At 44.2% G+C, this 57,671-nt stretch carries 59 protein-coding genes, 1 other RNA gene and 1 other annotated feature (2 of these 61 only partly in view); of the genes, 49 read left to right on the forward strand and 11 right to left on the reverse strand.

The features are described 5' to 3' along the window. From LP667_RS02440 to accA, 13 genes are all read left to right on the forward strand, one after another. On the forward strand, positions 1–136 hold the 3' portion of the coding sequence (locus tag LP667_RS02440) for a C39 family peptidase (RefSeq protein ID WP_033609412.1). It extends 716 nt beyond the left edge of the window; 136 of the gene's 852 nt are visible here — the last part of the coding sequence; its start codon lies beyond the left edge, outside the window; the stop codon is at positions 134–136. A gap of 289 nt (positions 137–425) precedes the next feature. Next, the gene (locus LP667_RS02445) at positions 426–1,400 is read left to right on the forward strand and encodes a mannose/fructose/sorbose PTS transporter subunit IIA (RefSeq protein ID WP_021731276.1); all 975 of its coding nucleotides are present in this window, start codon (positions 426–428) and stop codon (positions 1,398–1,400) included. Between the two features lie 37 nt (positions 1,401–1,437). Next, on the forward strand, positions 1,438–2,244 hold the full coding sequence (locus tag LP667_RS02450; RefSeq protein WP_021731275.1) for a PTS mannose/fructose/sorbose transporter subunit IIC: 807 nt from the start codon (positions 1,438–1,440) through the stop codon (positions 2,242–2,244). Between the two features lie 17 nt (positions 2,245–2,261). Further along, entirely contained in the window at positions 2,262–3,179 is a 918-nt protein-coding gene (locus tag LP667_RS02455; RefSeq protein WP_021731274.1) for a PTS system mannose/fructose/sorbose family transporter subunit IID, read from the forward strand. 222 nt (positions 3,180–3,401) lie between these two features. Beyond that, positions 3,402–3,785 carry a DUF956 family protein gene (locus LP667_RS02460; RefSeq protein ID WP_021731273.1) on the forward strand — a complete coding sequence of 128 codons (384 nt, stop codon included), beginning with the start codon at positions 3,402–3,404 and terminating at the stop codon, positions 3,783–3,785. 131 nt (positions 3,786–3,916) lie between these two features. After that, the gene (locus LP667_RS02465; protein ID WP_021731272.1) at positions 3,917–6,769 is read left to right on the forward strand and encodes a sigma-54-dependent transcriptional regulator; all 2,853 of its coding nucleotides are present in this window, start codon (positions 3,917–3,919) and stop codon (positions 6,767–6,769) included. 70 nt (positions 6,770–6,839) lie between these two features. Further along, the gene (locus LP667_RS02470; RefSeq protein ID WP_021731271.1) at positions 6,840–7,259 is read left to right on the forward strand and encodes a PTS sugar transporter subunit IIA; all 420 of its coding nucleotides are present in this window, start codon (positions 6,840–6,842) and stop codon (positions 7,257–7,259) included. Then, complete coding sequence (locus tag LP667_RS02475) at positions 7,256–7,774, forward strand: PTS sugar transporter subunit IIB (protein ID WP_021731270.1); 519 nt, start codon at positions 7,256–7,258, stop codon at positions 7,772–7,774. Before LP667_RS02470 ends, LP667_RS02475 begins: the two co-directional genes overlap by 4 nt. A gap of 161 nt (positions 7,775–7,935) precedes the next feature. Next, on the forward strand, positions 7,936–8,907 hold the full coding sequence (locus tag LP667_RS02480; protein WP_021731269.1) for a ketoacyl-ACP synthase III: 972 nt from the start codon (positions 7,936–7,938) through the stop codon (positions 8,905–8,907). Positions 8,908–8,917: 10 nt separating this feature from the next. Next, positions 8,918–9,307: an acetyl-CoA carboxylase biotin carboxyl carrier protein gene (locus LP667_RS02485; protein ID WP_021731268.1), complete on the forward strand. Its 390-nt coding sequence runs from the start codon at positions 8,918–8,920 to the stop codon at positions 9,305–9,307. 2 nt (positions 9,308–9,309) lie between these two features. After that, positions 9,310–10,632: an acetyl-CoA carboxylase biotin carboxylase subunit gene (locus LP667_RS02490; protein WP_021731267.1), complete on the forward strand. Its 1,323-nt coding sequence runs from the start codon at positions 9,310–9,312 to the stop codon at positions 10,630–10,632. Next, positions 10,629–11,432, forward strand: coding sequence for an acetyl-CoA carboxylase carboxyltransferase subunit beta (locus tag LP667_RS02495; protein ID WP_021731266.1), 804 nt, complete (start codon positions 10,629–10,631; stop codon positions 11,430–11,432). The genes LP667_RS02490 and LP667_RS02495 overlap by 4 nt, the downstream gene beginning before the upstream one ends. Then, positions 11,425–12,198, forward strand: a complete 774-nt coding sequence (accA, locus tag LP667_RS02500; RefSeq protein WP_021731265.1) for a carboxyltransferase subunit alpha — start codon at positions 11,425–11,427, stop codon at positions 12,196–12,198. Before LP667_RS02495 ends, accA begins: the two co-directional genes overlap by 8 nt. A gap of 67 nt (positions 12,199–12,265) precedes the next feature. Here the strand turns inward: accA and LP667_RS02505 are convergent, their stop codons facing one another. Beyond that, positions 12,266–13,474 (reverse strand): LCP family glycopolymer transferase, encoded by a 1,209-nt coding sequence (locus LP667_RS02505; RefSeq protein ID WP_021731264.1) that lies wholly within the window; start codon positions 13,472–13,474, stop codon positions 12,266–12,268. Positions 13,475–13,780: 306 nt separating this feature from the next. On the opposite strand from LP667_RS02505, the gene LP667_RS02510 reads away from it, so the two are divergent. The 4 genes from LP667_RS02510 to LP667_RS02525 all read left to right on the forward strand — a co-directional run bounded on the left by LP667_RS02510 (position 13,781) and on the right by LP667_RS02525 (position 18,375). Continuing rightward, positions 13,781–14,743 carry an AEC family transporter gene (locus LP667_RS02510; protein WP_021731263.1) on the forward strand — a complete coding sequence of 321 codons (963 nt, stop codon included), beginning with the start codon at positions 13,781–13,783 and terminating at the stop codon, positions 14,741–14,743. 678 nt (positions 14,744–15,421) lie between these two features. Beyond that, positions 15,422–16,444, forward strand: a complete 1,023-nt coding sequence (locus tag LP667_RS02515) for a DMT family transporter (RefSeq protein WP_021731262.1) — start codon at positions 15,422–15,424, stop codon at positions 16,442–16,444. Between the two features lie 140 nt (positions 16,445–16,584). Beyond that, positions 16,585–17,262: a 2,3-bisphosphoglycerate-dependent phosphoglycerate mutase gene (locus LP667_RS02520; RefSeq protein ID WP_021731261.1), complete on the forward strand. Its 678-nt coding sequence runs from the start codon at positions 16,585–16,587 to the stop codon at positions 17,260–17,262. A gap of 420 nt (positions 17,263–17,682) precedes the next feature. Further along, complete coding sequence (locus LP667_RS02525; protein ID WP_033609421.1) at positions 17,683–18,375, forward strand: matrixin family metalloprotease; 693 nt, start codon at positions 17,683–17,685, stop codon at positions 18,373–18,375. 245 nt (positions 18,376–18,620) lie between these two features. Here the strand turns inward: LP667_RS02525 and LP667_RS02530 are convergent, their stop codons facing one another. The 3 genes from LP667_RS02530 to LP667_RS02540 form a co-directional block, all read right to left on the reverse strand. Beyond that, on the reverse strand, positions 18,621–19,952 hold the full coding sequence (locus LP667_RS02530; protein WP_021731259.1) for a C1 family peptidase: 1,332 nt from the start codon (positions 19,950–19,952) through the stop codon (positions 18,621–18,623). A 75-nt stretch (positions 19,953–20,027) separates the two neighbouring features. Beyond that, positions 20,028–20,711, reverse strand: a complete 684-nt coding sequence (gene rpiA, locus LP667_RS02535) for a ribose-5-phosphate isomerase RpiA (RefSeq protein ID WP_021731258.1) — start codon at positions 20,709–20,711, stop codon at positions 20,028–20,030. Between the two features lie 8 nt (positions 20,712–20,719). Then, positions 20,720–21,016: a GNAT family N-acetyltransferase gene (locus tag LP667_RS02540; RefSeq protein WP_056988357.1), complete on the reverse strand. Its 297-nt coding sequence runs from the start codon at positions 21,014–21,016 to the stop codon at positions 20,720–20,722. A 138-nt stretch (positions 21,017–21,154) separates the two neighbouring features. Here LP667_RS02540 and LP667_RS02545 point away from each other — a divergent pair, with 138 nt between their 5' ends. From LP667_RS02545 to rplL, 17 genes are all read left to right on the forward strand, one after another. Next, positions 21,155–21,691, forward strand: coding sequence for a dCTP deaminase/dUTPase family protein (locus tag LP667_RS02545; RefSeq protein WP_021731256.1), 537 nt, complete (start codon positions 21,155–21,157; stop codon positions 21,689–21,691). A 517-nt stretch (positions 21,692–22,208) separates the two neighbouring features. After that, the gene (gene radA, locus LP667_RS02550) at positions 22,209–23,588 is read left to right on the forward strand and encodes a DNA repair protein RadA (RefSeq protein ID WP_021731255.1); all 1,380 of its coding nucleotides are present in this window, start codon (positions 22,209–22,211) and stop codon (positions 23,586–23,588) included. 15 nt (positions 23,589–23,603) lie between these two features. Next, positions 23,604–24,767 carry a PIN/TRAM domain-containing protein gene (locus LP667_RS02555; protein WP_021731254.1) on the forward strand — a complete coding sequence of 388 codons (1,164 nt, stop codon included), beginning with the start codon at positions 23,604–23,606 and terminating at the stop codon, positions 24,765–24,767. Between the two features lie 1,216 nt (positions 24,768–25,983). After that, positions 25,984–27,474, forward strand: a complete 1,491-nt coding sequence (gene gltX, locus LP667_RS02570; protein ID WP_021731252.1) for a glutamate--tRNA ligase — start codon at positions 25,984–25,986, stop codon at positions 27,472–27,474. 286 nt (positions 27,475–27,760) lie between these two features. Further along, a complete protein-coding gene (gene cysS / locus LP667_RS02575; RefSeq protein ID WP_021731251.1) occupies positions 27,761–29,173 on the forward strand; it encodes a cysteine--tRNA ligase in 1,413 nt (470 codons plus the stop codon). A gap of 1 nt (position 29,174) precedes the next feature. Further along, positions 29,175–29,585 (forward strand): Mini-ribonuclease 3, encoded by a 411-nt coding sequence (locus tag LP667_RS02580; RefSeq protein ID WP_021731250.1) that lies wholly within the window; start codon positions 29,175–29,177, stop codon positions 29,583–29,585. After that, positions 29,575–30,342 (forward strand): 23S rRNA (guanosine(2251)-2'-O)-methyltransferase RlmB, encoded by a 768-nt coding sequence (gene rlmB / locus LP667_RS02585; protein ID WP_003643931.1) that lies wholly within the window; start codon positions 29,575–29,577, stop codon positions 30,340–30,342. The genes LP667_RS02580 and rlmB overlap by 11 nt, the downstream gene beginning before the upstream one ends. Before the next feature lies 1 nt (position 30,343). Then, positions 30,344–30,889 carry a YacP-like NYN domain-containing protein gene (locus LP667_RS02590; RefSeq protein WP_021731249.1) on the forward strand — a complete coding sequence of 182 codons (546 nt, stop codon included), beginning with the start codon at positions 30,344–30,346 and terminating at the stop codon, positions 30,887–30,889. Positions 30,890–31,201: 312 nt separating this feature from the next. Continuing rightward, on the forward strand, positions 31,202–31,765 hold the full coding sequence (locus tag LP667_RS02595; protein ID WP_021731248.1) for a sigma-70 family RNA polymerase sigma factor: 564 nt from the start codon (positions 31,202–31,204) through the stop codon (positions 31,763–31,765). 61 nt (positions 31,766–31,826) lie between these two features. Next, a complete protein-coding gene (gene rpmG / locus LP667_RS02600) occupies positions 31,827–31,976 on the forward strand; it encodes a 50S ribosomal protein L33 (RefSeq protein ID WP_003637768.1) in 150 nt (49 codons plus the stop codon). An 11-nt stretch (positions 31,977–31,987) separates the two neighbouring features. Next, the gene (gene secE, locus LP667_RS02605; protein ID WP_003640939.1) at positions 31,988–32,173 is read left to right on the forward strand and encodes a preprotein translocase subunit SecE; all 186 of its coding nucleotides are present in this window, start codon (positions 31,988–31,990) and stop codon (positions 32,171–32,173) included. Between the two features lie 104 nt (positions 32,174–32,277). After that, positions 32,278–32,826 carry a transcription termination/antitermination protein NusG gene (gene nusG, locus LP667_RS02610; RefSeq protein ID WP_021731247.1) on the forward strand — a complete coding sequence of 183 codons (549 nt, stop codon included), beginning with the start codon at positions 32,278–32,280 and terminating at the stop codon, positions 32,824–32,826. A gap of 32 nt (positions 32,827–32,858) precedes the next feature. Beyond that, the gene (locus LP667_RS02615; protein ID WP_021731246.1) at positions 32,859–33,746 is read left to right on the forward strand and encodes an alpha/beta hydrolase; all 888 of its coding nucleotides are present in this window, start codon (positions 32,859–32,861) and stop codon (positions 33,744–33,746) included. A 101-nt stretch (positions 33,747–33,847) separates the two neighbouring features. Next, complete coding sequence (gene rplK / locus LP667_RS02620) at positions 33,848–34,273, forward strand: 50S ribosomal protein L11 (protein ID WP_003640942.1); 426 nt, start codon at positions 33,848–33,850, stop codon at positions 34,271–34,273. 100 nt (positions 34,274–34,373) lie between these two features. Next, positions 34,374–35,063, forward strand: coding sequence for a 50S ribosomal protein L1 (rplA, locus tag LP667_RS02625; RefSeq protein WP_021731245.1), 690 nt, complete (start codon positions 34,374–34,376; stop codon positions 35,061–35,063). A 55-nt stretch (positions 35,064–35,118) separates the two neighbouring features. Then, positions 35,119–35,232: a sequence feature (ribosomal protein L10 leader region), on the forward strand. Between the two features lie 29 nt (positions 35,233–35,261). Next, on the forward strand, positions 35,262–35,765 hold the full coding sequence (gene rplJ, locus LP667_RS02630; RefSeq protein ID WP_021731244.1) for a 50S ribosomal protein L10: 504 nt from the start codon (positions 35,262–35,264) through the stop codon (positions 35,763–35,765). 61 nt (positions 35,766–35,826) lie between these two features. Beyond that, positions 35,827–36,195, forward strand: a complete 369-nt coding sequence (rplL, locus tag LP667_RS02635; protein ID WP_003637775.1) for a 50S ribosomal protein L7/L12 — start codon at positions 35,827–35,829, stop codon at positions 36,193–36,195. A 391-nt stretch (positions 36,196–36,586) separates the two neighbouring features. On the opposite strand, the gene LP667_RS02640 is transcribed toward rplL, so the two are convergent. Both LP667_RS02640 and LP667_RS02645 read right to left on the reverse strand, forming a co-directional pair. After that, positions 36,587–37,564: a DNA/RNA non-specific endonuclease gene (locus LP667_RS02640; RefSeq protein WP_021731243.1), complete on the reverse strand. Its 978-nt coding sequence runs from the start codon at positions 37,562–37,564 to the stop codon at positions 36,587–36,589. A 12-nt stretch (positions 37,565–37,576) separates the two neighbouring features. Next, positions 37,577–38,212 (reverse strand): sunset domain-containing protein, encoded by a 636-nt coding sequence (locus tag LP667_RS02645; RefSeq protein WP_021731242.1) that lies wholly within the window; start codon positions 38,210–38,212, stop codon positions 37,577–37,579. A gap of 305 nt (positions 38,213–38,517) precedes the next feature. On the opposite strand from LP667_RS02645, the gene mprF reads away from it, so the two are divergent. Beyond that, complete coding sequence (mprF, locus tag LP667_RS02650) at positions 38,518–41,121, forward strand: bifunctional lysylphosphatidylglycerol flippase/synthetase MprF (RefSeq protein ID WP_021731241.1); 2,604 nt, start codon at positions 38,518–38,520, stop codon at positions 41,119–41,121. A 912-nt stretch (positions 41,122–42,033) separates the two neighbouring features. Here mprF and LP667_RS02660 read toward each other — a convergent pair. From LP667_RS02660 to LP667_RS02675, 4 genes are all read right to left on the reverse strand, one after another. Next, entirely contained in the window at positions 42,034–42,609 is a 576-nt protein-coding gene (locus LP667_RS02660; protein ID WP_003640949.1) for an LOG family protein, read from the reverse strand. Positions 42,610–42,690: 81 nt separating this feature from the next. Continuing rightward, positions 42,691–43,701 carry a class 1b ribonucleoside-diphosphate reductase subunit beta gene (gene nrdF, locus LP667_RS02665; protein WP_021731240.1) on the reverse strand — a complete coding sequence of 337 codons (1,011 nt, stop codon included), beginning with the start codon at positions 43,699–43,701 and terminating at the stop codon, positions 42,691–42,693. A gap of 27 nt (positions 43,702–43,728) precedes the next feature. Further along, complete coding sequence (nrdE, locus tag LP667_RS02670) at positions 43,729–45,894, reverse strand: class 1b ribonucleoside-diphosphate reductase subunit alpha (RefSeq protein WP_021731239.1); 2,166 nt, start codon at positions 45,892–45,894, stop codon at positions 43,729–43,731. Between the two features lie 138 nt (positions 45,895–46,032). After that, entirely contained in the window at positions 46,033–46,263 is a 231-nt protein-coding gene (locus LP667_RS02675) for a redoxin NrdH (RefSeq protein WP_003640952.1), read from the reverse strand. Between the two features lie 222 nt (positions 46,264–46,485). Here LP667_RS02675 and LP667_RS02680 point away from each other — a divergent pair, with 222 nt between their 5' ends. The 14 genes from LP667_RS02680 (at position 46,486) to galE (ending at position 56,831) form a co-directional block, all read left to right on the forward strand. After that, on the forward strand, positions 46,486–47,094 hold the full coding sequence (locus LP667_RS02680; protein WP_021731238.1) for a class I SAM-dependent methyltransferase: 609 nt from the start codon (positions 46,486–46,488) through the stop codon (positions 47,092–47,094). A 2-nt stretch (positions 47,095–47,096) separates the two neighbouring features. Next, positions 47,097–47,603, forward strand: coding sequence for a tRNA adenosine(34) deaminase TadA (gene tadA / locus LP667_RS02685; RefSeq protein WP_021731237.1), 507 nt, complete (start codon positions 47,097–47,099; stop codon positions 47,601–47,603). Between the two features lie 53 nt (positions 47,604–47,656). Further along, positions 47,657–47,743, forward strand: an RNA gene (gene ffs, locus LP667_RS02690) — signal recognition particle sRNA small type. 377 nt (positions 47,744–48,120) lie between these two features. Continuing rightward, complete coding sequence (dnaX, locus tag LP667_RS02695) at positions 48,121–49,818, forward strand: DNA polymerase III subunit gamma/tau (RefSeq protein ID WP_021731236.1); 1,698 nt, start codon at positions 48,121–48,123, stop codon at positions 49,816–49,818. Positions 49,819–49,839: 21 nt separating this feature from the next. Further along, the gene (locus LP667_RS02700) at positions 49,840–50,148 is read left to right on the forward strand and encodes a YbaB/EbfC family nucleoid-associated protein (protein WP_003640956.1); all 309 of its coding nucleotides are present in this window, start codon (positions 49,840–49,842) and stop codon (positions 50,146–50,148) included. A gap of 15 nt (positions 50,149–50,163) precedes the next feature. Further along, complete coding sequence (recR, locus tag LP667_RS02705; protein ID WP_021731235.1) at positions 50,164–50,763, forward strand: recombination mediator RecR; 600 nt, start codon at positions 50,164–50,166, stop codon at positions 50,761–50,763. A gap of 14 nt (positions 50,764–50,777) precedes the next feature. Continuing rightward, positions 50,778–51,029, forward strand: a complete 252-nt coding sequence (locus tag LP667_RS02710; RefSeq protein ID WP_021731234.1) for a YaaL family protein — start codon at positions 50,778–50,780, stop codon at positions 51,027–51,029. Between the two features lie 488 nt (positions 51,030–51,517). Then, entirely contained in the window at positions 51,518–52,183 is a 666-nt protein-coding gene (gene tmk, locus LP667_RS02715) for a dTMP kinase (RefSeq protein WP_021731232.1), read from the forward strand. Continuing rightward, positions 52,180–52,509, forward strand: a complete 330-nt coding sequence (locus tag LP667_RS02720; RefSeq protein ID WP_003640965.1) for a cyclic-di-AMP receptor — start codon at positions 52,180–52,182, stop codon at positions 52,507–52,509. The genes tmk and LP667_RS02720 overlap by 4 nt, the downstream gene beginning before the upstream one ends. Before the next feature lie 16 nt (positions 52,510–52,525). After that, positions 52,526–53,545 carry a DNA polymerase III subunit delta' gene (holB, locus tag LP667_RS02725; RefSeq protein ID WP_021731231.1) on the forward strand — a complete coding sequence of 340 codons (1,020 nt, stop codon included), beginning with the start codon at positions 52,526–52,528 and terminating at the stop codon, positions 53,543–53,545. A 24-nt stretch (positions 53,546–53,569) separates the two neighbouring features. Continuing rightward, positions 53,570–53,917 (forward strand): DNA replication initiation control protein YabA, encoded by a 348-nt coding sequence (locus LP667_RS02730; protein WP_021731230.1) that lies wholly within the window; start codon positions 53,570–53,572, stop codon positions 53,915–53,917. A 99-nt stretch (positions 53,918–54,016) separates the two neighbouring features. Continuing rightward, on the forward strand, positions 54,017–54,913 hold the full coding sequence (gene rsmI / locus LP667_RS02735; protein WP_021731229.1) for a 16S rRNA (cytidine(1402)-2'-O)-methyltransferase: 897 nt from the start codon (positions 54,017–54,019) through the stop codon (positions 54,911–54,913). A 3-nt stretch (positions 54,914–54,916) separates the two neighbouring features. Next, positions 54,917–55,702, forward strand: coding sequence for an acyl-[acyl-carrier-protein] thioesterase (locus tag LP667_RS02740; protein WP_021731228.1), 786 nt, complete (start codon positions 54,917–54,919; stop codon positions 55,700–55,702). Between the two features lie 133 nt (positions 55,703–55,835). Beyond that, positions 55,836–56,831: a UDP-glucose 4-epimerase GalE gene (gene galE / locus LP667_RS02745; RefSeq protein WP_021731227.1), complete on the forward strand. Its 996-nt coding sequence runs from the start codon at positions 55,836–55,838 to the stop codon at positions 56,829–56,831. Positions 56,832–56,965: 134 nt separating this feature from the next. On the opposite strand, the gene phnW is transcribed toward galE, so the two are convergent. Beyond that, on the reverse strand, positions 56,966–57,671 hold the 3' portion of the coding sequence (phnW, locus tag LP667_RS16945) for a 2-aminoethylphosphonate--pyruvate transaminase (RefSeq protein WP_021731226.1). 395 nt of this gene lie beyond the right edge of the window; only the last 706 of its 1,101 coding nucleotides appear in the window; its start codon lies off the right edge, out of view — the gene reads right to left on this strand; its stop codon occupies positions 56,966–56,968.

The following is a 57,671-nucleotide window of genomic DNA, read 5'->3' on the forward strand; positions in this document are numbered from 1 at the left end:
TACGGTGACGCTTACCGGGTATACAGCAACGACTGTTAGCTACAATGATCCCTGGCATGGTCAACACAGTCGAATGGATAATCAAGCGTTTGAAGCAATGTGGCAATTGAATGGCCGGCGGGCACTAAGTTATTAAGAATTTAATACCATAGTTAACATTAGTTACTGTTTCATAATTTTGTTTTAAAAATACGCTATTTGACACACAAAACAATTATTTTAATACTGTATTACTTTAGTGTATCAATCTTAGGCCTGAAATAAGGGCTTTCATCGTTAGTGTATTTTGGCACGGAATTTGCATGTATATTAGTGAGTGCGAAAAAGATTGCGCTTACAGTATCAAAAACATAAATAGTTACAGGCAATTTAGATATTATTTATTCGTTTTATATGACTGTAACGAAAAAATAGGAGGTACAAAGATGGTAAGCATTATCATTGCTAGTCACGGCGAATTCGCTAAAGGCATCTATCAATCTGGATCAATGATTTTCGGCGAACAAGAAAACGTTCAAGCCGTTACGTTGATGCCTAGCGAAGGCCCTGACGACATCAAGGCTAAGTTGGAAAAAGCCATTGCTTCATTCGACGATCAAGAGCAAGTCTTATTCTTAGTCGACCTTTGGGGCGGGACACCATTCAATCAAGTTAACGGCTTGTTTGAAGCACACAAGGACAAATGGGCAATCGTTGCCGGTTTGAACTTGCCAATGTTAATTGAAGCGTATGCTTCACGGCTTTCAATGGATTCGGCACACGAAATTGCCACTCATATCATTGAAACTGCTAAGGATGGCGTGAAGGTTCGTCCTGAAGCATTAGCACCTAAGGAAGAAAAGGTTGCTGCCGCTGCCACGACTAACAATAACGCTGGTCGTCCAGGGACGTTGGAATATGGTTTAGCGCGGATCGACTCACGACTCTTGCATGGGCAAGTTGCCACTGCTTGGAGTAAGACGGTTAACCCAACCCGGATCATCGTTGTTTCCGATAGTGTTGCTAAGGATGATTTACGTTCGAACATGATTAAGCAAGCTGCACCAGCAGGTGTACATGCGCATGTTATTCCAATTGATCAAATGATTAAGATTGCTAAAGATGACAAGCACTTTGGCGGTCAAAAGGCCCTTGTCTTATTTGAAACCCCACAAGATGCATTACGTGCAATTGAAGGTGGCGTGCCAATCAAGACTTTGAACATTGGTTCAATGGCGCACTCAGTTGGTAAAGTTCAACCAAACAAAGTTTTAGCTTTTGATCAAGATGATATTGATACTTACAAGAAGTTGGAACAAGACGGCGTCGAATTTGATGTTCGGAAAGTTCCTTCAGATAGTAAGGATAATATGGATAATATCCTGAAAAAAGCTCAAAACATGTTGAATGAACAAAAGTAGTATAGATAACTATCAGAAGAAAATGGAGGATTAAATCATGAATTTGAATGCAATTCAAATGATTTTAGTCGTACTCGTAGCATTTTTAGCTGGTATGGAAGGTATTTTGGATGAATTCCATTTCCATCAACCAGTTGTTGCATGTGCGCTGATCGGATTAGTTACTGGTCAATTAGTACCATGTATTATTTTAGGTGGTAGCCTACAAATGATCGCGTTAGGTTGGTCAAACGTTGGTGCCGCCGTTGCTCCTGATGCCGCTTTAGCTGCCATTGCATCCGCAATTATCTTAGTTTTAGGTGGCCAAGGTCGTGCCGGGGTTTCTTCAGCCATTGCAATTGCCGTTCCTTTGGCCGTTGCTGGGTTACTTTTAACCATTCTTGCACGTACGATTGCAACTATTATTGTTCATATCATGGACCGTGCTGCCGAAGAAGGTAGTTTCGGTAAACTTGAATTCTGGCACATTGTTGCCATTTGTATGCAAGGGTTGCGGATTGCCATTCCAGCTGCTTTGATCTTAGCCGTTGGTGCTGGCCCTGTTAAGACGATGTTGAATGCTATGCCTGCATGGTTAACTGATGGTTTATCAATCGGTGGTGGTATGGTTGTTGCCGTTGGTTACGCAATGGTTATCAACATGATGGCTTCCCGCGAAATGTGGCCATTCTTCGCTTTAGGTTTCGTGTTAGCTGCTGTTAGTGAAATTACACTTATCGGACTTGGTGCAATTGGTGTTGCCATGGCTCTTATTTACTTGAACCTTTCTAAGATGGGCGGTTCTGGTAATGGCGGTGGTTCTAACACTGGTGATCCTGTCGGCGATATTATCGATAAATACTAACGAAGGAGGGCAAGAAAATGGCTGATAATAAAGTACAAATTACTAAAAGTGATCGTATTAAGGTTTGGATGCGTTCTAACTTCCTTCAAGGTTCATGGAACTACGAACGTATGCAAAATGGTGGCTGGGCATTTACTTTAATCCCAGTCCTTAAAAAGTTATACACAACTAAAGAAGACCGTGCTGCTGCATTGAAGCGTCACTTGGAATTCTTTAACACTCATCCATACGTTGCATCACCAATCATTGGTGTTACGATGGCCTTGGAAGAAGAACGTGCCAATGGGGCCCCAATTGATGATGTTACGATTCAAGGGGTTAAAGTTGGTATGATGGGGCCTTTGGCTGGTGTTGGTGATCCAGTGTTCTGGTTCACGTTGAAGCCAATTATTGGTGCCTTAGCCGCTTCCCTTGCTTTGGGTGGTAGCATCATGGGTCCAATCCTATACTTCGTTGTTTGGAACGTAATTCGTTTAGGATTTATGTGGTATACACAAGAATTCGGTTACAAAGCCGGTTCTAAGATTACTGAAGACTTATCTGGTGGTATCTTACAAGACATCACTAAGGGTGCTTCGATTTTAGGTATGTTCATCTTGCCTGCTTTGATCGAACGGTGGGTTGTTGTTGACTTTAGCCCGGTTAAGGTTTCAACGATCAAACAAAGTGCCGGTGCTTATATTGATTGGGACAAGTTACCAAAGGGTGCCGCTGGTATCAAGGAAGCCTTGACCCAACAAGCTGCTGGTCGTTCACTCGACAAGTACAAAGTTACGACTTTACAAGATAACTTAAATCAATTAATTCCTGGTTTAGCTGCCTTGTTAATCACCTTCTTGTCAATGTGGTTATTAAAGAAGAAAGTTTCACCAATCATCATCATCTTCGGCCTCTTCGCCTTTGGTGTTATCATGCATGTTCTTGGTGTAATGTAAACTGCAATTAATAATTATTGAAGTCTTCAATCTGAACTTTGATGTTTTTAGCGAAGCTCATTGATAAATTTAGATGGACTCTTCGGAGTTCATCTATTTTTATACTTAGATTTCTAAAAGTGGTTTACTGATTGTAAGGCAATCAATTCTAATTTTGCTTAATATGAAAAGACACTTTATAATTGAGGCTAGACTAACCGGAATAGAAATGGAGTAATTCGAATGGTTCAATCGCTAAACACAAAAGTTGATTTGGTAATCAAAGGTAATTCACACTTGGGATTGACTGATTATGGTCAAATTATGGTTGGAGATAAAGGATTTGAATTTTACGACGATCGTAATGTCCGTAATTATATTCAGATTCCCTGGGCAGAAGTAGATACAGTTGTGGTATCAGTAATGTTCAAAGGGCGTTGGATTCCGCGTTACGCGTTGAAGACTAAGAAAAATGGCATGTATGCTTTCTCATCTAAGGATCCTAAGCGAGTGTTACGTGCAATTAGAAAATATGTGAAACCGGATAAGATTGTTCGTTCATTAACATTTTTCCAAGTATTAAAACGAGCATTTAAAGGAAAAAATCAGGATAATTATTTAAAATGAGATCAAAAGGGCTACCAATTTGGTAGCTTTTTTGTTTACATAGCGGGAAAATACGTAGTGTATCAATACACTATGTGGTAGTATTAAGAATAATTAGGATTATGACGCATAACAGAACGGGAGTGGCGAAGTTGACCAGAAAATCTAAGATTTGTGAATACGTCCGTCAACATAGTGATCGACACGGGCTGACGACAGAAATGGTAGCGACCGCTTTAATGATAGCGCGTTCAAATGTTAGCAAGGAACTAAATGCGCTGGTTCGGGAAGGCCAATTACACAAACTGATGGGACGGCCTGTCCACTATGTACCAGCCGATGATATTACATCGACACCGGTGACCAGCACTAGTGACATAGCGAATGCAACGTTGCCAAAGCGAATGACGACTATGGCTGCGACGACAACGGCGCCTAAACCGGCTGCTAATGATATTTTTGCAAACATGATTGGTTCGCATGAAAGCCTTGCTAATCAGGTAGAACAGGCAAAAGCAGCTATCCTTTATCCACCACGGGGGCTGAATACGCTGATCATCGGGCCAACTGGTTCTGGCAAAACTTACTTTGCAAACGCCATGTATCGTTTCGCTGAGACGCAACAAGTGTTGACGGATCCGCAAGGCCTGATCACTTTTAACTGTGCGGACTATGCGCATAACCCAGAATTGCTGATGTCGCATTTATTTGGTTACGTTAAAGGTTCCTTTACTGGTGCCAATGAAGACAAGGACGGTTTAATTCAAGAAGCTGACGGCGGCATGTTGTTCTTAGATGAAGTGCATCGCTTACCACCTGAAGGCCAAGAAATGATTTTTTACTTCATGGATCATGGGACATACTCGCGGCTAGGAGAGACGGCCAAGAGTCACCATGCTAATGTTCGACTCGTCTGTGCCACGACGGAAGATCCAGAAAGTACGTTATTGCAGACGTTCGTTCGGCGGATTCCGATTACGATTCAGTTACCGGCATTTAATCATCGCTCAGCTAAAGAACGTCTGGAATTATTGAAGGCGTTACTGTCACTAGAAGCTAACCGGATTAATAAACAGATTCGGTTAACCGAGGACGTGGTTCAGGCTTTGCTTGGTTCAGTCACATTTGGGAACGTTGGCCAATTAAAATCAAATATTCAGCTGGTATGTGCTCAAGGTTTTGTCAATAGTATTGAAAATGATAGTGAAATTACGATTACGATGGATGATTTACCACAAAACATTCGTAGTGGGCTCATGACGGTTGCTTCCAATCGCCATGAGTTAGGCGCAATTTCTGAGTTGTTGGATCCAGTACTTATTGTGAAGCCGAATGATGGACCAACACCACTTCGTAATAAGAATGATAATTATGAATTACCATATAATTTATATGAGATCATCGGTGATAAAGCTTCGCTGTTACGACGAGAAGGCCTTGATAAAGAACACATTAATCGGTTTATTACGACCGATATTAACTTACATTTAAAATCATTTTACAAACAAAATCAGTTAGCGGTTTCGCCAGAAAACAAGTTGGCCGAAATCGTTGATCAGGACGTCATCGATTTTACCAAAACGGCCCAGATGACGATTCAAGATATGCTGGGATATAATTTCAAAGATAATTTTATTTATGCCGTGAGTTTACACGTCAGTTCCTTTATCAAGCGGATTCAGGCAGGCAAACCCATGCGACAGATGAGTTCAGATATGTTAGCCATGGTGCGTGAATATCCAGCTGAAATCAAAGCAGCTGAAACGCTCAAACAAGGATTGGAAGAGCGCTATCACTTGCCGATTCCCAAGTCTGAAGTGTATTACCTAGCAATTTTATTGATTTCGCTAAAGTCGATGCAACTTAATGGTAAAGTTGGCGTGCTTGTGGCGGCACATGGAATGAGCACAGCCTCTTCAATGGCGCAGGTCGTGGGTCAATTATTGGACGATTATGATATTCAGGCTTTTGATATGCCACTTGATATGGATCCCAGTGTTGCCTATGATCATGTGAAACAACGGGTTGAAAAGCTTGATTCTGGCAAAGGAATTTTATTATTAGTTGATATGGGATCGTTGACGACCTTTGGTGACCGTATCCAACAAGAGACTGGCATTGCAACGCGGACGATTGATATGGTGACGACTCCAGTCGTTTTAGAAGCAGTTCGTAAAGCAAGTCTGGTAGATAGTGATTTAGATTCAATGTATCAGGAACTCGTTGGTTTTAAGGGTTATTCCCGGATCTCACGTAATCTACCAACGGATAATCAGCGCGCAACGGTTAAGCCCGCGCTGGCTACAGATAAGACCACCCAGCGAGCCATTATTGCGATTTGCGCGACCGGTGTTGGGACGGCGGAACGTATTAAGACTATTCTGGATAGTTTATTAGCACAAAACTTTATTGAGGGCATCACAGTCTTTCCAATCTCGGTAGTCGAAATGAAGACACGGTTGCAGCAGATCAGCCAAAGTTATCAGATTATTGCAGCAACTGGAATTACGAAACCTGACTTAGATGTGCCATTTATCTCGTTAGAAGAATTACTTCAAGGTGGCGGCGAAAAGTTCATTGATCAATTAGCTACGGGGATCGACTCACCCCAGACTATGGCAGAAGAGAGTCAGCAACTGACCCCAGAACTTTGCGAACGTTATCTAGGTGATTACTTTACGTTCCTAAATCCGAAGAAGTTGACGGGGGTTTTGTGGCAATATAGTGAAGTGATCGCGACACATTTAGATGGTGCAATGACGAACGCCTTTCGCATTGATTTGATTATGCACTTAGCGGGCGCGTTAGAGCGAACTGCCATTAAAGATGAGATTTCAGCACCGGCCGAAGAGATGCCTGATATTATGGCATCCAAGTGGTACCCAGTTGTCCAACAAGCAAATCAGCAGTTGACAAATCAACTACAGTTAACCTTCTCAGATGCCGAAAACTATTATATTGTGCAGTTGTTGGAAACCCATCAAGCTAAGGTTATGGTGCATTGATACACTAACTTGGCATGCTTCTTGCATGTATTTTATTGGGTGCGTTTAATAGACTGAGGAGGGAAAGTAGATGTTAGCATTTGTCGTTGTCAGTCATGGGAGTTTTGCGCAAGGTGTCGTAGATTCATCCTATATGATTTTTGGCAAACAAGATAAGGTTCAGACTGTCACATTCCAGTTAGACGAAGAACCGAATGATTTAACGAATAAGCTGGCAGCCGCGGTTGCTCATTTTGATGCGGATGACCAAGTTTTGTTTTTAGTTGACCTGTGGGGCGGTTCACCGTTTAATGCAGCTAGTCGCATCGTTGCCGAGCATACGGATCGCATGGGACTGATTACAGGATTGAACTTGCCAATGTTGATTGAGGCTTATACTGTTCGTGACAAGCCGATTGATGAAGTTATTGCTCATCTTGAAGAGACCGGTAAGATTGGAATCAAACATCTAACGTTATTGCAAGATGATGGAGAAGATGACCCGCTATGACGATGGAGATTCGATTAGCCCGCATCGATAGCCGGTTACTTCACGGACAAGTTGCAACGGTATGGACGAAGAGTGTTAGCCCTAACCGCATTCTGGTCGTCTCAGATGAAGTTGCACAGGATGCGCTTCGTAAAATCTTGATTGTTCAAGCAGCGCCACCGGGTGTCAGAGCTAACGTCATCACAGTTGATAAAATGATTGAAATTTATCAGGACCCGTTATTTGATGGCGTTAAACCGCTAATCTTAACGGATACACCGCAGAATATGGCCCGTTTAGTTGCTGGTGGGCTTGATTTTAGTCAAACGGGTGTTGATATCGGCAGTTTAGCCTTTTCAACGGGAATGGTCATGGTCACAAATGCCATTGCAATCGGCCAAGATGAAGCGCGAGCACTGTACGCGTTACAAGCGGCGGGACTAAAAGTATTTGCTCAGAAAGTTCCCACTGATAAGCAAGTCGATGTGATGCCATTGTTGGCTAAGAATGGTTTTATGGCACCAGATAAGCATTAACAGAGTTACTAGGAGCAGTGGTGTTAGTTGCAGGCACCACTGTTCTTTCGGTATGGCTAGGTTTCTAAGGATTTACCAAAAATCCGACTGGAAACTTTGACCAGCATGCTTTTATTGATAGAATTAAACTAATTGAAACGGAAAGTAGCGGGGGTCTAAAAATGCCAACTTATACAAAATTAACCGCCATGGGACAATACGTTCCGGCACGAATTGTCGATAATGATGAATTAGCGGCCATTATGGATACTAGCGATGACTGGATTCAAGCACATACCGGGATTAAGACACGGCATTATGCGATGAATGATGAAAATACATCCGATTTGGCAACGCAGGTCGCGCAACAGCTACTACAAAAAAGTGGCTTAGACACGCGTACCATTGATTTGATTTTGGTGACAACGATTACGCCCGACGCGTTGACGCCCGCCACGGCTTGTTTAGTGCAAGCGAATATTGGTGCCGATAATGCATTTGCATTCGATCTTAGTGCGGCCTGTGCGGGCTTTACGTTTGGATTGGCAACGGCTGACAAGTTTATTCGCAGCGGTCAATATCAAAATGTGATGGTAATCAGTGCGGAAGTTAATTCTAAAATGATGGATTTTCAAGACCGAACAGCAGCTGTTTTCTTTGGTGATGGTGCTGGTGGGGCGCTATTACAGGCCACGACCGATCCGGATGAAAATAGTATTATTGCTGAAAAGTTGCAGTCGCAAGGCAATGCGACGGTCATCCACTCTGGACGGGTTCGGCCGATTACTGAAGTGGCCGCAACGAACTATCCGCAAACGGACGCATTTTATCAAGCTGGTCGCGATGTTTTTCAGTTTGCCACGACGGTCGTTCCAGAGCAAATGCGCGGTATCATTAAGAACGCACAGTTGGCGCCGACTGATTTACAATATGTGATCTGTCATCAAGCTAATTTGCGAATTATCGAAAAAATTGCGGCTAACTTAACATTACCAATGACGAAGTTTCCCCATAATGTTGATTACTATGGTAATACCTCTTCGGCTGGGGTAGCGATGGCGTTGGCCAGTGTCTTTGAATCGTTAACGGGACCAGTGTTGTTAACGGCGTTCGGTGGTGGACTGGCGTACGGTTCAGTCGTGATCAAGAAGTAGGGGTGTGAAGATGGAATTAAAAGATTTGGATCGATTAGTTGAGAAATACGCGCGGCAAGGATATCAGCACATTCGCGTTAAAGCGGGCGATTTAGAGATTGAAGTTACTAAACCCACGCCTAGTTCAGCTACTCCTACAGCACCTGCTAGCGTTGCTGAACCAGTGGCGGATGAGGTCGTTACCCTGCCTAGTCCGATGGTCGGGGTGGTTCACTTAGCGCCAGATTTAAAGGTCGGCCAAGCACTGACTGCTGGCCAAGAACTTGGTCAGATTGAGAGTATGAAGTTGTTCAATCCGTTGGTCAGCCCGGCTGATGGGACGTTAACGGCCGTACTAGTTGCCGATAACGCCACTGTTGAGTACGAGCAACCGTTATTTACAATGCGAAAGGATCGGTAGCTATGTTTCGCAAGCTGTTAATCGCGAATCGCGGCGAAATCGCCGTACGGATTATTAAGGCCTGTCAACAATTGGATATTCGAACTGTTGCCGTTTGTTCGACGGCTGACCGGCACGCGGGTTACACGCAATTGGCGGACGAAGTGGTTTGTATTGGACCAGCTGCTGCTAGTGGATCGTATTTGAATGCCGAAGCAATTCTCATGGCTGCAATTAATACGCACGCCGATGCGATTCATCCGGGGTATGGCTTCTTAGCTGAAAATGCTGATTTTGCTGCCATGTGTGCGGAGTGTGGTATCACATGGATTGGCCCGCAAACTGAGCAAATCAAGTTGATGGGCGATAAAGCACGTGCCAAGGTCTTTGCGCGTCAACAAGACGTTCCGGTCTTGGCAGGCCAGTCGTTGCAAGGATTAGCATGGCCTGAAATCAAACGGGCGGCTGCTAAGATTGGTTTCCCGCTGGTCTTAAAAGCAAGTTATGGTGGTGGCGGTAAAGGGATTCGAGTGCTTACCAATGTCCATGACCTCCATCAGCAGTTGCGGGCAGCGCGCCAGGAAGCCGCGGCATCCTTCTTAAATGATGACATGTACTTAGAACAGTTCTTGACGACTGCGCGCCACATTGAGGTCCAAGTACTTGGGACGGGTCGCAAATTGTTTATTCTTGGTGATCGGGACTGTAGCTTACAATTGCACAAACAAAAGGTGCTTGAAGAAAGTCCGGCTAGTATTTTGACCGTGACACAGCGTCGGACCTTGTATGATTTGTCACGGCAATTATTGGCGGGCACGCAGTATCAGAGCTTAGGTACGATCGAATACTTATTTGCGGATGGACAATTCTATTTCATGGAAATGAATACTCGTTTGCAAGTCGAACATGGGGTTACTGAATTAACAACTGGTATTGATATTGTGGCTGAACAAATCAAGCAGGCGGCTGGCGTCACGATTGATTTTCCAGAACATGTAGGCTTGAAGCCGAAATGTACAGCAATTGAAGCTCGCTTAACGGCGAGTTTACCAGTGAAGCGAACCATCATTGAGACGTTGAATTGGCCGACTAATGTCCGTATTGATACGGATTATCATCAAGGGGACCGCTTAGTCACCATGTATGATGGCCTGATTGCGAAATTAATGGTCACAGGAACTGACCGGCAACAAGCGGTACGTCACTTACAACGTGCGCTGAATCAAGTGACGTTGACCGGACCGACCACCAACTTGAACTTTCTGCGGCAAACGGTGGCTCGGCCGGCCTATGTTGATGACCGCTATACGATTCACAGCTTAGCGAGTTGGGAGGCATCCGAATGAGTCATTATCCAAATTCAGGTACTTGGCGTGCCTGTCCTCAATGCGGCCGGCACGTTCATCAGCGTCAATGGGGCACTTATCAGCAATGTCCTTATTGTCATTACTGGCAACGATTGACCGTCACCCAGCGACTGCAACAGCTCGTTGATACGGCGACGTTTCAGTCTTTTGAAACGACTGAACGACCGGTTAATCAGTTAGGGTTCCCTGGTTACACGGAAAAAATTCAGCGAGTCCAACGGCAGACGGGGTTAAGCGAAGCCGTCGTCTGTGGAACGGCGACAATTGTGCAACAACCGTGTGTCTTAGCAGTGATGGATAGTCATTTTATGATGGGAACTTTAAATACGGTGGTGACCCGTCGCTTACTGCATGCTAGTGAGCAAGCGCGGGTCCGGCATTTGCCGTTGGTGATTGTCACGGCTTCGGGAGGCGCTCGCATGCAGGAGGGGGTATACGCCTTAGTTGGTATGAACTTGTTCTTAGCTGAGCTGGCTCGGTTAGCCACTGCGCAGTTACCGTTAATTACGGTGCTAACTGATCCAACGATGGGCGGTGTTTCGGCCAGTTTTGCATTTCGAGGGGACCTAATCGTTGCTGAAGCGGGTGCTAAGATTGGTTTTGCGGGTGCCCGGGTGATTCAGCAGACGTTACCCGTCAAGTTGCCGGCAGATTTTCAAACGGCTGAACAATTGTTGGCAAACGGTATGGTAGATGCGGTCATTGAACGGCCACAATTGCGCGCCTATTTAGGTCGGGCGCTATCGAATTATGGAATTGGGGGCCAAGTACATGGATAAACGGTTACAGCGATTACGGGCGGCTGATCGGCTTAGCGCGCCGACCGTTATTCAGGCGCTATTGCCAACTATGACTCAGCAGCGTGGCGATCGATTGTTGGGGCAAGATTTAGCCTTGACGGCGGGCTTTGGTCGAACCGCTACCGGTCATCAATTGGCCGTTTTAGGTGTTGATCGGGGTATCGATATTGCGAGTCGCCGACAAAAAAACGGTGGTGCGTTGACGGTTCCAGGTTATCGGACCGCATTGCGAGTAGTGGCCCATGCGGCTAAGTTTGGCTGGCCGGTCGTCAGTTTGATTAATATGCCAGGGGCCGATGCTAGTCCTCAATCGGAACGCTACGGTCAAAGTCAGGCAATTGCTGATTTAATTGCGGCGATGGGCCAGCTCCCCGTACCGAACATAGTTGTCTTTCTCGGTGAAGGGCATAGTGGTGGTGCGCTGGCGTTCGCTAATGCTAATCGCATCATTATGTTAGATGATGCGCTCTTCAATGTTGCCTCACCAGAAGCGGTCACAGCTATTTTACACGGCCAACAAACAATTAGTGAGGCAATTGACCTATTGCCAATGACGGCTACGGCTTTGTATGAGCGGGGACTAGTTGATCAAGTGATTGATCATCAGGATCAGCGACTAGTTGCAACCATCAACCAGATGATTGAGACGCAATTAGCTACATTGGCATCATCGCCAGCATCAGTGTTGATTGGACAACGGGAAGCAAAGTTTCAGCACTTTTTACAGTCCTGGCCACTTAATTAGGTTAACCATATTAAAAAGGCCGCTTCAGAATCGTTAAAATTCTGAAGCGGCCTTTCTAATATGGTTTTTAATACTGATTAGTTGTGGTTTGATCTTGTGTTGTTGTATCTTGAGTAGTGCTGGTTCCATAAGTGGTTGTGTCCTGAGACGTACTAGTATCATAGGTCGTTGTGTCACTAGTTGTCGAGGTGCTCGATGAGCTTGAACTTGAGCTCGAATTACTAGTAGTGACAGATGCTGTCTCAGCAAAGAGCGACTCAGTTATATTACTGTTGGAGAGCCCCAATGCCTTACGAATCCGTTTTGAATTCTTGTAACGTTCCGACGACGAGGCCACTTGGTAAGATAAACCATCGATTGTCGCGTCAGTTCCTTGAACAGTGTATGATTTCGCATGGTGTGACGCATTCTTGTACTTCGTATCGAGTGCGACCATATCGTTCCATGTTAGGTCGGTCCGCATATTCTTAGCGAGTTTTTTCGTTATCTTTTCTATATTGGCAATTGAACCAAGTGAGTTAGATTGACTAACCATCGCCATGATGACTTGACGCTGACGTTTTTGACGGCCGTAGTCACCTTGTGGATCGTCGTAACGCATCCGCGAGTAGTCTAGCGCTGCCGCACCGTTAAGCTTGATCTTAACGCCCTTCTTAACGTTGGCATTACCATATTTGAAGGTCAGTTTCGGTGTGACGGTCACGCCACCCATTGCATTAATAATTTGCTTTAGTCCGCCCATATTCAGTAGAACGTAAAAATCGATAGGGACGTCGAGCAACTTTTCGACTGACTTAACGGCACCACTAGCGCCACCAATGGTATAGGCAGCATTGATTTTCTGTGATTGGCCATCAATCAAGACTTGCGTATCGCGAGGAATACTAGTTAGCGTCATGCTTTCCTTTTTAGGGTTAATCGTCGCAACGATCATGGTATCAGTTCGTGCCGAGAAATCTTTACCACGACCAAGGGCACCAGTATCAGTCCCCAGTAATAGAATCGAGAACGGTTTCCCTTTCTTAATGACGGCGTCAACATTACGGAGTTTGGCGGAACCAGTTGATTGGTAAGTCGTATTCATGGTGTCCTTAGCGGCATTCCAGGTCTTGTAACCCCACCAGCCACCACTGATGATCAGTAGGGCAACGACGATTAGTAAAGTAATTAACCAAGGACGTTTTTTGTGTGGTTTCAAATGTGGATTACGCTGTTGTTGTTCACGGTAGCGGCGTTGGCGTGGTCCCATTTCATTATCATTGTTATTTTCTGACATATTCGTTCCTCATCACTTTAAATTTTTCCCTCAATAGCCATTTTATGACGTTTGGCAAATCATTAGTTCTTAAAACTGGTAATTTAAAAAGATTTTAATAAACAAAAATACCACATCTGCGATTACACAATTATAGAACACTATAATTAATATTGTGACCGGCGTCAAACGTTTTCAACTACAAAATACGCTACAAGCCATCTCTAAACAGTGGTATACTTGAATAATTCTCATTGAATTATTATTTTACATAGATTGATTGTAACATTCAATGATGAGTAATTATTTGAGAGAGGAAGACTGAGCGTGCAAATTTTAGAGACATTCGTGCAGAGTATTCAAGGTGTCATGACGATTATCGTGATGATTGCGGTCGGGTACTTATTAGCACGCTGGGGTTGGTTTAATGAAGGTGCGACTAAGTTGATCGCCCGCTTAGTCACTCAAATTGCGTTGCCAGCATACATGATTGCGACGATTACGAAGCAGTTTACGGCACATAAATTATTATCAACGTTGCCGGGACTCCGGTTTCCGGTTCTGAATATGGCGATCTTGTTTGGAATCTCATTCGGTGTGATGCGGGCCTTAAATATTAAAAAAAGTCATCGGGGACTTTTTGCATCGATGTTTTTAAACTCCAATACGGTTTTTATCGGCTTACCCGTCAATCAAGCGTTATTCGGCAACAGTGCCTTACCGTATGTTCTGGTCTATTACATGGCGAATACGACTATTTTTTGGACACTAGGTGTTTATTTGATCCAACGAGATGGTACTGGGACCGCCAAGTTTGATTTGAAGCAGACGCTAACTAAAATATTTTCACCACCGTTACTGGGCTTTATGATTGGTGTCTTATTAGTGCTAGGTAATATCCACGTTCCTAACTTTTTAATGGATGATTTCTCGTACATCGGTGGATTAACCATTCCACTTTCAATGATTTTTATTGGAATTTCGATGGCTAATGCGGGGTTAAGCAGTATGCGTTTTGACCGTGATAGTTTAGGAATCTTACTGGGGCGGTTTATTCTAGCCCCCGTGCTGATGACGCTTATGCTTATTCCAATGTCGATCCCATTAGAAATGAAACAAGTTTTTATCCTACAGTCAGCGATGCCAGTTATGACTAATGCACCGGTCGTCTCTAAGCTATATGGTGCGGATGCCGATTATGCGGCGGTTATGGTGACTGAGACCACTTTGTTGAGCCTGATTGTCATTCCGATTTTGATGGTGATTGTGCAATCCAACTTTATTCGTTGATTAACATGATGATGTTTGAAGAAGAAAGTAGCTAGATGTTCACCATTGGCGGTGATTATCCAGCCGCTTTTTTGTTAGTTGTCATTAGTGGATCGCGACTATTAACAGGGTTAGTCCCCTTTAATTAATATGTATCGTCATTGAAACGTGCCAGTTGTCGCGGTCGGCAGCCAGCTATGGTCCCTTTAAAAAATGCAATTTAGCGTAGGTTTGTTCGATTGATGCATACGTTGTTCTCCTGATGTTACGGTTGATTTTTTTTAAGCGTGTTCAGGTCAGACTGGAAATTACGCTAAGATAACAATTGGAAATTTGTCTAACGCCCTAGCTAGGCTCATCTTTAGATCTAAGCTACTTGAATTGCACATATTTGCGTGCTCAGTATCGGCAGAAACGGCTTTCGATCGGAACGGTATTCGAATCAATGTTGTCCGTTGGTTGAGGACGGCTTGAATTGAAGCGTGGTCATGTGCGGCTGAATAGTTGCAAGTGGGTGAAAATTATTTTCAAAGTTGACTGAAGGCTGGTCAAAATGACAACTAAATCTGTTATAAAAGGCGGTTTGTTGGGATTGCTAACAGAGTAGTTAACAAAGCGAGTTTGAAAAACATGTGAAAATGGTGCTATACTGGAAAACGTTGCGTATTAAATTTTGATTAAGAAGGAAGCGAACGTTTCGTGAAGAAAGCATATCTTTACATTGCAATTTCGACCCTAATGTTTAGTTCGATGGAAATTGCGCTAAAGATGGCCGGCAGTGCCTTTAATCCAATTCAATTGAATCTCATTCGGTTTTTTATTGGGGCAATCGTGTTACTGCCATTTGCATTGCGAGCGTTAAAGCAAACTGGGCGAAAGTTAGTTAGTGCTGACTGGCGACTATTTGCGTTAACCGGGCTAGTGTGTGTCATTGTCAGTATGTCGCTTTACCAACTGGCGATTACGGTCGATCAAGCCTCGACTGTAGCTGTGTTGTTTAGTTGTAATCCGGTATTTGCACTATTATTCTCCTATTTAATTCTGCGAGAACGGTTGGGCCGGGCTAACTTGATTTCCGTTGTTATTTCTGTGATTGGATTACTGATTATTGTTAACCCAGCTCATTTAACGAACGGTCTGGGGTTGCTACTCGCCATTGGCTCAGCTGTGACATTTGGATTATACAGCATCATCTCTCGTTATGGATCCGTAAAACGTGGCTTGAATGGGCTGACGATGACTTGCTTTACTTTTTTCGCTGGTGCGTTTGAACTTTTAATTTTGGCTTGGATTACTAAGATTCCGGCTGTAGCTCAAGGATTGACGACAATTGGATTGCATCAATTTGCTGCAATTCCCATTTTGGTTAACGTTAATCTTAATTATTTTTGGTTGCTATTTTTCATTGGCGTTTGTGTCACTGGTGGGGGCTTTGCGTTTTATTTCTTAGCAATGGAACAAACTGATGTGTCAACGGCTTCATTAGTGTTTTTCATCAAACCAGGGTTGGCACCTATCTTAGCTGCTTTGATTTTACATGAACAAATCTTATGGACGACAGTGGTCGGAATCGTTGTCATTTTGATTGGGTCGGTTGTGACCTTTGTTGGTAATCGGTTCCGTGAACGGGATACAATGGGGGCGACTCAGCCAACAGCGACCGTTACTGATGACGAGCACGTCACCGCAACTGCCCACGCAGTTTCAAATCAAGAAAATTAATTATGGACGGTTAGGGTGATGGAGATCAGCTTGACCGTTCTTTTTTGTCGTGTCTGGTGAGGGTCAATAACCATGTTGTGACTTTGAAAAATACGGCAAATCGATTATTATAGGAAGTATTGAAGATGGTAGGTGGAAGAATGACAGAACTAGTATTGGTTCGCCATGGTGAGAGCACGGCTAACCGGGATAATACGTATACCGGTTGGAGTGATGTGCCGTTAACGACGGCGGGAATCGCACAAGCCCATCAAGCTGGCAAGCGATTACGAGCGACGGGCCTACAGTTTGGCGCCGTGCACACCTCGGTCCTAAAACGGGCCATCGTTACTGCAAATATTATGTTGGCCGAAATTGACCAGTTGTGGTTGCCAGAGTATAAGACGTGGCGCTTGAATGAGCGGCATTATGGTGCCTTACGTGGTCAAAATAAGGATACGACGCGCCAAGAGTATGGTAAAGCCCAGGTACAACAGTGGCGGCGCAGCTTTAATACAGTCCCGCCGTTATTGGCACCAGCTGAGCTGGACCACGATCGTCGCTATACCAAGTATGGTGCAGCGGTCGAACCGCGGGGGGAAAGTCTGAAGATGGCTTACGATCGGATCATGCCCTACTGGATTGATGAGATAGCCCCCCGATTATTAGCTGGACAAAATCAGTTAGTGGTGGCGCACGGCAGCACGCTGCGGGCTATGATTAAATATTTGGAACATATTAGCGATGCTGGTATTGATGGTGTTGAAGTAGCAAATGGGGTGCCTATTTGTTATCACCTTGATTCACGGCTTGGCGTGACTGGTAAGGATGAGTATTAAGTTTAGTAATAGTTGAGATTAAATGTGATTTTTACGGAAATAGTTGCTAGTTTAAGCTCAATTTAGCGACCTGGTACAATGAAAATTATGGCAGAAAAGAGCTTCAGCAGATGCTGAAGCTCTTTTTTGTCGTTAAAGGGTCAAATAAATCGTCTGTATAACTGATTGTAATCACAATCGATGATTGCCGATAAAAGATTAGTCCAACTTTGTTAACGATAAACGCTGGTATAACAACGGAAGTTACCTGGATACGAGTCGCTATAAGTATTTGTAATGCAATTGATATACTGATTTTTCATAAATAAATGTAATATATGACTTGTAATAAATTGTTGAACGCTGTAACATATCAGGTGAACAAACAGACTGGTTGGCGCAGTTAATAGCTAAAACCCGATAAGGAGGCCTAGGTTGATGATAATGAAGCGTAAAAATTTATTATTACTAATTATAATAAGCCTAGGCCTCTGTGGCGTATTGTTAATGTTGGAGCCCCAAATCAGTACTTGGATCAATACGCATACACTGCAAGTCGAAGCGGACAAAACGACTAATCGTGACACAATCCATGATCAAGTCTATTACAATGATCAAATGGATAATTATCAATACAATTATTTAGACAATGGCACTAAAGTCTTGAACTACAAGGCCCGTTTTAAGAGTCGGGTCATTACGTATCGAATCACGAGTGACAGCAAGGTTTATCGGGCAATTTGGTTAAGGGCCGTGGAACGATGGAACAATACTAATACTGTCAAGTTGGTTGAAGTCAAAGGCCAAACGAAGGCGCAAATTACGTTAGGCGAAAGTGAAGACGAGACGGGGACGACTGGGTCTGAGATTGGGCGTACGTGGCGTACTTACTATCATAGCGGTTCTCAGAGTACAACTTGGATGGATAGTGCTAAGTGTGTGATTTATACGAATCGTTTTCCGGACAGCAATCATTCGGTCGAGTATAAGTTATCGGTTGCGACACATGAACTTGGACACGCGTTGGGATTGGAGCACGAAGATAATAAAAGTGCAGTGATGTATTATCAATCACACCGGGCTGCTCATATCACAACCCGTGAAATTAGTACGCTTAAGCAGATGTATAAATAATTATAATAGTAAATGCTATAAGCAAATATAATAATGAAAAAGCTGGCTAAAATCACAAATATAAATGTGATTTTAGCCAGCTTTTTGCAGACTGTTAGTTATATAGTTGTCCGGACGATTCATTAAATGACGCTAAAAGAGTCTAGACACAATTTACTATCAATATTGTCGAAACGTGCGCCCAAAAGTCGCTTGCAAGTAGCCCACCTTTCGGTCCACACTTTTAGTTTTAAACGTTACTATAATTAAGCTAAAGCGCCCATTGGATCCCAAGGTGCTAAGACAGTTGGTTCTTCAGCTTGAGCAGCTTTTAAATCATCAGATAAGAATTCTTTATTGACGACGACTTGGTAGCAATATTCATCCATCCAAGCATCGCTCATGACGAAGAAACCCTTAGTCCCAACTTTATCGCCCCAGCTATTTTCGACCTTCCATTTCGTTGGTTGGCCGTCAACCAAGTCAACACCGGTGATAACCATAGCATGGGTCATCAAACTTTCACCATAATCCAGACGTTCGGCTTTCGACATTGCTAAGTCAACGTCGAATAATTCATCCTTATTATAGACATCGGTTGCCATGACACCTTTTTGCCGATCAGAGGATTGACCAACATCACACCCAAACCAGACACTTTGGCCAGCCTGTAATTGTTTAATAGCAAGTTGCTTAAAGTCAGCCATTGAGACGTTCAAATGTTTAACTTCGCGGCCGCCTAAAACATTGCCTAGCATTTCGATCGTGTAAGTGTGGTTATAAGGCTTATCATCAGTTGGGGCGTTGATGATGGAAACGTAGTCGTCTAAGTTCCAACCAACGTACTTTTCGAAGAAGCTTTGGGGTGTTAAGTCTTGGTCGATATGATATTGCTTCTTATCATCACGGTATTCCCAGTCAAAATGCGAAACTGGTTCACCAAAGGCGTAAGCCAACATCCGGTAGACTTCGTTTAGCATCTTTTCCTTCCGCGCCTGAATGTCAGCGTCGCTAGTTCCGGCGGCGACTAGTTCACGTAGTTCAACGGCATCTTTACGTAACTTTAAGTTAAGTGTGCTGTTGATTTCTGCGGATTTTGAGCTGTTGTAAGTTTCAGGCATCACACTCTTGGGCACGATCCCGTACTTCTGAATAATGGCAACGAGCATATCCCACTGACCACCATCTTGTTGTGGGGTCGTCATTAACCAAGCGACTTTTCGGCTACTGGTTGGTTGGTCTGCGGTTGCTAAGACGTTTTCATAGAAGTAATTGGCTTTTTCGAACTTATCCCAGAAAAAGGTGTAATTCTGCGATAGTTCAAAATGTTTTAAGTTAAATTTTTCAGCTAATGAGTGCCGCATGGTATTTAAAGCAGCAAACATCCAGCAACGACCACTTTGTTTTTGATTCGCGACATCGCCCGTATCTAAATCAATTGAAAATACAGGGGTGGTTTGGCTCATTGCTTGAATATCTTGACTGCTTGCTAAGATACCGTTTTTAGTAACACTACGTTCGATGACTTTTGCTTCTGGACGTTGATCCAAGTCGGCTTGGAAGTTGGCGATTTGGTTCATACTGATTGCTTTACTCAAAAGATCACTCTCCTTTAATCTAATTCTAATTGTATCGGTTTATGACGGGCGGGGCAAGCATTGAGCTGCATAAAACTAAGGGCGGGCTTCGATAACCTCGGGACCGTCGGCATGACCGATGATGACAGTGTTGACCATGTTTAAAAATAGGCCGTGTTCGACCACCCCGACCATGTGAATTAAATCTTCAGCTAAAGCATGGGGATCGGTAATCGGATCAATATGCAAGTCAATGATAATATTATTAGAATCGGTTCGAACCAGTTCACCATTAACTTTGCGGAAAACAGGATTGTAGCCGCGAGCAGCCATTTTTTCAAAGACGTGCTGGCTACCATAAGGGATCACTTCAACGGGTAAGCCAAAAGCGCCCAACTGATGGACCATTTTACTTTCATCAACGATCCACATCACCTTATCGGAATTAATGGCCACAATTTTTTCGAAGAGTAGCGCGGCCCCGCCCCCCTTAACGCCTTGGAAATCATCGGCGATTTCATCGGCCCCGTCGATCGTTAAGTCGAGATGATCAACTTCATCAACGGACTTCATTGGAATGCCTAATGCTTTGGCTTGAGCAGCCGTGCGGTCAGACGTTGAGACGCCCACAATATTCAAATGTTCATTTTTAACCCGTTCACCTAGGGCATCAACCATGAATTTAACGGTTGAGCCGGTTCCAAGGCCGACCTGCATGCCGTCATGAATGTATTCAACGGCCTTTTGACCAACAAGTTGTTTCAACTGATCCTGATTCATAATATGAATTACTCCTTTGATTGAGAACTAGTAACTAAAACATCGGCAGCTTCAGGGTGCCGATCAAAGTAAGCCTTAGCGTAGGTGCAGAGTGGTTGAATGTGTTTGTGTTCAACCCGAGCAGCATCGATGACAGCCTTGGTCAGCTGACCTGCTAAGCCTTGGTGACCAAAATCATCGCGAACAAAAGTGTGCTCGATCACCCAAGTCTGATCATCATTGATGGCTGGAAACGTAATTTCACCGGCCAGTTTACCTTGATCGTCATTAAAATAAAAGCGGGGTGCTTCACGCGTGAATTCCATTGATTTCACCACCTTGTAAAGGGTTTTATATCTACCGTAATTAAACCGGTAAATGCCCGTTTTGTCAACGAAACTTCTATAATAAAAGTATGGTAAAATGTGAACACTAAATTAATGTTGAGAAAGTAGGAATTTAAAATGGCACGGGGATTTGAAATTGTGAGTCAATATGCACAGGCGGGGTTACATGTGCCGTACCGGACGACCAAGCAGGCGGCTGGCTATGACTTTGAAGCAGCTGAAGATTTTACACTACCATCAATTTGGAAAATGAATTTTGTTAAAGTACTTTGGCAATTACATCATGGTGAGACAAGTTCGGCAACTGATCTGGACGCAGCGGCTAAAGTACTTAAGCCATGGCTAGTGCCAACTGGAATCAAAGCATTCATGAATGACGGTGAGTATTTGTTATTAGCTAACCGATCCAGTAACCCTTTAAAGCGTAACTTGATCCTACCTAATGGGATTGGTGTGATTGATGCGGATTATTACAATAATCCTAAAAATGAGGGGGCAATTTTTGTCCAATTAATTAACATGGGGATTCGGGATATCCACATCAAAAAAGGTGAGCGTATTGCGCAAGGTATTTTTACGCCTTATCTGACCGTCACTGATGAAACGGATGTGACAACAACCCGTTCAGGTGGCTTTGGCTCGACCAATAAATAAAAAATCGGTTAAGCTAAGGTGATTTAACGGCTTTAATGATTAATAATGGTAAAATAAACTTATGATTGTGAATACCCATAGCATGAAAATGACTATCCAGTTAATTGAGTTTGATTGATTATTTAAGTCTGCATCGTGCTGGCTGTTTGTTTAGTAAGAATCATGATTAAAAGGTGTCAATTTTCAAGGCCAAAAGCAGCCAACTTAGGTTCGCTGGAAAAAGTTCGAGTTAGCGTAAACTTTTTTGTGAGTACGCCCTACGCCGACTTCCAGGCATTTCTGCCAATTGCCGGAACGTGGTGGACACAGATTTAAGCCGCAACTCACGTCTTAAATACTGGCCTTTCACTAACCAAGCACAGGAAGCTTATTGCTGACGAACAGGAATCTATCTAAGTTGGCACCTTTTAATCATGACGCATGATAGTGTGACGCGGATGAAGTAATTATTTTAGAAATCCCAATACCCAACATTAATTAAATTGATATGTTGGCGGAGAAATGGAGGCGTGTGTACGTGGCAAAAGCAAAAACGCAGTTTGTTTGTTCCAACTGCGGCTATTCGACACCACGGTACTTAGGGCGGTGTCCGAACTGTGGTGAATGGAATACATTAACTGAAGAACATTTTGATACGAAGCCGGATCGCAAGTCCCGCGTGAGCTTTGCTGGTAAGTCGGCTAAGCCACAACGACTTAAAGAAGTTTCGTTGACAAAGACGCCCCGAGTCAAGACTAAGTTAAAAGAATTTAACCGGGTCTTGGGTGGCGGAGTCGTACCGGGGTCACTTGTTTTAATCGGTGGTGATCCTGGAATTGGAAAGTCAACGTTGTTACTGCAAGTTTCTGGGCAATTGGCCGAGACGGGTGGCTCTGTGTTGTACGTGACTGGTGAAGAAAGTGCCTCACAAGTTAAGATGCGGGCGGACCGGTTGGCTGTTAGCAGCGAAGATTTTTATCTTTATCCTGAGACTGATATGTCGAATATTCGTTCAACGATTGAATCGACGCATCCAGAATTTGTGGTCATTGATTCGGTGCAAACGATGCAAGAACCTGATATGGACTCGGCAATTGGTTCGGTGTCACAAATTCGTGAGATTACGGCCGAGTTACTTCAGATTGCAAAGACTAACGGCATCACTATTTTTATTGTCGGGCATGTGACTAAGGGCGGGGCCATTGCTGGGCCTAAGATCTTAGAACATATGGTTGATACCGTTTTGTACTTTGAAGGTGATTTACACCATACGTACCGCATTTTACGGGCAGTCAAGAATCGATTCGGGTCAACGAATGAACTGGGGATTTTTGAAATGCGGACGGGTGGTTTATATGAAGTGGCCAATCCGTCAGAGATCTTCTTGGAAGAACGTCTGAAGGATGCCACGGGTTCCGCCATTGTTGTTTCAATGGAAGGGACGCGACCAATCTTAGTAGAAGTTCAAGCGCTGGTCACACCAACGGTCTTTGGTAATGCGAAGCGGACGGCGAGTGGCTTAGATCATAATCGGGTTTCGCTAATTATGGCGGTACTGGAAAAACGGGCTAGTCTGATGTTGCAAAATCAAGACGCGTACTTAAAAGCGGCTGGTGGGGTCAAGTTGGATGAACCGGCAATTGACTTGGCGATTGCCATCAGTGTGGCTTCTAGTTATCGGGACCAGCAAACTCGCCCAAGTGACTGTTTTGTTGGTGAAGTGGGCTTGACTGGTGAAATTCGTCGAGTTAACCGAATTGAGTCACGGGTTGGTGAAGCAGCCAAACTTGGATTTAAGCGAGTCTTTATTCCAAAGAATAATCTACAAGGCTGGGATATACCAACCGGGATTGAAGTAATTGGGGTCGCAACGTTAAAAGAAGCACTCCAATTAGCATTACAACAACCAAATTATTAAAAAGGGGCTGACGCCATGAAGAAGTTAACGGTGCGACTAGTATTTATCGTTGTGGGGGGCACGCTGGGATTAACCTACCTGCCATTCTTATGGGCGATGATTTTGTCGCAACCAAATGTGTTGTTGAACAACGTTTTCACCAACTTTTTGTTGGGAGCGTTGCTTTTATGGGTTCTGTCATTGTTCTTAGCAAACGCTGCTGTACGGTTAGTAGATCGGGTTGAGAAGAACTTGTCCAAGCAAAATCCAATGACACTTTTATTTGGCAGTATTGGATTTATTATTGGGTTATTGATCGCGGTTCTGATTTCGCAATTATTTAATCGTAGTCCATTATTCTTATTGAACACGGTCGTCCCAATTATTTTGATGTTGTTCTTTGGTTACATCGGTGCTCGAGTCGGTACGACCCGAATCGATGAATGGCGGAAAGTATTTAACTTCCGTCGTCGTGAAAAGGAAGCGAGTCCGGAAATTACGGATGCTCAGCCAGATCAAAATTATCATCATTATAAGATCTTGGATACAAACATTTTGATTGACGGGCGCATTTATGACTTGGTCAAGACTGGTTTTCTAGAAGGGACGTTATTAGTACCGAACTTTGTCTTGTATGAATTACAGTACATTGCGGATTCGGCCGACAGTATCAAACGTGTCCGTGGACGGCGCGGGTTGGACATTTTAAATAAGTTACAAAATGAAAATATTATTCCGGTGGAAATGTACGAGGGCGACTTCGAAGATATTCCAGAAGTTGACAGTAAGCTCATTCAATTAGCCAAAAAAGTTAATGGGGTGATTGTCACGAATGATTACAACTTGAACAAAGTGATTGAATTCCAAAATGTCCAAGTTCTTAATATTAATCAGCTGGCCAAATCATTGAAGCCACGAGTAATTCCAGGTGAAGAAATGAATGTCATGGTCGTTAAAAATGGTAGTGAGCGCCAACAAGGGGTCGGCTATTTAGACGATGGGACGATGGTCGTGGTGGAAGATGGGAAGTTCTACATCAATGAAAAAGTCGATGTAGTCGTAACGAGTGCCTTACAAACGGATGCTGGCCGAATGATTTTTGCCCGGCTAGCGCACGCTAATCGCGGTATCCCAGATCATGCTGAAGATAGTAATAAGCATAACAATAATCACAATAACAATCGAAACAACCGGCGTTAAGCGGTTGAACAATCACGAAGCGGTAGTAGCTCATCTGTTGGGCTGCTACCGCTTTTGTTAATCCTTAGATTGGGACACCAATAGAAGTATCCTTGGCTTACTATATTATGCACTATACTAGTGGGTTTTAGGATGAGCCATGATTAAAACGTGCCGATTAGTTAAAGTCAAAAGCGGCCAGCTTAAGCCCGCTGGAAATAGTTCTGGTTGGCGTAGAACTGTTTGGTTGGTGCTTCCTAGGCCGACCTCCAGGCATTTCGGCCAATTGCCGGAACGTGGTGGGCACAGATTTGAGCCGAAGTGCATGTCTCAAATGCTGGCCTTCCACTAACCAAGCCAAAAACGCTTGCCAAGTGGAATTTCACCACTTGGCATTGGCCGAAACGCCTTCCAGTCGGGACAGTATTCGAATGGCAGACATAGGCGTACCCAATTTTTGATAAACTGATTGTTGTTTTTCACAAACAGAAATTTTGTCATTTGACTGTCAGCTTGCACTGATATTATGACAGATTAACGGTTTCTCGATAACCATACTAACTATTGAGAAGTCTAAAAATGGTCAATGATAACTTAACGTTCAATTGAAGTCCCAGTATCAAGATATTCAACAACTAATTGCACCAAGTTAAGTGGTCGTTCATTAGCCATTCGAGTGGCTTACCGAAATGTGTTCGGTGCCACTAAAGCCTGTGCTTGCTACGCCAACGAACTAATGCCAAGACCGTATTAATCCGTTGGCTGGGCAATGCTCGGCTTCAATTCGTGGCCCCTCGCACTCTTGAGACTGGAGGGGCTGGGTGACAATGCTCAGTAGCCAAATTATTCTTAGCTGGAAGTGGGTTGCTTCCGGCTTAGAATAAGACTCGTATTTGAGATGACGCGGGTTGGGCGTTAGCTCAAATCGACGTCGGCTTACGTTCCAGCAATTGTCACCCAGCCCCGGAGGTCGGACTAGGACGAACGCGTGCTGACGAACAATAAGCTAAAATCGGTACGTTTTAATCATGATTCATGGTAGATTAATTAACACAACGCGTTTGGCTGATGTAAATCTGTTTCAATATTTTACAACGGGTTCGGTCCGAAACCTTAATTTTTAGCGGTAAACATGGTAAACTGGATAAGCAAGTGAAAGTCGGAATATTCTGGTTGACTAGGAAGGTTCCGGCGTAACATTTAAAAATGAAAAAATACGAAAGAGGCGTTAATCACATTGGCAAAGAGCAAGATTCGTGTGCGTTACGCACCAAGTCCAACTGGCCATTTACACATTGGTAATGCTCGGACTGCATTGTTTAACTATTTATTTGCCCGGCATAATAAGGGAAAGTTCATTCTTCGGATCGAAGACACCGACTTAAAGCGGAATGTTAAAGACGGTGAAAAGAGTCAGATGGATAACTTAACGTGGTTAGGAATTGATTGGGACGAAGGTCCAGATAAGGGTGGCGACTTTGGCCCTTACCGTCAATCCGAACGGAAATCAATCTATGACCCGTTGATTCAACAATTAATTGATGAAGGTAAAGCCTACGAATCTTACATGACGGAAGATGAATTATCGGCGCAACGCGAAGCTCAAAAGGCGCGCAAAGAAATGCCACACTACGTCTATGAATTTGCTGGCATGACGGAAGATGAAAAACAGGCGAAGATTGCGGCAGCTAAGGAAGCTGGTATCCAACCGGTTGTTCGGTTCCACGTCCCAGAAAACACGACCTATGCTTGGGATGACATGGTTAAAGGAAACGTTTCGTTTGAATCTAAGACGGTTGGTGGCGACTTTGTCATCAAAAAACGTGACGGGATGCCAACGTATAACTTTGCGGTGGTTGTTGATGACCATATGATGGAAATTAGCCACGTCTTCCGCGGTGATGACCACGTTGCTAATACACCAAAGCAATTAATGATTTACGAAGCTTTTGGTTGGCAACCACCGAAGTTCGGTCACATGAGTTTAATTATTAATACCGAAACTGGTAAGAAGTTAAGTAAGCGTGACGAGACCGTGTTACAATTCATCGAACAATACCGTGAATTGGGTTACTTACCAGAAGCGATGCTCAACTTCATCATTCTCTTGGGATGGTCACCAGTTGGCGAAAGCGAATTGTTCAGCAAACGTGAATTCATCAAGATGTATGATGAAAAGCGGTTGAGCAAGTCGCCAGCCGCTTTTGATGGCAAGAAGTTGGAATGGGTGAATAACCAATACATTAAGAAGGCTGACGAAAATGAAGTCTTTGCAATGTCAATTCGCCAATTGATCAAGGCCGGCCGGTTACCACAACGGCCAGATATGAGTCAGATCGAATGGACCCGGACGTTGGTTTCACTATTCAAGAACCAAATGAGCTACACCGGTCAAATTGTTGATTTGGCAGACCTCTTCTTCAATGGCCCAGCTGATATCAATGATGAAGCTAAGGCCGAACTTGATAATGATACGGCACTGCCTGTCTTAAAGGAATTCCGGCAACGAATCGAAGACATTGACGTCTTCGAAGCGACGGCCATTCAAAAGACGATCAAGAGCATTCAGAAGGATACTAAGATCAAGGGCCGCGCATTATACATGCCGATCCGGATCGCCGTTTCCCACGAAATGCACGGACCGGAATTGCCAGAGACAATTGAATTACTAGGACGTGAAACGACTAAAAAGCATCTTGATGCTATGATCGCAGAACTTGCCAAGTAATGATTGGATCATAAAAATTAGTTGATCGATGGTTGTCAGGTATGGCGGTCACCATAAACGGACAATACTATTGATGAAAAGTGCGGTTAATATGCAAATCGCTATGTGATTGTTGACCCTCATGAGGGTAACGAGAATCATTCAGGCGAGCATGACTGCATATGAAAGTATCTTTTGTATGGCGGAGTTTAAGTTCCGCAGTATGAAGGATGCTTTTTATTTGTGATTCAAACATGGTAAACTATCATCAAAAGTAATGAGTTAATTGAAAGGAGTTGTCGCCAATATGTTAAGTGTTTTTAATACGTTAACGCGTCAAAAAGAACCGTTTAAACCCATCACCCCCAGAGTTGTGAAAATGTATGTCTGTGGGCCGACCGTTTACAATTACATTCATATCGGTAATGCGCGTTCCGCGATTGCCTTTGATACCATTCGACGGTATTTTGAATATTGCGGTTACCACGTTGACTATGTCTCCAACTTCACGGATGTGGATGATAAGCTGATCAAACGTGCCGCTGAAGATCACACCACGGTGCCAGCAGTTGCTGATCGATTCATTAAGGCCTTTATGGAAGATACGACGGCAGTCAATATTGAACCAGCCACGGTGCACCCACGGGCTTCGGAAAATATTCCGGAGATTATTGCGTTTGTTCAAGCACTAATTGAAAAAGGTTACGCTTACGAATCAGCTGGCGACGTGTATTACCGCGCTCGTAAATTTAAGAAGTATGGTCAACTATCCGACCAACGAATTGATGATCTAGAAGTGGGAGCTAGTCAGCATACTGCTGATGAAGAAACCGATCGTAAAGAAGACCCAATTGATTTTGCCCTTTGGAAAGCTGCTAAGCCCGGTGAAATCTCATGGGAATCGCCATGGGGCGCGGGCCGACCCGGTTGGCATATCGAATGCTCAGTCATGTCCACGAAATACTTGGGTGATACGTTCGATATTCACGGTGGCGGTCAAGATCTTGAGTTTCCACATCATGAAAATGAAATTGCCCAGAGTGAAGCGAAGACTGGCAAGACATTTGCCAACTATTGGTTGCACAATGGTTTTGTGACGGTTGGCGACGACAATGAAAAGATGAGTAAGTCACTGGGTAACTTTGTGACGGTCCACGATATTATTAAAACGGTCGATCCACAAGTGCTACGGTTCTTCATGGCGACGACCCAGTACCGGCGACCAATTCAATATACGCAGGCCAACTTAGATGAAGCGGCTAATAACTTAGATAAGTTACGTAATGCCTATCGTAATCTTACTTTCCGCTTGCAAGATGCCACAAGTGGGGCAGATGCCGCGGTATCTGAGCAATTGCAGACCCTTACGGCTAACTTTGGAACCGCAATGGATGATGATTTCAATGTTCAAAACGGCGTAGCTGCAGTATATGAGCTGGCTAAGCTGGCAAATGTCTATGCGGCGAAATCGACGGTTCAAAAGGACACCCTGCTTGCGCTACAAACTGCATTGGCTAACTTGACAGGCGTGTTCGGAGTTACCTTTGAAGCCACCGGTGAAGTACTTGCCGATGACGCGATTCAAGCATTGATCGACGAACGAGAAGCAGCACGTCAAGCTAAGGATTTTGCTAAGGCTGACCAGATTCGTGATGACTTGAAAGCTCAGGGAATTATTTTAGAAGATACGCCTCAGGGTGTGCGGTTTAGAAAGGAATAATATGCAAGTTGATTATCAGCAGTTAAACGGAATTGCACTCGCGTACCTTGGTGACGCGGTGTATGAACCGTTTATTCGGCAACATTTGATTGAGAGTGGTTTTACTAAGGCCACTAAGTTGCATCACCATGCGACGCACTACGTTTCAGCCAAGGCCCAAGCGGCGTTGATTGAACGGATGCAGGTTGAAGATGTTTTAACACCGACCGAAGTAGATGTTTTTAAGCGCGGACGCAATGCAAAGAGTCACACGTCGGCTAAGCACACTGATGTTGTGACTTATCGGATTTCGACTGGGTTTGAAGCTGTTTTTGGGTATTTACAATTGACCCAGCAGACGGATCGGATTGCGGAACTTGCACAGTGGTGCATTAAACAAGTTGATGAAGGGCGGGTTTCCAATGTCAAATAACGAACAGGACCAGACAGCAGCTGATTTTGTGATTGGTCGGCACCCCGCGATGGCGGCGATTAAAAGTGATCAGCAAATTAACAAAGTTTTTATCCAAAGTGGATTACAAGCGGATGTGCTGAATGACATCGCTAAGATTGCTAAAAAACGCAATTTGATCGTACAGTACGTGCCAAAACAAAAGCTAGATCGACTAACCGATAATGCCAATCATCAAGGAGTTGCCGTCGGGGTGGCTGCTTTTGAATATGCAACGATTGATGATTTGTTTGCGGTTGCTAAGGCTAAGAATGAAGCACCGTTTTTCTTGATCTTAGATAATATCGAAGATCCACATAATTTAGGTTCGATTATGCGGACAGCGGATGCGGCCGGTGCTCACGGTATCATTATTCCAAAGCGCCGGGCCGTTGGATTAACCAGTACGGTGGCGAAGACTTCTACGGGGGCCATCGAACACGTGAAAGTTGCTCGGGTCACTAATTTAGTTCAAACCGTTAAACAATTACAAGAAGCGGGTCTCTGGATTTTTGGAACCGACATGAACGGGACGGATTACCGGCAGTGGGATGCCTCTGGTGCCGTTGGTTTGATTATTGGCAATGAGGGCAAGGGGATTTCACCGTTACTCAAAAAGAGTGTCGATGAAATGCTAACGATTCCAATGATTGGGCACGTTCAAAGTTTGAATGCGAGTGTGGCAGCCAGCCTATTAATTTATCAAGGCTACACGTCTCGGCATCCACTGGGAAAATAATATGAAACAACAATTATTAATTGTCGATGCTTATAATATGATTGGTAATTGGCCGGAACTCAATCATTTAAAACAAACGGACCGGTTACCCCAAGCTCGTGATGAGCTAATTAGCATGTTGACGGAATATAAAAAAATTACGGGTCTTAATATTAGCTTGGTGTTTGATGCGATGTACGTGCCAGGTAATTCTAAGAGTTATCGGCAAGCTGATCTTGAAATTATTTGGACGAGTAAGGATCAGACTGCTGATAGTTATATTGAAAAGTATGCGGGTGAAAAGCAATCACGGGTTCTCCAAGTGACAGTCGCAACTAGTGACCAAGCAGAACAGTGGGTGATTTTTTCGGAAGGTGCGTTACGAGTACCTGCCTTGGAATTGCGTCAACGAGTTAAGACTGCCTTGAAAGAGGTGCGCCACACGGCTGTGCGCACTCAGGACCTTGGGGCTGTTCGCAAATCGCCATGGAATGATGATCAACTGTCAGCATTAGATCAGTATCGTCAACAATTAGAGCGTAATCACGTTAAGCACCATCGTAAGTAATGGTATGATGTTAGGCCGCTTGAATTAGCAGTGATCATTGTTAAATTAGCTGGTTGCTTGTGACTTTGGATTTTAAGATCACTTAACGATTTTTAGCGCTACGAATAATTCGGGCAATACGGCACTATTAGGTTTATAGATGGAAGATTTATGTGGGTTTTAATAATGACGCATAATGGAATTTCTGTGGGATTGCGGTAGATAAAATAAAACGTTCGTTCGCTTGTGATGGCAGTGTTGACCCGGTATATTAGCTGTACAGATATTCGGGGGTGCGGTTTCTGAAACTAACTCAGAAGCGAGGAATGTCACGTGAATGAACAGCAATTGATCTGCTTAGCTGCCGCTGGTGATGATATGAGTATTGGAGCACTGGCTCGGCAGTATGCGCCGGTTGTTTGGCGGCTGCGGCGTCAATATTATGTACGGAACTTCGATGAAGATGATTGGCTCCAAGAAGGCCGGATTGCAGTTTATCGGGCTGCTAAGAAATATCAGCGGCTGCGATTATGCAGTTTTGGTGCTTACTACCGGGTACTATTGAGTAATCAGATTATTGATCATATTCGGCGGACCCAAGCTCGCAAGCGCCGTCCAGAGGGTGAGTTGTTGTCACTTGATGTTGATGATGAAGACACACTTTGTAAGCTGCAAACAACCCACATTTCAACCTTAGACGTGGTTCATGTTCGTGAACAGGTCCGAACTTTTCCGACCGTTTGCTCGCCGTTTGAAGGCCTTGTCTTTGCCGATCTGTTAGCGGGGCATTCACCGGAACGGATCGCACTGAGTCGGCACGTCGAGGTGTCCCAGGTGATTAATGCCACGGATCGGTGTCGTAAGAAGATGCGGGACTTGTTACAAGCCGCTGCCTGAAATTGACATTCGAAAAGTTCCATGCTAATGTTATACCTGATTTATTATGGAGGTTTTGTCGATGGCACAGAAAAAAGTTGCACTGGCATGTACCGTTTGTGGTTCACGAAACTACACGATTGATGCTAACCCGAATCGAACTGACCGCTTAGAAGTTAAGAAATTTTGTAAATATTGTGGTAAACACACACTTCATCGTGAAACGCGGTAGGGGGATTAGACATGCGCTTATTTAAATTTTTTGGTCAAGTTGGACACGAAATGAAAAAAGTGACCTGGCCGACTTGGCGTGAAAATCGTCGTGATTCTTGGACAGTTGTCTCAACATCACTGTTCTTCGTGGCGTTTTTCGCTTTGTTTGATTGGATTATTCAATTATTATTACAAATGTTAACAAGCTGGCATTAATGGCTTTTTGAATAAAATTTTGTTATAATAATGGCATTGAAAGAAAACTTCGTGCAAACGAGGTTTTTTTATTTTGCCAAAAGACATTTTAAAGGAGAAAAATAATGGTCGAGTCTGTTGAAAAAAGATGGTATGTCCTACATACCTATGCTGGTTATGAAAACAAGGTTAGTTCTAACTTGGAATCCCGTATTCAATCCATGGGAATGGAAGATAATATCTTCCGTGTCGTTGTGCCCGAAGAAGAAGCACATGAAGTCAAGAATGGGAAAGATAAGGTCGAAATGAAGAAGATCTTCCCTGGTTACGTCTTGGTTGAAATGGTCATGACGGATCAAGCTTGGTATATTGTTCGGAATACACCAGGTGTTACTGGGTTCTTAGGATCACATGGGCAAGGTAGTAAACCAACACCATTGTTACCAGATGAAGCGGAACAAATCTTGCATCAATTAGGGATGAGCGCTCGTCATACCGAATTGGATGTCGAAGTTGGCGAACAAGTGACGATCATTGACGGGGCCTTCTCTGGTCTTTCCGGCGAAATCACGGAAATTGACAACGAAAAGATGAAGCTCAAGGTTAATATCAATATGTTTGGTCGGGAAACAAGTACTGAATTGGACTTCGATCAAGTTGACCAGATTCGGTAGTTAATTTTAATTAAGTAAGCTGGTGGACCATCTTGGCAGAAGTAATTTTAGTCATCATCGGCGTCTTAGTGTTCGGTATTTTGAGTCGAATCACGTTTAAATTTTGGCAGTATGGGCGGCCGCAGCATTTGCGGCAACCGATACCAGCTAATTCAGCGGATGATAGTGCCGTTACGTTGTTTATTCCAGGTTATGCGGGCAATCGGTTTTCATTTGGTGGTATGCTGCAACGTTTTACGGCGGGCGGTATTGCCAATAAGTCACTAGTTGTGATGATCGATCGGCACAATCATCCCCATGTGACCGGTGAGCTAGATGCTTATCGACCAATGGTGCAGCTGATTTTTGCCACGCCGCGAGTTGCCGTACGACAGCAAGCAGCTGGCGTGTTGGCGGTCGTTCAGTATTTAATTGCGCATGAACATGTTCAAACGATTAATTTAGTGGCCCATTCAATGGGTGGGGTTGTCTTATTTCAATACCTCACAACGGCAGCTAAACTGGTGAATTTGCCAGAAGTCCGCAAGGTTGTCACAATTGGGGCGCCGTTCAATGATAGTGAGGTCGGGCAAAATACTTATCCGATTGAAAACCACCCGTTGACGGCAACTGGCCCAACTAAAACCACGCCCGTTTATAATTATTTTTTGCGAACGCTCCAACGATTGCCAAATACGATTTCGTATTTGAATATTGCGGGTAACATTGGCGATGCGGTGCAAAGTGATGGGGCGGTCGCTTTAAATAGTGCACTGTCGTTGCGCTTCTTATTGCGGCCAACACGTGACCAGTATCAAGAATTTGTGGTACATGGCAAGAATGCACGCCATTCACGACTACATGAAAATTACGAAGTTGATCGGCAAATCGTCCAATTTTTATATCCAGATACCACAAAAAAGGTTGCTGGTGAAAAATAGATATGCTATAATGACATTTGTGCGTCACGTATGCACGTTTACGTGGGAGGAGCAAAAACTCAGCTCCATTTACCACATCACGGACTAAGGAGGAATGTCTCGTGGCTAAAAAAGTAGCTAACGTTGTTAAATTACAAATTCCTGCGGGCAAAGCAACACCTGCTCCGCCAGTTGGCCCAGCTTTAGGTCAAGCAGGTATCAATATCATGGGTTTCACAAAGGATTTCAATGCTCGTACTGCTGATCAAGCAGGTATGATCATCCCCGTTGTGATTACGGTGTACGAAGATCGTTCATTCGACTTCATCACTAAGACCCCACCTGCTGCCGTTCTATTAAAGAAAGCTGCCGGTGTTGAAAGTGGTTCCGGTGAACCTAACACGAAGAAGGTTGCAACTGTAACCAAAGATCAAGTTAAGCAAATCGCCGAAACTAAAATGCAAGATCTAAACGCAGCTGATGTTGAAGCAGCTATGCGCATGATCGAAGGTACTGCTCGGAGTATGGGATTCACCGTCGAAGGCTAATTCAGTACTGTTGAGTATGTCGGACACTTCATCAAAATGAATGTGTCAAGTGGGAGGAAATCTCCGTTTGAACCACATTTGCAAGGAGGAAAACACTTAGATGGCAAAGAAAAGTAAACAATACCAAGAAGCCGCTAAGCTCGTTGATCGTGACAAAGCTTACGATGTAACTGAAGCGGTAGACTTGGTTAAAAAAATGGATTTCGCAAAATTTGATGCAACTGTTGAAGTTGCCTTCAAATTAAACGTTGATACAAAGCAAGCCGACCAACAACTTCGTGGCGCGGTTGTCCTTCCTAATGGTACCGGTAAAGATCAAACCGTTATCGTTTTCGCTAAGGGTGACAAGGCTAAAGAAGCTGAAGCAGCCGGTGCTGACTTTGTTGGTGAAACTGATTTAGTTCAGAAGATCCAAGACGGTTGGTTAGACTTTGACGTCGCAATCGCTACCCCTGACATGATGGCCCAAGTTGGTCGTTTAGGTCGGGTTCTTGGACCTAAAGGCTTAATGCCTAACCCTAAGACTGGTACGGTTACGATGGACGTTGCTAAAGCCGTTAACGATTCAAAAGCTGGTAAGGTGACTTACCGGACTGACCGTGACGGTAACGTTCATGTTCCTGTTGGCAAGGTATCATTTGATACTGACAAGTTAGTTGGTAACTTCAAGACTATTGAAGACACCATCGTTAAAGCTCGTCCAGCCTCAGTACGTGGGACTTTCATCGAAAACTTGGTTGTTACTTCAACCTTTACCCCAGCGGTACGTGTTGATTTAGCATCATTTTAAAGATTAAGTTCTGAAAACAATTGACCCCGTGGGTGATCTGTGATAGATTACTAGAGGTTAAGTAATATCTCTACCTAAGACTCAGGCGGCTTAACGGCCTTAATCTACCTGCCGAGGACATTGTTTTTTCTCTATGTCTTGGTGGACATAGGGATTTTTTTATAAATCCCTGAACCAAAATTCTGGGAGGTGAATCTGTTGAGTAAAGAAACAATTGCTGTTAAAGCACAAGAAGTCGAAGAAGTTGCAGAACAATTGAAGAACTCAGTATCAGCCATCGTTGTTGATTACCGTGGTTTGACGGTTGAACAAGTAACTGATTTACGTAAGCAATTACGTGAAGCCGGTGTTAAGATGCGCGTTATCAAGAACAAGATCATGGTGCGTGCCGCTGACAAGGCCGGATTTGAAGACTTAAAACCTGTATTTGCTGGTCCTACTGCCGTTGCCTTCTCTGAAGAAGACCCAGTTGCTCCTGCAAAGATCTTGGCTAACTTCGCGAAGACCGCTGACGCCCTTCAATTAAAGGGTGGCGTGATCGAAGGTAAAGTTGCTGATCTTGAAACTGTTCAAGAATACGCTACGATGCCATCACGTGAAGAATTATTGGCTACGATCGCTAACTTGTTACAAGCACCTGTTCGTAACGTTGCATACGCTGTTAAGGCGGTTGCTGAAAAAGGCGACGAAGACGCAGCTTAATTTGCTGTCAGCGTGTTAAAAAAACTAAAATATAAGTTCATATAAAATGGAGGAACAAAAAATGGCTTTTGATAAAGATGCTATTATCGACTCATTAAAAGAAGCTTCAATCTCAGATTTAAACGACTTAGTTAAGGCTATCGAAGAAGAATTCGATGTCTCAGCTTCAGCTCCAGTTGCTGTTGCCGGTGCTGCTGGTGGCGACGCTGCTGCTGCTAAGGATTCATACGATGTTGAATTAACTGAATCTGGTGACCAAAAGGTTAAGGCTATTAAGGCCGTTCGTGATATCACTGGTCTTGGCTTGAAAGATGCCAAGGGTCTTGTTGATAACGTACCTTCAATCATCAAAGAAGGCGTTTCAGAAGACGAAGCCAACGATATGAAAGCTAAGCTTGAAGAAGTTGGTGGTGTCGTTACCCTTAAGTAATCATTTACTTAACGGAACGTCATCAAACCACATCCTATTATGGGGTGTGGTTTTTTTTATATCCGCAGGTGTGTTTGATCGCTAATTTGGGGATGCAACAGGTGAATGACTACGCACATGACGCGTACTAAGAATTTACGATTAATCTAAGTGTTGGTAGTGCCATGATGTCAGCCACCTTATTATTGTGGCGACTCATAGTTGCATCACAACTGCTGTGGTTTAAGTAATAAAAAAGCCCAACAGATTTGCCATATGGCGTCTTGTTGGGTAATCACTTTAGAATTTCACTTGGATTGATTTTGTGGTTAGCAGCGTATCATCATTTTTATAACTGGCATGTGATAAGTTGGTGCTTAAAAACAAGCTGACTACGATGGACCTATAATTGTTAGTGATTGACCTGACTAGTGCCATCAGCATAGTTCAGGGTCATACCGGGCTGAATATTGAAAATGTAGACATTAAAACTAACGGCATTGCTACCAACTGACTGACCACGCATGTGTACACCGCGGGCTAACAGTTCGTTACCTTTGAAAATGGGGGTTACTTGATAGCGGACGTAGTTTTTAGGACTTTCTTTCAAATAGGCTGCAACTTGATTTTCATAAGTAGTCATTTCAGGATCATTCAAGGAACGAGTTCCAGTCATGAGGTTCTTAATATTGTTGTTCTGACCAGTTAATTGATAGCCAATCAGGTGACTACGGTTATAAAGCCAACCGCTACTAATGCGTTTGTTATGCCAGCCAGTTGGTCGAACATTCAAGGCCTCACGTTCAGCTTTGGGCATCAGTGACTGATTTAGGAGGGCATTAGCGGCCATTACTCGGTTAAATGAGTCTAAGTTGCCGTATTGTTGCCAGCCACCCTGACTCGTACTGAGATCCTTAGTGGTGAATGCGGGCTGATTCTGATTAACAGTGATTGTTTGTTGGCCGTTGTAGGTTTTACTAGCCAACGCAGCGTTACTTGGGTTATGGTCAGCACTAACCTTGGTTGGTGCTGTTGTTGAAGTTGCGCCAGCTTGCTTGTTTTTAGTCTTGAGTTCGTCAATATGTTTTTGGCTACTTGAAAGCTTTTGCACGGCCTGCTTTAAGCTGCTAGCAGAAGCACGATTGGCTGCTTGAAGTGCCGTCAATTGTTTGTCATTATGAGCTGTTACTAAGTGTGTCTTAGTAACAGTTTTTGTCTTCACCGTTGGCTGAGTGGATTCATCAGCCGTGCCGAGAATGCTAAAGCTGACAAGCAATGCAATCACGGCTGGCCAACTATGCCGCCACCATTGACGGCCACGGTAGCGACGATGTAAGCGCCAGAACCAATACAGGGTTGCAAATAATAAGATGGTGCCGATTAATGCCATGAAGAGCTCCTCCTATCGAAGTGACTTACGGTAACCAGCGGCTTGCGCTTCGGCTTCCGTACTAAAGTAAACGGCATTTTTACCGGCCATCCGGTAGTTTTGACCCGTTTCGACGTGATAAATTTTAGAGTTGCGGTTACCTACAATACGCCCAGTTTGGGCGGTGTCGGTATCACCAGAAAAATTATTCTCTCGGCTCGTGGTTGCAGTGCTCGTCTGAGTTTGTTGATTCTGTGCCGCCGCTTGACTGCTAGCTTTGGCCGCTTGCTTAGATTGGCTAACCGCCGCGACGGACTGGGCTTCTGACTGGGAACGTGATTGCGCGGCTACTTCACTAGCTGCTGATTTTGATGAGGCCATTGCGTCGTCATGCTTTTCTTTTAGTTGTTCGGACTGGCGCTTGGCCTGACTGGTCGCCATTGCAAGTTGGGTCGTACTTGAGCTGAGCGCTTTGGCTGAGGCCGCGTTAGCCCGGCTAGCGGCTTTTGCTTTCGCCCAGGCGGCTTTATTAGCAGTGGTTCGTTTTTCAACGCGCACAGTCTTGGTTTTGACACTGGTGTGGTTGGCGGCCGGTTGATTGCCAGTGGTACAACCAGTTAAGATGAGAAGACTCGTTAGTGCAACGACGAGTTTTTTAGCATGGTGCATAAGAAATTCCTCCTTGATTATGTATCACTTTAATTATACATAAACGGTAAAGGTTGGTAAAGCAAGTTTGTTAACTAAAAATCAATTAATATTGGTTTATGTTGGAATTAATTTTGATGATTAATCATAATGCGCGCTGAATACTAACAGCCATTCGAAAATACTTTAGTAGCGAATATTTAAAATAATCATGCTCTAATACGGTGGTGGCTTCGGCTTGTAGCGGTTATCAACCACTTATAACGGTTGTATAAACAGACTAAGATTGCGATAATAAGAACAAACACACCAATGGGGGAATTTTTTTGAAGGCAACGTTACAGAAAATCGGGACGGCACTCAATAAACGCATGGGGATCATCAAAGCATTATTTGTGTTCTCCGTCCTGTTATTTGTGATTACGGAAGTCGGTAAAATTGCGAAGGAGGTCAGTGGCGCGCAGTTGGCGAACGCCCTCGCTTCGCAAAGCTGGTGGCATTTGCTGAGTATGGTCGTGATTGGCATTATTGCAGTGACACCGATGCTGACGTATGATGTCATGATTACGAAGTTTTTACCCAACCATTATTCACTTGGATATATTTTAAAAGCTGGGTGGATTACTAATACGTTTACGAATATTGGTGGCTTTGGGGGTGTCCTGGGTGCCTCGCTGCGAGCTAACTTTTATAATCGCGAAGCCACCAAGAAACAAATCGTGTTTGCTATTTCCAAGATCGCTTTGTTTCTAGTTTCGGGGTTATCATTGTATTGTATGATTTCACTCGTGTTAGTCTATGGTTTTGGCATTGGAAATATGTACGGCAGTTACTGGATCTGGCTCGTCGGTGGCGCACTGTATTTTCCAGCCATCTTTATTTTTACACGAGTCAACGATTCGGAATTCTTCGATGGCCTTACGCTCGGCAACGTCGTTCGGTTGTTGAGTGGTTCGTTTGGTGAATGGACCGGCTGTGTGCTGTTCTTCTTATTAATTGGAAACTTTATGGGATTACCCATTGATTTTGCGGCGGTCGTGCCGTTATTCGTGATTGCTTCGGTTGTTGGTGAAGTATCAATGGTACCCGGTGGTATTGGGTCATTCGACGTTTTCATGATTTTTGGCCTCGGTGCGGTCGGAGTTTCGCGACCAGACGCAGTCGCATGGCTCTTATTTTACCGGTTATTCTACTATATTATCCCGTTTGCCATCGGGTTGGTCTTATTCATCCATGACACCGGCCATCGCTTAAACGTGCGTTTAGCGGGTATTCCCAAGCAGGCATTACAACGCGTTGCCCAGATGGTACTGACGGTTTTTCTCTACTTTTCTGGCTTTCTGATGTTGTTGATGTCGACGGTTCCTAACTTTGCGTATAACAATAAGCTCTTCTTGCAGTTTTATCCGTACACCTTTTTCTTTATTAATCAGGCCAGCAGCATTATTATGGCCTTTTTACTAATTGGGGTGGCGTTGGGAACTGCTGGGCGGGTCAAAAAAGCTTTTTGGCCAACGGTGATCGTCCTATTGATTGCCATTTTGAATACGATTCGCTGGCTTGTCGTTTATGATGCGATTTCGATGAAATTTGTGATTTTCTTAGTTGTGATTCTAGCGCTAGTGGCCTTGTCGCGGCATGCTTATTATCGTGATCGATTGGCTTTTTCATGGGGACAAACGCTGTGGGTTAGCTGCGTTTACGTGGTAACCTTTATCTTGTATACGATTGTGGGGGTCTATAACGCGCCCCAAATTCATCATCGCCACGCGGTTCCTGAAGCCCTGTTCTTCCCATCACAAAAACTCTGGTTATTTGGGGTGATTGGGTTAGTCTTAGCGGCAATGATTTTGATTATTATGTACCGCTACTTTGCGAGTGGGTATAACGCCCGATTGCGTCAAAAGATGGATGCGGCTCGGGTCAAACAAGTGATTGAAACTTATGGCGGCAATGAAATCTCACACTTGGCTTATTTGAATGATAAGTTAGCATATTACTATCAAGTCGATGGGGTCGATCAACTGATTTTCTTATACCAACAGAAGGCCGATAAACTGATTATTATGGGAGAGCCATTCGGTAATCAAGCGGTATTACAAGCTGCCTTGGAACAGTTATTGGATGACGCAGATAGTGACGGTTGCTCGTTAGTCTTTTACGAAATTAGTGAGATGCTGACGATGCGCCTACACGAAATGGGCTTTGACTTTATCAAAACCGGTGAAGAAGGGCACGTTAAATTGGCAGACTTTAGTTTGGCTGGTAAACGGCTACGGGGTGAACGGGCCCTAATGAATAAGTTTACCCGGGATCACTATGAGTTTGCCATCTTGCAGCCACCGTTCAGTGCTGACGTCATGGCTGAATTACGGGCCGTATCGGATAGTTGGTTAGCAGGTGAGACGGAAAAAGGATTCTCGCTCGGATTTTTTGATGAGCAGTATCTCAATCAGGCACCTGTAGCGGTCGTTTATGATTCTGACCACCGAATTGTCGCGTTTGCGAATATTATGCCGCAGGGGAATCATCAGACGACTTCAATTGACTTAATGCGGTCGAGCAAGTCAGCGCCATCCGGCATTATGGACACGGTCTTTGTGCACTTATTTGAACAGGCGCGTGACGATGGCTATGCCTATTTCAATATGGGAATGGCCCCGTTGTCCGGCGTAGGTGTTTCACGCTACAGTTTTATTCAAGAAAAAATTGCTCATTTAATTTACGAATATGGCTATCAGTTATATGGTTTTCAGGGATTACGGTCGTACAAGGAGAAGTATGTGACCGAGTGGGAACCAAAGTACATTGCGTACCGGAAGCGTAATTCGCTAATTTTCACCATTTTACAATTGCTACAAGTTGTTAATACCCGGGTGCACAAGTCTGAGCGGCATCGGCCAGTGTGGTTGTTGAAACGATTGAAATAACTGAATAGTATGTCGTAAAGTAAGTATCGTTAATGACATAGCAAAATGCCCCATCACTGCGAGAAGCAATGATGGGGCATTTTTCATGATGACTTTAGAATTCAACCGACTAATATGATGAGGGCTGAATTAATTGTGGCAGAAGCACTAGATTTATTTCGAATAAACTAGATTATTACGCATTGTGCTAGTTATTATTTAGTATGAATCATGATTAAAACGTGCCAGTTAGTTGGATGACTATTCGTCAGTATATGCGCGTCCTATGCCGACCTCCGGGGCTGGGTGCCAATTGCTGGAACAGGGCGGACATCGATTTGAACTCACGCAGAAACCCACTGCGCAATTTCAAATACGAGTCTTCTTCTAGCCCGGGGAAATCACCCGGACAAGAAGAACTTCGCCCTTGAGCATTGGCACCCAGCCCCTCCAGTCTCAAGCTTGTGAGGGACTACGGGTTGCGGTACCGAGCACGTTTCGGTAGGCCGCTCGAATAGCTGATAAACGATCACATCCCTTGGTACAATTGATTGTGGAATATTTGGTGTGTGTAACTTTTAGCTAACTATAGCGTCAGTCTAAGGCGGTTGTTTGAAATACTTAATTATTAGCATGACAACTAAAAAACGAATAGATGATTGCAACTATTGCTAATCCAAATAATTGCATCTCAAACTGTTACTGTATATGAAACAACGACTATTTTAACTAAGGTTGAGCCCGTCAATAACTGACATTCAAATACAATCCCGGCAGGAATGCCTGGAAGTCGGCGTAGGGAAGCACTAATCAAGTAATTTTGGTTCTAAATTGCACACTTTTCAGCGGACTCGGTTGATAGCTTTTAAAATTAGAAATAGCCATTTTTAATCATGATTCATGACAAATCAACTAGCACAATGCGTAGATTATTTAGTTCGTATACTTAGGCGGTAATACATGTTTGAAATCATGGAAACCAGCGAAAATTTCGTCAAGATCATGCCCATTAATGAATAGGTCGAGGTTAGCCTCAGGGGCAAATCCTAAGTCGGCGGTTTTTTGTAGCATGGCGACTAGGTCGTCGTAGAAGCCGTCGATGTTGTAGAGTGCAATTGGCTTTTGGTGAATATCCATCTGACTCCAAGATAACATTTGTAAGAACTCTTCAAAGGTGCCAAACCCGCCAGGTAAGACGATAAAGGCATCGGCGAGGTGAAGCATCTTTTCCTTGCGTTCGGTCATCGTGCGCGTTTCGATAAAAGTTGTGACGTCCTTAAATGCGAGTTCCCTGGCAACCAGAAAATGCGGGATGATCCCGATAACGCGGCCACCAGCATCCATAGTTGCCTTGGCGACTTTTCCCATTAACCCATGGTCGCCACCGCCATAGACGAGTTGGTAATCGTTAGCGGCCAAGTATTGACCGAGCGCCACCGTTTTGTCACTAAATGCGGGATCCAAACCAGAGTTCGACCCACAAAAAACACAGATATTATGAATTGCCATTCTAAACTACCCCCAAGATAAAATTTGCTATCAAAAATGCGGCCCACATAGGCGCCGCATTTTTACTAACTAACGTGTTGATTAATCGTCTGGATCACCAATATCGTAGTCGGTGTCTTGCATGGCTTCAACTTGACCTAACCGGTAGCCATTCCCAACTTGTGAGAAGAAATCATGGTTAGAAGTCCCAGTTGAGATACCGTTCATGACAACGGGATTAACGTCTTCTGCCGTGTCTGGGAAGAGGGCGTCTTGTCCTAAGTTCATTAGCGCTTTGTTAGCGTTGTAACGACTGAAGGTTAAGACTTCATCAGACCAGCCGATTTGATCGTAAACTAAGTGAATGTAGTTTTCCTCATTTTCGTAGAGCTTGTATAAGAAATCAAACATCCAGTCTTTAAATTCAGCTTGTTGTTTCTCAGAACGTTCCTTGAAGCCTAATTGGAACTTGTAACCGATATAGGTGCCATGGACACTTTCGTCTCGCAAGATTAGTTTGATGATTTCGGCCACGTTTGGCAATTGGTTGTGTCCCAAGTAGTACAGTGGTGTATAGAAACCAGAATAGAACAGGAAAGTTTCCAAGAAGACGTTTGCTACTTTTTGCTTCAATGGATCTTCATCGATATTATCATAAAGCTTATAGATCCATTGGGCCTTTGATTGAAGAAACTCTTCACTGTCACTCCAGTCAAAAATTTCGTTGATTTCGTCCGGTGTGTTCAGCGTCTCGAAAATCGTTGAATAACTCTTCGCATGAACGGATTCCATGAACTGGATGTTATTTAGTACGGCCGTTTCATGTGAAGTTAAGACGTTGCGACGGAGTGCTTGCAGACCGTCTTGTGATTGTAACGTATCCAGCAGCGTCAAACCGCCGAAGACGTGTCCCACAACCCACCGGTGATCATCATCTAATTCACGCCAGTCTGCCATGTCGTTGGAAACTGGAATCCGGGTGTCTAACCAAAATTGTTCGGTTAACTTTTCCCAAGTACTTTTATCAATTGCATCTGAAACTCGATCCCAGTTAATTGCCTTATAGTTGCCATTACTGAGCAGTTTTTGGTAGTAAGCCAAGTCTGTTGCCATTTGTTATCCTCCTAGAGATCTAAGATACTAAATTACGCAGCTTTCACATTCGTTAACACCGACTTCGCCATCGTCATCCGTAAAGGTCCGAATATAATAAATCGATTTGATTCCTTTATGGTAGGCGTAGTTCCGTAAAATGTTTAAGTCCCGCGTGGTCATCTTATCAGTGCGACCGTCTTTCCATTCATATAAGCCAGCTGGAATGGTTGATCGCATGAAGAGTGTCAAGCTCATGCCTTGATCAACGTGTTGCTGAGCAGCCGCATAGACATCGATAACTTTACGCATATCAGTATCGTATGCTGACTTATAATAGTTAATTGTATCATTAGATAGGTAAGGAGCGGGATAATAAATCTTACCAATTTTCTTTTCTTGTCGTTCTTCGACCCGGTTGATGATTGGGTGTAGGCTGGCAGTCGTATCGTTGATGTACGAAATTGATCCGTTGGGAGCAACTGCCATCCGGTTTTGATGATAGAGGCCATCGCGCATAACGGCTTTTTTAAGGGCTTCCCAATCAGCTTTACTTGGAATGAAGATACCATCAAAGAGTGCGGTGGTCTTGTCATATTTTGGCTGCCAGTCTTGGGTGGTGTACTTGTCAAAGTATGAACCATCGGCATACTTTGATTTTTCAAAGTTAACGAAAGTTTCGTGACGTTCACGCGCAATTTCGTTAGAAGATTTTAAGGTCCAGTAGTTCAAGAGTAAGAAGTAAATATTGGTAAAGTCAACGGCTTCTTTACTGCCGTATTCCATCTGATTCTTTGCGAAAAAGGCATGGAGCCCCATGGCACCTAAACCAATCGTATGGGCTTGACGGTTCCCTTTTTGGATTGAAGGGACGACGTCGACGTTGGAGTGATCAGTCACGTAAGTTAATGCGCGGACCATCGCTTCAACGGAATGTCCAAAGTCCGGGGAGGCCATTAAGTTAACGATATTAGTCGAACCGAGATTACAACTAATATCGGTTCCCAGCTTCTCGTACTGCTGTTGGTCATCAATTAGTGATGGGGTTTGCACTTGCATCACTTCGGAACACAAGTTACTCATCACGATTTTACCGTCGATAGGGTTTTCACGATTGGCGGTATCAACGTTGACGACGTACGGGTAGCCAGATTCTTGTTGCAACTTGCTGATTTCATTTTCAAGGTCGCGCGCCTTGATTTTAGTTTTGCGGATGTTCGGGTTTTTGACCATATTGTCGTATTCTTTGGTGATATCGACATATGAGAATGGTACCCCGTATTCGCGTTCGACACCGTAAGGACTGAAGAGATACATATCAGCATCGGCCTTAATCAACTCGTAAAACTTGTCGGGTACGGTGACACCGAGTGAGAGCGTCTTGAGGCGAATCTTTTCGTCGGCATTTTCCTTCTTAGCAGAAAGAAAGGCAATAATATCGGGATGGAAGACACTGAGGTAAACGACCCCGGCACCTTGACGTTGACCTAACTGATTAGAATAAGAGAAACTATCTTCCAATAATTTCATGACGGGGACGACCCCGCTAGCAGCGCCATCGATATGTTTGATCGGATCACCAGCACCTCGTAAGTTGCTGAGGTTAATGCCGACCCCGCCACCAATCCGAGAAAGCTGTAATGCTGAATTAATAGTCCGGCCGATTGAGTTCATGTCATCAGTCGATTGAATCAGGAAGCAAGAAATCAACTCACCACGCCGCGCCCGACCAGCATTGAGAAAACTAGGGGTAGCTGGTTGGTAACGTTGGTGAACAATTTCATTGGCCAGATCCATCGCTAAAGTTTCATTGCCATCGGCGAAGTAGAGGGCGTTCATTGCCACACGATCAATAAAGTTCTCTAAGTAATAGTCGCCATCATCAGTCTTTAGCGCGTATTGGGCATAGAATTTGTAAGCGGCCATAAACGTCTTAAAATGAAAGTCTTGTGACCGTAAGTAATCGTAGAGTTTTTCGATAAAGCTAAAATCATACTTATCAATGGCAGGGGTTTCCAAATAGTCGTGTTCACGCAGGTAGTCAAAGCGGGCCTTGAGACTATCAAATTTCATCGTGTTCGGTTCAACATTTTGTTTAAGGAAGGCTGCAAGTGCCTCCTGATCTTTGTTGAGCGGAATCTGATTATTAACGGGAATATTGATCTCATTATTTAAGTCGTAATACGTGACGTCTTTTAAATCTTTTAAGGTCATAAGGAATCCTCTTTCTATCAGTATAATTGTGGCTGGCAAAATCGACGACCCACAATCAGTAGGTTGATGATTGTGGGTCGGTTATCATATTTTAAAGGGTAAACCAGCTATGTAACCACGCAAAAAAGCGTGGGGGAACTAAACAGCCAATTGTTTTAACGCATCGGGACGGAAGCCGGCAATGCTATCTTCACCATTGATTTCAACGACTGGAACAGCGTGGAAACCTTGATTTTTCAAGTAATCGACGTATTCAGGATTTGTGTTGATGTTCTTTTCTTCAAAGGCAATATTGTGCGCCGTGAGGAACTTCTTAGTCATCTTGCATTGCATGCAGTTGTTTTTAGTAAATACGGTAACTTTTTTCATTTTTCATCATCCTAACTCGTTTTTCTGATAAATTTAGTATACAACATGTGGTGAAAAAAACAATCAAAAAACACAACATCTAGGGTGTGTTAAAAATCACAAGCCCTAGATGTTGTGTTAGTGTCAGCCTTTAACCGACTAAAAAGTTTTTTAAATTATTTGTGGTTCACGCGCTGAATCAGTTATCATAGATATAGACCAGAAATTTAGAGGAAAATAAATATGACCAACTATTATTATACACACAATCCGGATATTGTGCATGATGAAAAGCAATGGAATTTTGAAATTTTTAATCACGAATTTAAATTCACAACGGACAACGGTGTCTTCTCAAAGCGCACCGTGGATTACGGCTCACGGACGCTACTAGCAGCGTTTGATCCAACCGATTTACCGGCGGGACCAATCCTAGATTTGGGGACTGGGTATGGGCCAATTGGGATGGCGCTCGCCTATCAATCACCCGAACGAACGGTTGATATGGTCGATGTGAACGAGTTAGCGCTAAGTTTAGCGCGTAAAAATGTTGCTTTGAACCAAATTACGAATACCAACATTTTTACATCCGATATTTATCAACAGGTGACCGCGACTAATTATGCGGCGATCGTCACCAACCCACCGGTACGTGCTGGTAAGGCAGTGGTGGATACGATGTTAACGGGAGCCGTTTCACGGTTAGTCGTTGGCGGGACGCTCACCGTTGTTTTACAGAAAAAACAAGGCGCACCATCAGCGAAGAAATTGATGCAAACGACCTTTGGCAATTGTCAGGTGATTAAGAAGGATAAGGGTTACTACATCTTACAAAGTGTAAAGGAGGGATAGTCGTGGCGGAACCAACAGCGGAAGACTGGATGCAAGAAGCATTACATGAGGCCCGGATGGCTTATTTGATTGGCGAAGTGCCGATTGGGGCCGTAATCGTTCACCAGGGTGAAATTATTGGGCGTGGTCACAATTTACGCGAGCATGGTCAGGATGCAACGATGCACGCTGAAATTATTGCGATTCAAGAAGCTTGTGAGTACTTGCATAGTTGGCGCTTGGAAGATTGTCAATTATATGTCACCTTGGAACCATGTTTGATGTGTAGCGGGGCCATTATCAATGCGCGGCTCCCTGAACTTTACTTTGGTGCTCGCGATCCTAAGGCCGGGGCCGTTCGTAGTTTGTATCAAGTGATGGATGATACCCGTTTAAATCATCAAGTGACGGTTCATGAACGTGTTTTGGCACGTCCAGCCGGTGAGATGTTAGAAAACTTTTTCCGTGGGATTCGTAAACGGAAAAAGGCGGCCAAAAAAGCACGACGCGAAGCTGCTGAAAAAAATTAGGCCGATGGCTGGTAATTATGGCGTAAATCATGTATTATAGTATTTGCCGCAAGGCCAAAAGGCAAGGGTGGATTTACGAATCGTGTCAGGTCCGGAAGGAAGCAGCACTAAGTTTGCTTCATCTTGTGCCTTTTGTTTTTATGAAATGTAACAGCTCTTAGCCATTCGGTTGAGAGCTTTTTATTTAAATTAAATGTTGAGTGTTAGTTTTGAGTGTGCTGATAGGTTGGTTAATTGTTATTTACCTATTATTATAGTAGTAATACGTTATGTTAGGGTGATGGTCAAAAACGTAACCTGCTGAAAAAATTGCCAAATAAGCGGCGGTTAAAGGTTTGACTCAGGCTCGTTGAACAGTGTGATTTAGAGTGGCTTTATTTGATTGATACATTCGATACTGTTTGCAATCGGGAACAGCGCTGACGAGCCAGCACCTAACTAATTGGCGCCCTTGAACTATGGCTTATCACTAAGTAACGACAACCAAGTATGACTGATGTAAGAAAGGAAGAATCGCATGTATCGGGCACTATACCGGGTTTGGCGTCCCCAACGCTTTGATGAGATTGTCGGGCAACAAATGATTACCCAGACACTAAAAAATGCCATTATGACCCACCAGACGAGTCATGCGTATCTGTTTACTGGTCCCCGAGGAACTGGGAAGACGTCGGCAGCGAAGATTTTTGCCAAGGCCATCAACTGTCACCATCTGGTTGATGGGGAACCTTGCAATGAATGTGAGACTTGTACGGCGATTACCAAGGGGCAACTAAATGATGTGATCGAAATTGATGCGGCTTCTAATAATGGCGTGGAAGAGATTCGTGATATTCGGGACAAAGCGAAGTACGCCCCGACGCAAGCGGACTATAAAGTCTACATTATTGACGAAGTTCATATGTTGTCAACTGGCGCATTTAATGCGTTGCTTAAAACGTTGGAAGAACCTCCGGCTAACGTGATTTTCATCTTAGCGACAACGGAACCCCATAAGATTCCACTAACGATTATTTCACGGACGCAACGGTTTGATTTTCGCCGGATTACGGCTAAGGATAGCTATGATCGGATGGTGTACATCCTCAATGAGAAGGATGTGACCTATGATGAAAAAGCGCTCCGTGTCATTGCGGCGGCCGCTGAAGGTGGAATGCGGGATGCTTTAAGTATTCTGGACCAAGTAATTTCGTTTGGAGATAACACGGTTACGTTGGATGATGCGTTAATGGTGACGGGAAGTGTGACTAAGCAGTTGCTGGCCAATTATGTCAGTGAAGTCACCGACCATGATACGAAGCCAGCACTGGAGACGATGCGACAAATCTTACAAGAAGGTAAAGATGCCAATCGTTTCATTGAAGATTTGATTAGTTACACGCGGGACGTGTTACTCTATCAACAGGCCCCTGAAATGGTCGATAGTGTGGCGATGGGCGAGGATGATCAACAATTTGAAGCATTTGCCAAGCAAATCGATGCTGAAGTCCTGTACCAGATGGTCAAGACGTTGAACGATATTCAACAACAAATGCGGTTCACGACGCACCCGGACGTTTATTTAGAAGTGTTGACGGTCAAGTTAGCGCAGTTGGATGGTCAAGCGGCTGCCCAACCGGTAGCTGCGGCAACGGTCAATCCTGAAGATCCCACTGTGCATAAACTGGCACAACAAGTTGAACAGTTGCAAAGTGAGGTCAAAACGTTACGTTCTCAAGGTGGTAGTGTCGCTAAACCCGCACCGGCTAAGCCACGGTCGAGTAATGGGCCAGTTGTTAAAAAGGTTAATGTCAGTCAGATTTATCCTATTTTGGGAGCGGCAACCAAGAATGATCTCATCAAAGTGCGCGATGTTTGGACTGATTTGATGAACATCTTGAGTGTGACGCAACGGGCCCTAATGCACGTGGCCCAACCGGTTGCGGCTAGTTCAGAAGGTGTGGTGGTTGCGTTTGACTATGCGTTTGTTTATCAAAAAGCGATTGATGATCAGACCTTGATTGACGCACTCGGAAATGGCTTGGATCGGCTGATGGGCCAGGCGCCCAAGATTATTTGCGTGCCCAAAGAACAGTGGCCGCAAATTCGTAAGGATTATCTGGCCACTCACCAGCCGGGCGGGGCAACACCAGAGCAACAAGCACCGGCCAAAGAACCGGTCGTTGAAGAAGCTAAGAACATGTTTGGCGACTTAGTTGAAGTACAGCCAGACTAAAGACGAAAGGAACTGATAATTATGATGCGTGGAATGGGCAATATGCAAAGTATGATGAAACAAATGAAGAAGATGCAGGCACAAATGACAGCCGAACAAGCGGCTTTAAATGAACAAACCTTCACGGGGGCGGCCCCAGATGACATGGTCAAAGTCACCTTTACTGGCGATAAAAAGATGAAGGACATCACGATTAATCCTGATGCCGTTGATCCTGATGATGTGGATATGTTACAGGACTTAGTCGTTGCTGCCGTGAATGACGCGTTGACTAAGGTCGATGAACAGACACAGAGTACGATGGGGAAATATACTAAGGGATTACAGTAAAAATGAGGTAAGCACATGCAGTATCCAGAACCAATTGCTAAGTTGATTGATAGTTATATGAAGTTGCCCGGCATTGGTGGCAAGACTGCGACGCGGCTGGCGTTTTATACAATTGATATGAACGGTGATGACGTCACTGAGTTCGCTAAGTCGCTGATTGCGGCCAAACGGGACCTGCATTTTTGTAGTATTTGCGGTAATATCACTGAAGATGACCCGTGTGTCATTTGTAAGGATAAGTCGCGTGACCAGGGCACTGTCCTTGTGGTTGAAGAGGCCAAGGATGTCATGGCAATGGAAAAGATCAAGGAATACAATGGGCTGTACCACGTCTTGCACGGGGTACTGTCACCCATTGATGGTAAGGGCCCAGAAGATATCAACATTGCCAGCCTATTGAAACGATTGCAACAAAATGAAGCCATTAAGGAAGTTATTATTGCCACCAACGCCACGCCTGAGGGTGAAGCAACTGCAATGTACATTTCGCGGTTAGTTAAGCCAGCGGGCATCAAAGTGACCCGCTTGGCCCACGGCTTGTCGGTTGGTAGTGATATTCAATATGCGGATGAAATGACCTTATTCAAGGCGGTTGAAGGTCGCCAAGAAATGTAATTGGAGCGATTAATATGTTTAAACGCAAACAGAAAATCAAGCATCCCAAAGAACTTTACGATGAAAAGTTATTAGCGACGCTGAATGCTGCCAAGCTGGACTGGGACCGTGCGAAACAGAACCAAGAGGCAGTCTATGATAATAATACTAGTGAACTGGTGACTCAGACCGCTTTAGCGCGGGCCAAGTATTTATATCTGTATCGCGAAGCACGGTTGCGGCAAGTTCATGGCCAGACGATTCAGCGGTCAGTGATTGATAAGTAGATCATTGGTGATTCAAAAAATAAATTGTTTCAAAATAAAGACGCCCGCTGTTGATAGATAAAAAATCAACTGCGGGCGTCTTTTGATTTGGCACACTAACATTGTTTTATACTGATTACGCATTGTGCTAGTTAATCTGTTACGAATTGTGGTGAAAACAGGTAGTTTTAAAAATCAAAAATAATCGGCTTTGAACCACTGAAAATAGGGTGTCCATGCTGATGAACAACAAACAAGAACTGGTAGGCATAATTAATACTAACTAGTAACCAGCGCAAACGTGATTATTATACTCATGTAGTCGTTAGCACGGGTGCTGCGAATTAACTTTTTAGCAATTCACCGAATAAATCATCAAAACCACAATTGGTAGTAGCCGACCCACGTAAAAATCGTGAAAAAGTACCCTCACTAGTGGTAACCGTATTAGACAGGTACTCCAAAATCAAGTACAATTGCTACATATAAGAAAATAGATGGGATTGGGAATGTTGACAGGAAAATTAGTTACTTTTGAAGGGCCAGACGGTGCCGGCAAAACGTCAGCTTTAAACGCGATTGTGGCCAAATTACAGCCACAATTAGGGGATCGCTTAGTTGTGACGCGTGAACCGGGCGGTAATCAAATCTCAGAATCAATTCGAAAAATTATTTTGGACCGTCATAATACAGCGATGGACGACCGTACGGAAGCATTACTCTATGCAGCGGCGCGGCGACAACATATCGTCCAAACCATTCAACCAGCGTTGCAAAACGACCAACTTGTCTTGTGCGATCGCTACATTGATAGTTCGGTCGCTTATCAGGGGGCTGGTCGTGGTATTGGTGAACAAGCAGTTTATGATATGAATCAGTTCGCGACTGCGGGGTTAACCGCAGATTTAACGTTGTATTTCGACGTAGATGCTGCTGTTGGATTAAACCGCATTCAAAAACATCGCCAAAATGAAATTAATCGCTTGGACGTGGAAGCTTTAAGTTTCCATCACCGGGTGCAAGCAGCGTATTTAAAATTACTGGCTGAACATCCTGACCGTATTAAACGCGTCGATGCAAGTCAGCCATTGGACCAAGTTGTGGCGCAGGCCTTACAAATTATGGCGGCGCAGTTACCGACTTGTTTGGCACCCAAGGGAGGGGAAGACCAATGAAATTAATTATTGCAATCGTTCAAGATAAGGACAGTAACCGGTTGAGCAGCCAGTTCATTGAAGCCAATGTTCGGGCCACGAAGCTCTCAACAACGGGGGGCTTCCTACGTTCAGGTAATACTACTTTTATGATTGGTATTGATGATGACCGTGTGGATGAAGTCTTAGCCATGATTAAAGAAACAAGTCATGCACGGGAACAATTTATGACACCGCCAGTCAATTTGGACGTGACAATGGACGGTGCAGCTGCCTATCCAGTTGAAGTTCAAGTCGGTGGCGCCACAGTCTTTGTCTTACCAATTGAACAATTTCACCAATTTTAATGAAGGATGATTATTAATGGCAACAACCGAGTCATTTGCGCAAACGTTAGCGGCAAAGCAGCCTCGTTTACTAGCGGCATTTAAACACATCATTGCCCAGAATCATCTGGCCCACGCGTACCTGTTGGCGGGCATGGAAGGCGCTGGACAACCGGAACTAGCCCATTGGATCGCCCAACGATTGTTCTGCTTGCATGTTAAGGATGGTGAACCAGATGGGACTTGTGAAGAGTGCGTTCGGATTGCTAATGGATCGCATCCCGATATTGTGACGGTGGCTCCCGAAGGTCAGCGAATTCACGTTGATCAGGTCCGTTACTTAAAAGCTGAATTCTCTAAGAGTGCGGTCGAAGGTAACCGGAAACTGTTCATCATTAATGATGCGGAGAAGATGACGGCGAGTGCTGCCAATAGCTTATTGAAGTTTATTGAGGAGCCAAGTGGTAACGTCACGGCCTTATTATTAACGACAAATAAGCAATTGATATTACCAACGATTATTTCACGAACACAGGTGATCGAATTTCCACCATTGAATGCGCAAGCGTTGCAACAGACGTTTGAGCAGGCGGGCATCGCGCCTAACCAAGCGCAAATGCTACGGGGGCTGACGAATAGTGTCACCCAGGCGCAAGCTTTGCTAGTGGATGATTGGTTACCACAAGCCGCACAAGCTTTGTGGCGGTGGTTTGATCAGGCTGTTAAGGGTGATCCACGTAGTTTCGTAGCCGTGCAGGTTAACTTAGTTGGTTTAGCTAAGGACGCTGATCATCAGCTGGTCATGTTGGATTTGATCGCGGCCTTGTTCCAAGATTTATTACAATTACATTTTGAGGTGGCCGCAACGGCGTTAACTTTTGGGCAGTATCAAAAAGAATTGGCCGGGTTAACGGCTGAAGTCAGCGATGAGCAGTTGATTGCGGCCACTGAATTGGCTTTAACGGCTAAGCGTCAGTTGGCCAGTAACATTAGTTTTCAAAATGTCTTAGAAGGCTTAACCTTGAAGTTATGGCCGATTTTTCAAACAAACGCTTAAATAAAGGAAAACGAGGGTGAGTGCGTGGATAAGCGTGATTTATACGATAGTTTCGGTGAGATGGAACAACAGATGCAACAAATGCTAGACAAGATGGCTAAGTTACGCGCCGATATGACAACGGTGTTAGAGAAAAACGCGGAATTGGTCATTGAAAATGAACATTTACGTGAACACATGGTTGAGATTGAAAATGAATTGCCGAAAAAACCAACCAGCACGACCACGCTCTCAAAATCACGTCAGAATTTGGAAAAGCTTTATGATGAAGGTTTCCACGTTTGCAATCAGTTCTATGGTAAACGGCGTGACGATGATGAATCCTGCGTTTTTTGTTTAGAAGTCATTTATGGTGAACGGGAACGTGCATAGTCGAGAAAGTCTGGGAGTAGTCCCAGACTTTTTGTGCTTTTCACCACGGGACTAATTGTTAGAGCAAATCATGAGTGAGAGTATCGTTAGGAGGACATTTTGGAAACACAACAGAGTTTTGCAGATCATATGGGTGTTGGAACCTTATACTTAGTACCGACCCCAATTGGTAACTTACAGGATATGACTTACCGGGCAGTAGCAACGCTTAAAACGGTCGACTTAATTGCTGCAGAAGATACCCGTAATACCCAGAAGTTATTGAATCATTTTGAAATTACAACGAAACAAATTAGCTTTCATGAACATAACACCCAAGAACGGATTCCCCAGTTGATTGAGAAATTACAGGCGGGCGTTAACTTAGCACAAGTTAGTGACGCTGGTATGCCGTCCATTAGTGATCCTGGTAAAGAACTCGTGGCGGCCTGCATTAAAGTGAATATTCCAGTCGTGCCACTACCAGGTGCTAATGCCGGCCTGACTGCGCTGATTGCTTCTGGGTTAGTACCACAGCCATTTTATTTCTACGGCTTTTTACCGCGTAAGAAGAATGAACAAAAAGCTGATTTAGCTAAATTGGCTCAGCGACATGAAACAGTTGTCTTGTACGAATCACCATTTCGCGTTGCCAAGACCTTGGCCCTCCTAGCGACCGTCTGTGAAGGGACGCGGCCAATCGTGGCGTGCCGGGAATTGACTAAGCGTTACGAGGAGTTTGCGCGCGGAACGTTGACTGAAATGGTGGCATGGGCGCAGGATCACCAGTTAAAGGGTGAATTCGTCCTTTTGATTGGTGGTAATCCGGATACGGATGAACCAGAAACAACGGACGAATTGGCACAGTTGCCAGTCAAAGCCCAAGTCGAAGCGTTGATTGCAGCCGGAGATAAGCCCAACGTAGCCATTAAGACGATTGCGAAGCGGCGGAATATTCCCCGGCAAAGCGTCTATAATCAGTTTCATGAACTAAATACCAACGATGAGGAGTCTTGATGAATGGCAACTTTAGGCGCAAATGCGAGTCTTTACAGTGAACAGCACCGGATTACGTATTATGAATGTGATCGTACTGGTCGGGCAACTTTAACGACATTAATTGATATTGCCGTACTGGCATCAGAGGATCAAAGCGACGCCCTTGGTTTAACGACGGCAATGGTGCAAAGCCATGGTGTTGGTTGGGTCGTCACGCAATATGCTATTGATATTACGCGGATGCCCCGCCAAGACGAAGTGGTGACAATTGCCGTTCGGGGCAGTGCCTATAATCCATACTTTGCTTACCGTGAATTTTGGATTCGGGATGCCGATGGTCAACAGTTGGCCTATATTACGAGTATCTGGGTCATGATGAGTCAAACAACCCGGCGAATCGTAAAAATTTTACCGGAACTGGTTGCACCTTATCAGTCGGAAGCCGTCAAGCGCATTCCACGCTTGCCACGCCCGATTAATTTTGAAGCGACCAATACGACGATTACGAAGCCGTATCACGTTCGCTTCTTTGATATTGATCCCAACCGGCACGTCAATAATGCACACTATTTTGACTGGCTTGTGGATACGTTACCCGCGACGTTCTTACTTCAACACGATTTAGTCCATGTGGACGTTCGCTATGAAAATGAAGTCAAGTACGGTCAGACGGTAACTGCTCATGCAAATATCTTACCGAGTGAAGTGGCTGATCAAGTGACGACGAGTCATTTAATTGAAGTTGATGGTGAGAAGTGTTGTGAAGTTACGATTCAGTGGCGGACCTTAGCAGAACCGATTCAGTAACGGAACTTAGTCAATTCGCTTTTTTAACGAAAAGCGTCAGACGTGGTTCGGTCAATTAGAACGCACGTTTTTATTGCAGTTGTTAGCGATTCAATATGCTATGATTAATACATCCATACAGGGGAGGTTCATTATGTCAATTTTAGTTTTAGGGGGAGCTGGCTACATTGGTTCTCATATGGTCGATCGGTTAGTGGAACACGGTACGGACGTCGTAGTCGTGGATAATTTAATCACGGGCCATCGCGCTGCTGTTAATTCGACGGCCAAGTTTTATCAGGGTGATTTGCGGGATGCGGATTTTTTGAATCACGTTTTTGATACTGAGGATATTGAAGCTGTCGTGCATTTTGCCGCCTTTTCAATCGTACCAGAATCAATGAGTAAGCCACTGAAGTATTTCGATAACAATACTGGTGGGATGATCACATTACTTGAAACGATGCAGGCCCATGATGTGAAGCAAATCGTCTTCTCATCAACGGCCGCTACTTATGGGACACCTAAGCAGATTCCAATTAAAGAAACTGATCCGCAATTACCGATTAACCCGTATGGGGCTAGCAAGTTGATGATGGAACAAATTATGCACTGGGCGGATGTCGCTTATGGCATTAAGTTTGTTGCGCTACGTTACTTTAACGTGGCGGGTGCCAAGCCAGATGGCAGTATTGGTGAAGATCATGGCCCTGAAACGCATCTGGTGCCGATTATTTTACAAGTGGCGCAAGGAAAACGCGATGAACTCAAAATTTTTGGCGATGACTATAATACGCCGGATGGGACGAATGTGCGTGACTATGTGCATGTTATCGACTTAGCTGATGCACACATCTTGGCTTTGAAGTACTTGGCTGCGGGTAATGACAGTAATGCCTTTAACTTGGGCTCTTCAACTGGTTTTTCTAACAAACAAATGTTAGCAGCCGCTCGTGAAGTTACCGGGCAACCAATTCCAGCTAAGTTAGCACCACGGCGGCCTGGCGATCCAGACTCGTTAGTTGCGGCTAGTGATAAGGCGCGTGACGTGCTAGGCTGGCAACCAAACTATGACAATGTTAACGATATTATTGAAACGGCATGGGCTTGGACGCAGAAGCATCCAAATGGCTACGATGATCGTGACTAGTATCGCTTAGCTGATAATTGAAAGCGGCTTTGAAGTCTCGTCAATAGATTTCAAAGCCGCTTTTGTGGACGTCAAAAAAAGGTGTGCGTCAGGATTGAATCCTTGGCGCGCACCTTTTAGATTGGTCAATGCAGTTAGCGGTGGAGTTGTTGATAATCACCGATAATCGCTAAGAGTCGTTGAATATCAGTTGTATCAACATCACCGATGGTACCAATTCTGAAGCTAGGAATATTTGAAACCTTTCCAGGATAAATGACGAAGCCGCGTTGTTTAATGAACTGATAGAAGTCAGCAAAATCAAAGTCGACGTTTGGGTATTTGAATGACGTAATGATGGGCCCTTGAATGGCTGGATCAATCACTAATTCAAAACCTAGCGCTTGTAAACCGTCGCTAAGGAGTTGTTGACTCGCACGGTAACGTTGGTAGCGTGGTGTCACGCCGCCTTCTGCTTGCAATTCAATGAGTGCTTGCGCAAAGGCGTGTACCACGTGGGTTGGCGAAGTGAAGCGCCATTTACCTGGTTGCTTAGTCATGGCCTGCCACTGGTCGTAGAGGTCCAGGCAAAGTGAACGGGCGTTGTCGGCCGTGTGGGCCAGGGTTGCTTGTTTCGCAATGATGAACGCAAAGCCGGGCACGCCTTGCACACACTTGTTGGCGCTACTAATCAAGTAGTCACAATCCAATTCATCAACGTTGATTGGGACGCCGCCTAAACTGGACATAGCATCGATGATCGTTACGATCCCATGTTCATGCATGATGGGCATTAACGCTTCGATTGGGTTGAGAATACCAGTCGTCGTTTCGCTGTGAACGGTCGCAAAATGGGTAATC

The sequence above is a fragment of the Lactiplantibacillus paraplantarum genome (assembly GCF_003641145.1).
In the GTDB taxonomy this organism is placed as follows: domain Bacteria; phylum Bacillota; class Bacilli; order Lactobacillales; family Lactobacillaceae; genus Lactiplantibacillus; species Lactiplantibacillus paraplantarum.

Bases quoted from the DNA above. Each gene is read 5' to 3' on its own strand.
- LP667_RS02505 (WP_021731264.1), bottom strand. From the start codon at position 13,474: ATGTCAGAAAATAACAATGATAATGAAATGGGACCACGCCAACGCCGC.
- LP667_RS02445 (WP_021731276.1), top strand. From the start codon at position 426: ATGGTAAGCATTATCATTGCTAGTCACGGCGAATTCGCTAAAGGCATC.
- galE (WP_021731227.1), top strand. From the start codon at position 55,836: ATGTCAATTTTAGTTTTAGGGGGAGCTGGCTACATTGGTTCTCATATG.
- rplA (WP_021731245.1), top strand. From the start codon at position 34,374: ATGGCAAAGAAAAGTAAACAATACCAAGAAGCCGCTAAGCTCGTTGAT.
- LP667_RS02645 (WP_021731242.1), bottom strand. From the start codon at position 38,212: ATGCACCATGCTAAAAAACTCGTCGTTGCACTAACGAGTCTTCTCATC.
- LP667_RS02700 (WP_003640956.1), top strand. From the start codon at position 49,840: ATGATGCGTGGAATGGGCAATATGCAAAGTATGATGAAACAAATGAAG.
- LP667_RS02660 (WP_003640949.1), bottom strand. From the start codon at position 42,609: ATGGCAATTCATAATATCTGTGTTTTTTGTGGGTCGAACTCTGGTTTG.
- nrdF (WP_021731240.1), bottom strand. From the start codon at position 43,701: ATGGCAACAGACTTGGCTTACTACCAAAAACTGCTCAGTAATGGCAAC.
- LP667_RS02710 (WP_021731234.1), top strand. From the start codon at position 50,778: ATGTTTAAACGCAAACAGAAAATCAAGCATCCCAAAGAACTTTACGAT.
- holB (WP_021731231.1), top strand. From the start codon at position 52,526: ATGGCAACAACCGAGTCATTTGCGCAAACGTTAGCGGCAAAGCAGCCT.
- LP667_RS02490 (WP_021731267.1), top strand. From the start codon at position 9,310: ATGTTTCGCAAGCTGTTAATCGCGAATCGCGGCGAAATCGCCGTACGG.
- LP667_RS02460 (WP_021731273.1), top strand. From the start codon at position 3,402: ATGGTTCAATCGCTAAACACAAAAGTTGATTTGGTAATCAAAGGTAAT.
- LP667_RS02545 (WP_021731256.1), top strand. From the start codon at position 21,155: ATGGCACGGGGATTTGAAATTGTGAGTCAATATGCACAGGCGGGGTTA.
- LP667_RS02455 (WP_021731274.1), top strand. From the start codon at position 2,262: ATGGCTGATAATAAAGTACAAATTACTAAAAGTGATCGTATTAAGGTT.
- LP667_RS02485 (WP_021731268.1), top strand. From the start codon at position 8,918: ATGGAATTAAAAGATTTGGATCGATTAGTTGAGAAATACGCGCGGCAA.
- rplL (WP_003637775.1), top strand. From the start codon at position 35,827: ATGGCTTTTGATAAAGATGCTATTATCGACTCATTAAAAGAAGCTTCA.
- rpiA (WP_021731258.1), bottom strand. From the start codon at position 20,711: ATGAATCAGGATCAGTTGAAACAACTTGTTGGTCAAAAGGCCGTTGAA.
- LP667_RS02675 (WP_003640952.1), bottom strand. From the start codon at position 46,263: ATGAAAAAAGTTACCGTATTTACTAAAAACAACTGCATGCAATGCAAG.
- LP667_RS02480 (WP_021731269.1), top strand. From the start codon at position 7,936: ATGCCAACTTATACAAAATTAACCGCCATGGGACAATACGTTCCGGCA.
- LP667_RS02470 (WP_021731271.1), top strand. From the start codon at position 6,840: ATGTTAGCATTTGTCGTTGTCAGTCATGGGAGTTTTGCGCAAGGTGTC.
- LP667_RS02555 (WP_021731254.1), top strand. From the start codon at position 23,604: ATGAAGAAGTTAACGGTGCGACTAGTATTTATCGTTGTGGGGGGCACG.
- cysS (WP_021731251.1), top strand. From the start codon at position 27,761: ATGTTAAGTGTTTTTAATACGTTAACGCGTCAAAAAGAACCGTTTAAA.
- secE (WP_003640939.1), top strand. From the start codon at position 31,988: ATGCGCTTATTTAAATTTTTTGGTCAAGTTGGACACGAAATGAAAAAA.
- LP667_RS02740 (WP_021731228.1), top strand. From the start codon at position 54,917: ATGGCAACTTTAGGCGCAAATGCGAGTCTTTACAGTGAACAGCACCGG.
- tmk (WP_021731232.1), top strand. From the start codon at position 51,518: ATGTTGACAGGAAAATTAGTTACTTTTGAAGGGCCAGACGGTGCCGGC.
- LP667_RS02590 (WP_021731249.1), top strand. From the start codon at position 30,344: ATGAAACAACAATTATTAATTGTCGATGCTTATAATATGATTGGTAAT.
- LP667_RS02580 (WP_021731250.1), top strand. From the start codon at position 29,175: ATGCAAGTTGATTATCAGCAGTTAAACGGAATTGCACTCGCGTACCTT.
- LP667_RS02495 (WP_021731266.1), top strand. From the start codon at position 10,629: ATGAGTCATTATCCAAATTCAGGTACTTGGCGTGCCTGTCCTCAATGC.
- LP667_RS02720 (WP_003640965.1), top strand. From the start codon at position 52,180: ATGAAATTAATTATTGCAATCGTTCAAGATAAGGACAGTAACCGGTTG.
- dnaX (WP_021731236.1), top strand. From the start codon at position 48,121: ATGTATCGGGCACTATACCGGGTTTGGCGTCCCCAACGCTTTGATGAG.
- LP667_RS02450 (WP_021731275.1), top strand. From the start codon at position 1,438: ATGAATTTGAATGCAATTCAAATGATTTTAGTCGTACTCGTAGCATTT.
- rlmB (WP_003643931.1), top strand. From the start codon at position 29,575: ATGTCAAATAACGAACAGGACCAGACAGCAGCTGATTTTGTGATTGGT.
- LP667_RS02540 (WP_056988357.1), bottom strand. From the start codon at position 21,016: ATGGAATTCACGCGTGAAGCACCCCGCTTTTATTTTAATGACGATCAA.
- LP667_RS02640 (WP_021731243.1), bottom strand. From the start codon at position 37,564: ATGGCATTAATCGGCACCATCTTATTATTTGCAACCCTGTATTGGTTC.
- accA (WP_021731265.1), top strand. From the start codon at position 11,425: ATGGATAAACGGTTACAGCGATTACGGGCGGCTGATCGGCTTAGCGCG.
- rpmG (WP_003637768.1), top strand. From the start codon at position 31,827: ATGGCACAGAAAAAAGTTGCACTGGCATGTACCGTTTGTGGTTCACGA.
- nrdE (WP_021731239.1), bottom strand. From the start codon at position 45,894: ATGACCTTAAAAGATTTAAAAGACGTCACGTATTACGACTTAAATAAT.
- LP667_RS02475 (WP_021731270.1), top strand. From the start codon at position 7,256: ATGACGATGGAGATTCGATTAGCCCGCATCGATAGCCGGTTACTTCAC.
- LP667_RS02680 (WP_021731238.1), top strand. From the start codon at position 46,486: ATGACCAACTATTATTATACACACAATCCGGATATTGTGCATGATGAA.
- recR (WP_021731235.1), top strand. From the start codon at position 50,164: ATGCAGTATCCAGAACCAATTGCTAAGTTGATTGATAGTTATATGAAG.
- LP667_RS02520 (WP_021731261.1), top strand. From the start codon at position 16,585: ATGACAGAACTAGTATTGGTTCGCCATGGTGAGAGCACGGCTAACCGG.
- nusG (WP_021731247.1), top strand. From the start codon at position 32,278: ATGGTCGAGTCTGTTGAAAAAAGATGGTATGTCCTACATACCTATGCT.